This is a genomic window from Saccharopolyspora sp. NPDC050642 (genome assembly GCF_040654735.1).
Lineage (GTDB): Bacteria > Actinomycetota > Actinomycetes > Mycobacteriales > Pseudonocardiaceae > Saccharopolyspora > Saccharopolyspora elongata.
Genome location: NZ_JBFAIN010000008.1, coordinates 56,862 through 111,920, shown reverse-complemented (window position 1 = coordinate 111,920; position 55,059 = coordinate 56,862). Strand labels below are relative to the sequence as shown.

59 protein-coding genes (2 of these 59 running past the window's edge) are annotated in these 55,059 nt (G+C 70.4%); 27 read left to right on the top strand and 32 right to left on the bottom strand.

Features of this window, described 5'->3' with window-relative positions; all coding sequences use genetic code 11:
• Positions 1-454: the 5' end (the start) of a Scr1 family TA system antitoxin-like transcriptional regulator gene (locus AB0H93_RS15530; RefSeq protein WP_358572702.1), read on the bottom strand. The gene continues 593 nt to the left of window position 1, outside the view; only the first 454 of its 1,047 coding nucleotides appear in the window; it begins with the start codon at positions 452-454; its stop codon lies beyond the left edge, outside the window.
• Positions 455-589: 135 nt separating this feature from the next.
• Here AB0H93_RS15530 and AB0H93_RS15525 point away from each other — a divergent pair, with 135 nt between their 5' ends.
• A complete protein-coding gene (locus tag AB0H93_RS15525; RefSeq protein WP_358572700.1) occupies positions 590-799 on the top strand; it encodes a zinc finger protein in 210 nt (69 codons plus the stop codon).
• A gap of 58 nt (positions 800-857) precedes the next feature.
• Positions 858-1,160, top strand: coding sequence for a hypothetical protein (locus AB0H93_RS15520; protein ID WP_358572698.1), 303 nt, complete (start codon positions 858-860; stop codon positions 1,158-1,160).
• Positions 1,161-1,325: 165 nt separating this feature from the next.
• Here the strand turns inward: AB0H93_RS15520 and AB0H93_RS15515 are convergent, their stop codons facing one another.
• The 5 genes from AB0H93_RS15515 to AB0H93_RS15495 all read right to left on the bottom strand — a co-directional run bounded on the left by AB0H93_RS15515 (position 1,326) and on the right by AB0H93_RS15495 (position 6,168).
• Entirely contained in the window at positions 1,326-2,069 is a 744-nt protein-coding gene (locus tag AB0H93_RS15515; RefSeq protein WP_358572696.1) for a metallophosphoesterase, read from the bottom strand.
• 65 nt (positions 2,070-2,134) lie between these two features.
• Positions 2,135-3,733, bottom strand: coding sequence for an SMI1/KNR4 family protein (locus AB0H93_RS15510; RefSeq protein ID WP_358572694.1), 1,599 nt, complete (start codon positions 3,731-3,733; stop codon positions 2,135-2,137).
• Positions 3,730-4,953 carry a glycosyltransferase gene (locus AB0H93_RS15505; protein WP_358572692.1) on the bottom strand — a complete coding sequence of 408 codons (1,224 nt, stop codon included), beginning with the start codon at positions 4,951-4,953 and terminating at the stop codon, positions 3,730-3,732. The genes AB0H93_RS15510 and AB0H93_RS15505 overlap by 4 nt, the downstream gene beginning before the upstream one ends.
• Before the next feature lie 71 nt (positions 4,954-5,024).
• Positions 5,025-5,522, bottom strand: a complete 498-nt coding sequence (locus AB0H93_RS15500) for an N-acetyltransferase (protein ID WP_358572690.1) — start codon at positions 5,520-5,522, stop codon at positions 5,025-5,027.
• Positions 5,523-5,598: 76 nt separating this feature from the next.
• Positions 5,599-6,168 carry a TetR/AcrR family transcriptional regulator gene (locus AB0H93_RS15495; RefSeq protein WP_358572688.1) on the bottom strand — a complete coding sequence of 190 codons (570 nt, stop codon included), beginning with the start codon at positions 6,166-6,168 and terminating at the stop codon, positions 5,599-5,601.
• A gap of 91 nt (positions 6,169-6,259) precedes the next feature.
• Here AB0H93_RS15495 and AB0H93_RS15490 point away from each other — a divergent pair, with 91 nt between their 5' ends.
• From AB0H93_RS15490 to AB0H93_RS15475, 4 genes are all read left to right on the top strand, one after another.
• Complete coding sequence (locus AB0H93_RS15490; RefSeq protein WP_358572686.1) at positions 6,260-6,688, top strand: DUF4267 domain-containing protein; 429 nt, start codon at positions 6,260-6,262, stop codon at positions 6,686-6,688.
• 246 nt (positions 6,689-6,934) lie between these two features.
• Complete coding sequence (locus AB0H93_RS15485) at positions 6,935-7,345, top strand: helix-turn-helix transcriptional regulator (RefSeq protein ID WP_132490476.1); 411 nt, start codon at positions 6,935-6,937, stop codon at positions 7,343-7,345.
• 73 nt (positions 7,346-7,418) lie between these two features.
• Positions 7,419-7,976, top strand: coding sequence for a hypothetical protein (locus AB0H93_RS15480; RefSeq protein ID WP_132490478.1), 558 nt, complete (start codon positions 7,419-7,421; stop codon positions 7,974-7,976).
• A complete protein-coding gene (locus AB0H93_RS15475) occupies positions 7,973-9,172 on the top strand; it encodes an MAB_1171c family putative transporter (RefSeq protein WP_358572683.1) in 1,200 nt (399 codons plus the stop codon). Before AB0H93_RS15480 ends, AB0H93_RS15475 begins: the two co-directional genes overlap by 4 nt.
• Before the next feature lie 97 nt (positions 9,173-9,269).
• On the opposite strand, the gene AB0H93_RS15470 is transcribed toward AB0H93_RS15475, so the two are convergent.
• The 8 genes from AB0H93_RS15470 to AB0H93_RS15435 all read right to left on the bottom strand — a co-directional run bounded on the left by AB0H93_RS15470 (position 9,270) and on the right by AB0H93_RS15435 (position 18,126).
• Entirely contained in the window at positions 9,270-9,896 is a 627-nt protein-coding gene (locus AB0H93_RS15470; RefSeq protein WP_358572681.1) for a hypothetical protein, read from the bottom strand.
• A gap of 120 nt (positions 9,897-10,016) precedes the next feature.
• Entirely contained in the window at positions 10,017-10,760 is a 744-nt protein-coding gene (locus AB0H93_RS15465; protein ID WP_358572679.1) for a MerR family transcriptional regulator, read from the bottom strand.
• Positions 10,761-10,941: 181 nt separating this feature from the next.
• Positions 10,942-12,552, bottom strand: a complete 1,611-nt coding sequence (locus tag AB0H93_RS15460; RefSeq protein ID WP_358572677.1) for a DHA2 family efflux MFS transporter permease subunit — start codon at positions 12,550-12,552, stop codon at positions 10,942-10,944.
• 441 nt (positions 12,553-12,993) lie between these two features.
• On the bottom strand, positions 12,994-13,740 hold the full coding sequence (locus tag AB0H93_RS15455; RefSeq protein ID WP_132494732.1) for a GntR family transcriptional regulator: 747 nt from the start codon (positions 13,738-13,740) through the stop codon (positions 12,994-12,996).
• 116 nt (positions 13,741-13,856) lie between these two features.
• Positions 13,857-14,624 (bottom strand): 3-oxoacyl-ACP reductase, encoded by a 768-nt coding sequence (locus AB0H93_RS15450; RefSeq protein ID WP_358572674.1) that lies wholly within the window; start codon positions 14,622-14,624, stop codon positions 13,857-13,859.
• Between the two features lie 47 nt (positions 14,625-14,671).
• Entirely contained in the window at positions 14,672-16,042 is a 1,371-nt protein-coding gene (locus tag AB0H93_RS15445) for an aldehyde dehydrogenase family protein (protein ID WP_358572672.1), read from the bottom strand.
• The gene (locus tag AB0H93_RS15440) at positions 16,026-16,754 is read right to left on the bottom strand and encodes a gamma-glutamyl-gamma-aminobutyrate hydrolase family protein (RefSeq protein WP_358572670.1); all 729 of its coding nucleotides are present in this window, start codon (positions 16,752-16,754) and stop codon (positions 16,026-16,028) included. The genes AB0H93_RS15445 and AB0H93_RS15440 overlap by 17 nt, the downstream gene beginning before the upstream one ends.
• Positions 16,735-18,126: a glutamine synthetase family protein gene (locus tag AB0H93_RS15435; protein ID WP_358572668.1), complete on the bottom strand. Its 1,392-nt coding sequence runs from the start codon at positions 18,124-18,126 to the stop codon at positions 16,735-16,737. Before AB0H93_RS15435 ends, AB0H93_RS15440 begins: the two co-directional genes overlap by 20 nt.
• A 199-nt stretch (positions 18,127-18,325) precedes the next feature.
• Between AB0H93_RS15435 and eat the strand changes: the two genes are divergently transcribed.
• A complete protein-coding gene (eat, locus tag AB0H93_RS15430) occupies positions 18,326-19,765 on the top strand; it encodes an ethanolamine permease (protein ID WP_358572666.1) in 1,440 nt (479 codons plus the stop codon).
• A 24-nt stretch (positions 19,766-19,789) separates the two neighbouring features.
• Here eat and AB0H93_RS15425 read toward each other — a convergent pair whose 3' ends face one another.
• From AB0H93_RS15425 to AB0H93_RS15415, 3 genes are all read right to left on the bottom strand, one after another.
• Positions 19,790-20,176, bottom strand: coding sequence for a YchJ family protein (locus AB0H93_RS15425; protein WP_358572664.1), 387 nt, complete (start codon positions 20,174-20,176; stop codon positions 19,790-19,792).
• 87 nt (positions 20,177-20,263) lie between these two features.
• Entirely contained in the window at positions 20,264-22,168 is a 1,905-nt protein-coding gene (locus tag AB0H93_RS15420; protein ID WP_358572662.1) for a primary-amine oxidase, read from the bottom strand.
• Positions 22,169-22,313: 145 nt separating this feature from the next.
• On the bottom strand, positions 22,314-22,676 hold the full coding sequence (locus AB0H93_RS15415) for a helix-turn-helix domain-containing protein (RefSeq protein WP_358572660.1): 363 nt from the start codon (positions 22,674-22,676) through the stop codon (positions 22,314-22,316).
• 204 nt (positions 22,677-22,880) lie between these two features.
• On the opposite strand from AB0H93_RS15415, the gene AB0H93_RS15410 reads away from it, so the two are divergent.
• Positions 22,881-23,573: an SDR family NAD(P)-dependent oxidoreductase gene (locus AB0H93_RS15410; RefSeq protein WP_358572658.1), complete on the top strand. Its 693-nt coding sequence runs from the start codon at positions 22,881-22,883 to the stop codon at positions 23,571-23,573.
• Between the two features lie 31 nt (positions 23,574-23,604).
• Here the strand turns inward: AB0H93_RS15410 and AB0H93_RS15405 are convergent, their stop codons facing one another.
• A complete protein-coding gene (locus AB0H93_RS15405; protein ID WP_358572656.1) occupies positions 23,605-23,883 on the bottom strand; it encodes a hypothetical protein in 279 nt (92 codons plus the stop codon).
• Positions 23,884-24,601: 718 nt separating this feature from the next.
• Between AB0H93_RS15405 and AB0H93_RS15400 the strand changes: the two genes are divergently transcribed.
• Positions 24,602-26,173 (top strand): sensor histidine kinase, encoded by a 1,572-nt coding sequence (locus tag AB0H93_RS15400; protein ID WP_358573000.1) that lies wholly within the window; start codon positions 24,602-24,604, stop codon positions 26,171-26,173.
• On the top strand, positions 26,170-26,865 hold the full coding sequence (locus AB0H93_RS15395) for a response regulator (RefSeq protein ID WP_358572654.1): 696 nt from the start codon (positions 26,170-26,172) through the stop codon (positions 26,863-26,865). The genes AB0H93_RS15400 and AB0H93_RS15395 overlap by 4 nt, the downstream gene beginning before the upstream one ends.
• 148 nt (positions 26,866-27,013) lie before the next feature.
• Here AB0H93_RS15395 and AB0H93_RS15390 read toward each other — a convergent pair whose 3' ends face one another.
• The 6 genes from AB0H93_RS15390 to AB0H93_RS15365 form a co-directional block, all read right to left on the bottom strand.
• Positions 27,014-28,246, bottom strand: a complete 1,233-nt coding sequence (locus AB0H93_RS15390) for a cytochrome P450 (protein ID WP_358572652.1) — start codon at positions 28,244-28,246, stop codon at positions 27,014-27,016.
• Positions 28,243-28,779, bottom strand: coding sequence for an ATP/GTP-binding protein (locus AB0H93_RS15385; protein ID WP_358572999.1), 537 nt, complete (start codon positions 28,777-28,779; stop codon positions 28,243-28,245). Before AB0H93_RS15385 ends, AB0H93_RS15390 begins: the two co-directional genes overlap by 4 nt.
• Before the next feature lie 43 nt (positions 28,780-28,822).
• Positions 28,823-29,182 (bottom strand): DUF742 domain-containing protein, encoded by a 360-nt coding sequence (locus AB0H93_RS15380; RefSeq protein ID WP_358572650.1) that lies wholly within the window; start codon positions 29,180-29,182, stop codon positions 28,823-28,825.
• Complete coding sequence (locus tag AB0H93_RS15375; RefSeq protein ID WP_358394275.1) at positions 29,182-29,595, bottom strand: roadblock/LC7 domain-containing protein; 414 nt, start codon at positions 29,593-29,595, stop codon at positions 29,182-29,184. The genes AB0H93_RS15380 and AB0H93_RS15375 overlap by 1 nt, the downstream gene beginning before the upstream one ends.
• Positions 29,596-29,670: 75 nt before the next feature.
• Positions 29,671-30,993 carry an ATP-binding protein gene (locus tag AB0H93_RS15370; protein WP_358572648.1) on the bottom strand — a complete coding sequence of 441 codons (1,323 nt, stop codon included), beginning with the start codon at positions 30,991-30,993 and terminating at the stop codon, positions 29,671-29,673.
• 267 nt (positions 30,994-31,260) lie between these two features.
• Positions 31,261-31,887 carry a superoxide dismutase gene (locus tag AB0H93_RS15365; RefSeq protein WP_358572646.1) on the bottom strand — a complete coding sequence of 209 codons (627 nt, stop codon included), beginning with the start codon at positions 31,885-31,887 and terminating at the stop codon, positions 31,261-31,263.
• 165 nt (positions 31,888-32,052) lie between these two features.
• On the opposite strand from AB0H93_RS15365, the gene AB0H93_RS15360 reads away from it, so the two are divergent.
• Positions 32,053-32,856: an SAM-dependent methyltransferase gene (locus AB0H93_RS15360; protein ID WP_358572644.1), complete on the top strand. Its 804-nt coding sequence runs from the start codon at positions 32,053-32,055 to the stop codon at positions 32,854-32,856.
• A 106-nt stretch (positions 32,857-32,962) separates the two neighbouring features.
• On the top strand, positions 32,963-34,075 hold the full coding sequence (locus AB0H93_RS15355; RefSeq protein WP_358572997.1) for an acyltransferase: 1,113 nt from the start codon (positions 32,963-32,965) through the stop codon (positions 34,073-34,075).
• Positions 34,076-34,119: 44 nt separating this feature from the next.
• Here the strand turns inward: AB0H93_RS15355 and AB0H93_RS15350 are convergent, their stop codons facing one another.
• Complete coding sequence (locus AB0H93_RS15350) at positions 34,120-35,487, bottom strand: S28 family serine protease (RefSeq protein ID WP_358572642.1); 1,368 nt, start codon at positions 35,485-35,487, stop codon at positions 34,120-34,122.
• Between the two features lie 148 nt (positions 35,488-35,635).
• Between AB0H93_RS15350 and AB0H93_RS15345 the strand changes: the two genes are divergently transcribed.
• A complete protein-coding gene (locus AB0H93_RS15345; RefSeq protein ID WP_358572640.1) occupies positions 35,636-36,031 on the top strand; it encodes a PPOX class F420-dependent oxidoreductase in 396 nt (131 codons plus the stop codon).
• Positions 36,032-36,107: 76 nt separating this feature from the next.
• On the opposite strand, the gene AB0H93_RS15340 is transcribed toward AB0H93_RS15345, so the two are convergent.
• On the bottom strand, positions 36,108-37,058 hold the full coding sequence (locus AB0H93_RS15340; RefSeq protein WP_358572638.1) for a cellulose-binding protein: 951 nt from the start codon (positions 37,056-37,058) through the stop codon (positions 36,108-36,110).
• A 268-nt stretch (positions 37,059-37,326) separates the two neighbouring features.
• Positions 37,327-37,902 (bottom strand): TetR family transcriptional regulator, encoded by a 576-nt coding sequence (locus tag AB0H93_RS15335; protein WP_358572636.1) that lies wholly within the window; start codon positions 37,900-37,902, stop codon positions 37,327-37,329.
• A gap of 442 nt (positions 37,903-38,344) precedes the next feature.
• Between AB0H93_RS15335 and AB0H93_RS15330 the strand changes: the two genes are divergently transcribed.
• The 3 genes from AB0H93_RS15330 (at position 38,345) to AB0H93_RS15320 (ending at position 43,145) form a co-directional block, all read left to right on the top strand.
• Entirely contained in the window at positions 38,345-39,838 is a 1,494-nt protein-coding gene (locus AB0H93_RS15330; protein WP_358572634.1) for an aldehyde dehydrogenase family protein, read from the top strand.
• A gap of 187 nt (positions 39,839-40,025) precedes the next feature.
• The gene (locus tag AB0H93_RS15325; protein WP_358572632.1) at positions 40,026-41,576 is read left to right on the top strand and encodes an amino acid permease; all 1,551 of its coding nucleotides are present in this window, start codon (positions 40,026-40,028) and stop codon (positions 41,574-41,576) included.
• Between the two features lie 21 nt (positions 41,577-41,597).
• Positions 41,598-43,145, top strand: a complete 1,548-nt coding sequence (locus AB0H93_RS15320; protein ID WP_358572630.1) for a GMC family oxidoreductase N-terminal domain-containing protein — start codon at positions 41,598-41,600, stop codon at positions 43,143-43,145.
• Positions 43,146-43,340: 195 nt separating this feature from the next.
• Here AB0H93_RS15320 and AB0H93_RS15315 read toward each other — a convergent pair whose 3' ends face one another.
• The 3 genes from AB0H93_RS15315 to AB0H93_RS15305 form a co-directional block, all read right to left on the bottom strand.
• Positions 43,341-43,715 (bottom strand): VOC family protein, encoded by a 375-nt coding sequence (locus AB0H93_RS15315; protein WP_358572628.1) that lies wholly within the window; start codon positions 43,713-43,715, stop codon positions 43,341-43,343.
• Positions 43,712-44,326 (bottom strand): helix-turn-helix domain-containing protein, encoded by a 615-nt coding sequence (locus AB0H93_RS15310; RefSeq protein WP_358572626.1) that lies wholly within the window; start codon positions 44,324-44,326, stop codon positions 43,712-43,714. The genes AB0H93_RS15315 and AB0H93_RS15310 overlap by 4 nt, the downstream gene beginning before the upstream one ends.
• A gap of 179 nt (positions 44,327-44,505) precedes the next feature.
• A complete protein-coding gene (locus AB0H93_RS15305; RefSeq protein WP_358572624.1) occupies positions 44,506-45,069 on the bottom strand; it encodes an XRE family transcriptional regulator in 564 nt (187 codons plus the stop codon).
• A gap of 49 nt (positions 45,070-45,118) precedes the next feature.
• Between AB0H93_RS15305 and AB0H93_RS15300 the strand changes: the two genes are divergently transcribed.
• A complete protein-coding gene (locus tag AB0H93_RS15300; protein WP_358572622.1) occupies positions 45,119-46,291 on the top strand; it encodes a benzoate/H(+) symporter BenE family transporter in 1,173 nt (390 codons plus the stop codon).
• Between the two features lie 57 nt (positions 46,292-46,348).
• On the opposite strand, the gene AB0H93_RS15295 is transcribed toward AB0H93_RS15300, so the two are convergent.
• Entirely contained in the window at positions 46,349-46,984 is a 636-nt protein-coding gene (locus AB0H93_RS15295; RefSeq protein ID WP_358572620.1) for a cyclase, read from the bottom strand.
• A gap of 368 nt (positions 46,985-47,352) precedes the next feature.
• Here AB0H93_RS15295 and AB0H93_RS15290 point away from each other — a divergent pair, with 368 nt between their 5' ends.
• Entirely contained in the window at positions 47,353-48,249 is an 897-nt protein-coding gene (locus tag AB0H93_RS15290; protein ID WP_358572618.1) for a TIGR03619 family F420-dependent LLM class oxidoreductase, read from the top strand.
• A gap of 36 nt (positions 48,250-48,285) precedes the next feature.
• Here the strand turns inward: AB0H93_RS15290 and AB0H93_RS15285 are convergent, their stop codons facing one another.
• Positions 48,286-48,819: a DinB family protein gene (locus AB0H93_RS15285; RefSeq protein WP_358572616.1), complete on the bottom strand. Its 534-nt coding sequence runs from the start codon at positions 48,817-48,819 to the stop codon at positions 48,286-48,288.
• A gap of 144 nt (positions 48,820-48,963) precedes the next feature.
• Between AB0H93_RS15285 and AB0H93_RS15280 the strand changes: the two genes are divergently transcribed.
• The 9 genes from AB0H93_RS15280 to AB0H93_RS15240 all read left to right on the top strand — a co-directional run.
• Positions 48,964-49,575 (top strand): helix-turn-helix domain-containing protein, encoded by a 612-nt coding sequence (locus tag AB0H93_RS15280; RefSeq protein ID WP_358572614.1) that lies wholly within the window; start codon positions 48,964-48,966, stop codon positions 49,573-49,575.
• A 6-nt stretch (positions 49,576-49,581) separates the two neighbouring features.
• Positions 49,582-50,337 (top strand): SDR family oxidoreductase, encoded by a 756-nt coding sequence (locus tag AB0H93_RS15275; protein WP_358572612.1) that lies wholly within the window; start codon positions 49,582-49,584, stop codon positions 50,335-50,337.
• 83 nt (positions 50,338-50,420) lie between these two features.
• A complete protein-coding gene (locus tag AB0H93_RS15270) occupies positions 50,421-50,609 on the top strand; it encodes a hypothetical protein (RefSeq protein ID WP_358572610.1) in 189 nt (62 codons plus the stop codon).
• Positions 50,606-50,815 (top strand): zinc-binding dehydrogenase, encoded by a 210-nt coding sequence (locus tag AB0H93_RS15265; protein WP_358572608.1) that lies wholly within the window; start codon positions 50,606-50,608, stop codon positions 50,813-50,815. The genes AB0H93_RS15270 and AB0H93_RS15265 overlap by 4 nt, the downstream gene beginning before the upstream one ends.
• A 232-nt stretch (positions 50,816-51,047) precedes the next feature.
• On the top strand, positions 51,048-51,731 hold the full coding sequence (locus AB0H93_RS15260) for an HAD family phosphatase (RefSeq protein WP_358572606.1): 684 nt from the start codon (positions 51,048-51,050) through the stop codon (positions 51,729-51,731).
• A complete protein-coding gene (locus tag AB0H93_RS15255; RefSeq protein ID WP_358572604.1) occupies positions 51,728-52,768 on the top strand; it encodes a phosphotransferase family protein in 1,041 nt (346 codons plus the stop codon). The genes AB0H93_RS15260 and AB0H93_RS15255 overlap by 4 nt, the downstream gene beginning before the upstream one ends.
• 1 nt (position 52,769) lies before the next feature.
• Positions 52,770-53,981 (top strand): acyl-CoA dehydrogenase family protein, encoded by a 1,212-nt coding sequence (locus AB0H93_RS15250; RefSeq protein WP_358572602.1) that lies wholly within the window; start codon positions 52,770-52,772, stop codon positions 53,979-53,981.
• Positions 53,982-54,062: 81 nt separating this feature from the next.
• Entirely contained in the window at positions 54,063-54,818 is a 756-nt protein-coding gene (fabG, locus tag AB0H93_RS15245; protein ID WP_358572600.1) for a 3-oxoacyl-ACP reductase FabG, read from the top strand.
• A protein-coding gene (locus AB0H93_RS15240; RefSeq protein ID WP_358572598.1) for an acyl-CoA dehydrogenase family protein crosses the window boundary here: on the top strand, positions 54,818-55,059 show its beginning. The gene runs 943 nt beyond the window's last position; only the first 242 of its 1,185 coding nucleotides appear in the window; its start codon is at positions 54,818-54,820; the stop codon falls past the right edge of the window. The genes fabG and AB0H93_RS15240 overlap by 1 nt, the downstream gene beginning before the upstream one ends.

Here is a 55,059-nt window from a genome sequence, read left to right as displayed (position 1 = left end):
TGCGGCCAAGTCGAACGGCGACGCGCATATCGATCTCGTCCTGTGGGACGCCGCCGACTGTCATGATCGACCGCGCGTAGTCGGCGGTCTGCAACAATCCTGGCACCAGCAACGGTGAGACAGTCGTGATGTGCGTGGCTTCGCGTTCGATCTCGAGTAGTGCTGCCAGCTGGCGATGCTGATCGGGCATCCCGACGGACAGCCAATGGGATCCGTCCGGGTCTCGCGCCAGTTCAACGAGCTCCGCACGGAGTTCGGCGGACGCATCGACCTTGGCCAGGTATGCCGCAACATCTTCCGGCTTCGGGGAACGCGCTCCGTTCTCCCAACGGGAGACAGTCGCGTGCGAGGTACCGAGCTGCGCTGCGAGTTGTCGCAGTCCCAGGCCCGCCTCTTCACGCGCTCGACGTAGTTCAGCACCAAGCGCTCGCGCTTTCGGGGTGGTACCAGCCATGCACCACAGCCTAACGGTGCATTACCGCAGGTGAAGATCCCTCGAAAGGTTAATTGCGGATCACCCGGTTCCTCTTGTCCAATTTGGTTCAGAACCACTGGTACCAACGGAACCGTTGATGAGCGGGGGTCGTGGATGTATCCGTTTCATTGGGTGCCTGCTGCTGGGCAGCGGCATGCGAGCTTGGACGAAAGGCCTTGCGGCTGCTCGTATCCGACCGGGACGCAGGTGCTGACGCTGTGCCTTCAGCAGCTTTCCGCCGATGACAGCGAGCTGGCCTGGTTCTGGGACACCTGCCCCGAGTGCAACCGCGAGGCCCGGCGGCTCGCCGGTATCGGGCCTTGAGCGCGAAAACCGCAGCACTCGAAGAAGTCGCTCACCTGCTTGGGAAAGGAATCGCGCGATGCACCCGTTCTGGACCGCCCTGTCCTGCCTGGGCTCGATGCTGCTCGGCATGTCCCTGATGTACGCCTACCGCAGGCGCCTGCCCCAGCATGCGGGAGCGGGCGAAGGCGCGACGAACGTCTGGCAGCTGATCGACCACGTGGAAGCCGAAGCGAAGCGGAACGCCACCCCGACCGGCAGGCACCACCTGCGAGAACCCCGGGAGCCGACCGAACATTCCACACTGGACACGGTGCCGATCCACGAACCGCCGTCGTTCGAGCTCCACCACCGAGTCCTGGAAGCCCTGCAACGCCTCTGACCATCAGGCCCGGCTCGATGCCACCTTCCCCGACCCCGAGGCATCGAGCCGACGCGGCCGGGCGGCGCACCGCCCCCTCCCCCCAGGCGCCGCCCGGCCGCACCCACTGGGAATCCACAGTGGATGCTGCGATCCGGTATTACTAGCCGCTGGCCATCGCTGGGGTCAGGGCACGACGCGGAAGTGGGTGGTCAGGCGCCCATCGTCGGCCAGCACGTGGAAGGCGATGCCGGGCGGCACATCGCGATCGTCCGGACGGTCGCCTTCCCAAGCCATGCGCAGGTTCCAGTTGACCGCCGGTCCCACGAGCAGCGGCCGCCCGGCGAAGGTCGAGGCGGCCGCGGTGTGGGCATGCCCGGTCAGCACGGCGGCGACCTGCGGGCGCGCTTCGAGCACGGCCGCCAGTTCTTCGGGTTGTTCCAGCAGGATTCCGTCGATGAACGGGTGGTGGAGCCCGACCGGCGGGTGGTGGAACGCGATCAGCGCCCGGACTTCCGGCGACAGTTCGTCCAGCGTGGCGCCGATCCAGTCGAGCGTCTGCGCGTCGAGCCGCCCCTCGTCGCGGCCCGGGATCGTGGAGTCGCACATCAGGATCGCGGTCCCGGCGACGTGGTGGACCTGGTTGACGGGCTCGCCGCCGGAATCCCCGTCGAGCAGGACCTTCCGGTACTCCGGGCGCGCGTCGTGGTTGCCCGGGCACATGAGCACCGGGAACGGAGCGGCGAGAATCCGCGCCGCCTCCTCGTATTCGGCCTCCGCGCCGTGATCGGCGATGTCCCCGGTCACCAGCAGCGCATCCACCGGACGGGGCAAGGCCCGAAGGTGGTCCATCACGCGGGTGGCGCGCCGCGTCGCCCACTGGCTGCCGTCCAGGTGCAGATCGCTGATCTGAGCGATCAGAACGGTCATCTCTCCTCCAGACGGCAAGGTTCAGAACTTCCCGATTCTAGGCAGAATCGGAAAACCCCTCGGTGCTACTCGACCGCCCCGGACCAGGTGTCCAGCCGGAACGGGCGCTGGGCGAGCCATTCGCACCACGCCGCGGTCTCGCGCAGCGACGACGTCCCGACCCGCTCCGCCGCCGCGAGCTTCGCCGGCCGCCGGTCGGTGGCCCGCAGCCGGTCCCACTGCCACGCGTTGAGGATCAGCACCCGGAGTCCCGGCAGGTCCGCGCGGACCAGGGGGTCGACGACCTCCACCGCCGACAGGTCGAGCCGGGTGAGCGATGGCAAGGCTCGGAGCACGTCGATGTCGATCGGGTCGGTGGTCCCGGCCAGCTTCAGGTCCCAGAGCAGCGGATGTCCGGCCAGGCCGGTGAGGTCGATGCGCCCGGCCTCGATCGCCGCGCGCTCCAACGCGGGCAGGTCTCCGATCCGCGCGTGCACCGCCGATGCGCGGTTGATCGACAGCTCCCGGAGGTCGGGCAACGGCGCCAGCGCGGCAAGATCCAGTTGCTCGGCGTCGTTGAGGTACAGGCACTGCGCCGTCCAGCCGTCGTCGATCCGGCTCACGACCTCCGCGAGGTCCCGGTCGCCGAAGTCGTGGTACACCTGCTCGTGCCCGCCGCCCGAGCCGCCGAACCCGGTGAATGAATCCAGGTAGTCGGACTCCGGGTCCTCGTCCTCGAAATCCTCCTCGCGGAGGGATTCGACGACCTCGGTCAGCATGGCCGTCACGGACTCCGCGACCAGGACGGGCGGGCCCATGATGTCCCGGCCGTACGTGATGACCTGCCCCGAACTCCCCTGCTCGCCCGGATCCAGGTCGATCGCGATGTTGTTCATGGCGAAGTCGGTGCCGAAGGTGATCCACCAGTCGTTGCGGGAAACCCGCTTGATCGCGCCCGGCGGGTCGGGTTCGAAGACCACCGCGTCGTCGAACGGGCCGTCGTTCCAGCCCAGCGAACCCGGCGCCCCGGTGGTGAACCACTCGACCACCACGTCCAGCGGGTAGGGCGAGAACCCGCCGAGCAGCCCGGTTTCGGCCGCGTCGTCGCGGGTCATCCGGTACAGCGCCCGCAGGCCCTCCGGCAGCCGCGCGCCGATCTCGTCCTCCGCGGCGGCGATCTCGGCCTCGGTGCAGCCGGGCCGCAGCTCGGGTGGCCGCCCCTTGATCTCCGCGTACCGCTGGACGAACTCGTTGAACAGCAACGAGATCTCGGCCAGCACCTCGGGGTCGGTGGGCGCGCCCGAGTTGCGCGCGGCGGGCGGCAACGCCATCCCGGGCAGCGGGTGTCCGGGAAAGCGGAGGCCGTGGTCGAGCACGACGCGGGTAGCCGAATCCAGGTCCGCGGTGCAGGTGAGGTCGAAGCTCCCCGAGTCGCCCACCGCGAGTTCCACGACGAGCGGGCTCGCCTCGGAACGCAGCAGATCTACCAGCTCCGACTGGGCCTGGTGGAAATCGGTGCCGAGGCGGAAATGCGCCGAGCCGACGGGGTAGGTGGTCTCGGTGACGCCGGGCGTGATGCGCAGCCAGGTGGTCGCCGCCTCCCCTGCGCCCGCCAGGAACGCCTGCGCCAGCCGCCGCGCGGCGGCGTGCAGTTCCGTCGTCAAGTCGAACTCCTCGGCAGTCATCGGATCGATTCCAGGGCCGCGAGCACCGGTTCCGCCCCGTCCTCGGCCCGGACGGTCTCGGCGAGCCGGGACGCGTTCGCGGCGTAGCGGGGCGCGGCGAGGGATTGCCGCATCGCGTCGGCGAGCCGGTCGGCCGTCAGCCGCCGCATCGGCACCGGTGCTGGGCCCACCCCCAGAGACGTCAGCCGGGCCGACCACAGCGGCTGGTCGGCGAACACCGGGACGCCGACCGATGGGACACCGGCGCGGACGGCGGCACCCGTGGTTCCGGCACCGGCGTGGTGCACCACCGCGCTCATCTGCGGGAACAGCCACTCGTGCGGCGCATCGCCGATGGTGAGCACGTCGTCGCCGGAAACCGAAAGCCCCGCCCAGCCGCTCTGCACCACCGCCCGCACCCCGGCGGTGCGCACCGCTTCGCCCACCAGCGCGGACAGCCGTCGCCCGTGCCCGGCCGCCATGCTGCCGAAGCCGATGAACACCGGCGGAGGCCCAGCCGCCAGGAACTCCACGAGCTCGCGCGGCGGCGACCAGTCCGCGGGGCTCGGCGGCCACCAGTACCCGACGACCGACAGGCCTTCCCGCCAGTCCGCCGGGCGCGGCAGCACCGCCGGGCTGAACCCGTGGAAGACCGGCCACCGCTCGATGCGCTGCTGCGCCAACGCCTGCAGCGCACCGATGCGCGGCAACCCGAACTCCGAGCGGATTTCGTTCACCACGCGGTTGATCGGGAACACCGTCGCCAGCGCGAAGTTCCCCAGGACCCTGTTGCCCCACCGCCCTGTCGACCGCGACGCGCTGAGCAGGAACGGCGGGAAGTCCCCGGACGGTTCGAGCGGCTGCAGGAAGACACCCATGCTCGGAATCCCCATGCCTTTGGCCACGTGGTAGCCGAACGGCACGGATCCGCACTGCAACAGCACGTCGGTTCCCTGCGCCGCCGCGTCCAGCACTCCGCGCCCGACCGCTCGCATGTACCTCGTGGTGCGCTCGATGCGCTCCGTCATCTGCCAGGGCCTGCGTTCCGCCAGCCGCGGCACCAGGTCCTGCACATCACCGGGAACCTCGCGGAACTCCAGGCCGTGCTCCCGGACCATCGCGGCGAACTGGCGGTGCGCGGCGACGGCGACCGGATGGCCCGCGTCCCGGATCCGGCGCCCCAGCCCGACGTACGGGGCGACATCGCCGCGCGATCCGATGGCGGTGATCAGAACTCGCACCGGCTCAGTATGTCCAACCGCGCGTGAACGATGACGGAGTTCGCGGCGACCGACTGCGTGATCCGGACGCGTCAGGAGGCGCGCGGCAGCGCGAGCCAGTCCTGCCAGGTGATGTCGCGGCCCAGGTAGCGGGGCTGCTGGAAGGGCCAGTCGGCGGCGATCCACTGCGGAACCAGCGCGTCGAACGCGCGCTCCACCTCGCCGCCGACGAGGTCGTCCACCACCCACCAGGCGACCTCGCCGTCGGAGCCGGCGCGCTCGGGCGGGTCGATGTAGACGCAGCCGAAGAGCGCCGTCTCGCCCTCGTCCAGCAGCGCGTAGTTGAACGACTGGTGCGCGGCTATCTCCTTCTCGTGCCGCAGCAGGTCGGCGCGGTTCTCCTCATAGGTCATCGTCTCCCTGGGCCAAGACCAGGCCGGCCCGAAGATCTCCCACAAGCGCTCTCGGGAGCCCATCACGGCGGGGTAGTCGCGCACCGCGTCCTCCTCCCGGATCGGCCGCAGGTGAAACGCGGTGCCGGGCACGGGCACGTGGACGGGGTGGACGAAGTCGTCAGGGAGCCAAGTCATAAGGGCCGAGGCTACCGCCGGTCGGCGGACGACCACCGGGCTTCGGCAAGACCGACCGCGATCCGGCAGAAGGGCTCTAGGCGAACTGGTCGATCAACAGGTCCAGGCGGGCCTTGTGGTGACTGGCGCGGAGCCGGTCACCGCGGGTCAGGATGGCCAGGCCGTGCAAGGCGCTCCAGAACACCTCGGCGAGGGTTTCCAGATCGCGGTCACCGGCCAGCGGTTCGAGCACCGCGATGAGCTCGCCGAACGCTTCCTTAAGCGCGGCGGGCGAATCCTCCGCGCCGAACGGGATGTCGACGGGCCGCACGAACATCGCCTCGTAGAGCGCGGGGCGCTGCCGGGCGAAGTTCAGGTAGGCGTCGGCCAGCGCGCGCAACGCCGCCTTGGGGGCGCGGCGCCCCTGGCGAGCCCGGCGGAATTCGGTGGTGATTTCGGCGATGCCCTCGATGGCGACGGCGGCGATGATCGCGTCCTTGCCGTTGAAGTGGCTGTACAGGACCGGCTGGCTGTACTCGACGCGCTCCGCCAGCCGCCGCGTGGTGACGGCGTCCCAGCCCTCGGCTTCGGCGAGCTCGCGCGCCGACTCGATGATCAGCCGGTGCCGTTCGGCCCGCTCCCGTTCCTTGCGCTCTCTCACGGACATGACCGAATCCTAGCACCGCTAGACAATCAAGCAGAGCTATTGCTAGCGTTGCTAGCGAACGGATCACCGCTAGACAAAGTGGGAGCCAGCCATGACGCTGCAACGCTTCAACACCGGCCTGATGATCGCGCTCGGCCTCTTCGTGGTCTCCTTCGGAACGAGGTTCCTGATCGACCCGACCGGAGCGGCGGAGGGCTTCGGCATCCCCAACTGGCCGCAGGGCGACGCGGCGGGCTACTTCATCATCAAGGGAGTGCGCGACCTGGCCTGCGCACTGATCATCTTCATCCTGCTGGCCCTGCGCCAACGCCGAGTCCTGGGCTGGGTGGCGCTGGCGGACGCGATCATCCCGTTCGGCGACATGATCGCGGTCCTCACCCACGGCGGAACACCGGCGGCGGCCTTCGGCATCCACGCGGCCACGGGAGTGGTCGTGGTCGTGGCAGGAATCCTCCTGCTCTGCGAACGACCGCTCCCCACCACCACGACCGCGCCGACCCGCCAGGTCGCGACGGCGTAGCGATCAGCAGTACGCCCAGCCGACGGGCGTCTTCGGGAAAGGCGACCGGGACGGGCCGACGGTTCGGCCCCTGGTGCCAGGCAGGGCACGGGTCGACGCGCGACCCGTGCGCCGCCTGGCACACCCCCAGGTTCCGGACCCCCCCGGAATTCCACGATCGTGTAATCCGATCAGACGGTAGTCTAGAATGTGAGAAATCGTCAACGACGTGGCGGGCACGCGTGCTGTGATTTCGGAGTGAGTGCGATGGCTGACCCAGGGGCCGCCCTGGCCGAACGGCTGGCGTGGCTGCGGGAATCCTTCCCCAGCCCCGAAACGGGAAGACCGTACGACGTCAAGACGATCGCCACGGCTACGGGAATGTCCGTCTCACAGCTCTACAAGATCCTTTCCGGCGAATCGCCCAATCCCGGCTGGCAACACCTGAAAGCGCTGGCCGCATTCTTCCGCGTGCCATTGGACACGTTCGACAACAGCGAGCACGGCGAGAAGATCCGGGCGCAGCTGGCCACCCTGGTGGAACTGCGCGCCCTGAAAGAAGAAGGCGTGGAGTCCGTGAGCCTGCGCGGACTGACCGCCGCCCAGGCCGACCGGATCCGGGGCGTGGTGGAAGACCTGCGCCGCTCCAACAGCACCACCGGTCGCGATGAGTCATGAGCGCGGTCACAACTCGGATCCGACATCGTTCCGCTGCGCACGGCTGGTGCTACCGGTGAGCCACGATCGGGACGTGACACGATCCGACCATCGCGATCTGACGGCGCGGTGCCAGGAGCTGGCCGCCGCGCTGCCGCTGCCCGCGCCGTGGGACCTGCAGACGTTCATCGCCGAGCTGGCCGAGGCCCGCGGCCGGCCGATCGAGCTCCGCCAGGTGTCCACCGTGGACTTCGACAGCCCCTGCGGAGCGCTCGTCTCGCTCACCGACCGGGACGTGATCGGCTACGTGACCAGCACCCCGCTGCACGAGGAGCACATCATCCTGCACGAGGTCGGCCACCTGGTGTGCGGGCACTCGGACACCAGGCTCGCCGACTCGCCGATGGTGGCCGCGCTGGTGCCGGACCTGCCGCGGGAGCTGGTCGAGAGCGTGCTGGGCCGCTCCGCTTTCGACGCCACCACCGAGCAGGAAGCGGAGCTGGTGGCGAGCCTGTACCTGTACCGCGCGGGCCGCGTGCCCGCGCCGATCCGCGGCGTGCGCAAGCTCGACGCGAAGAGCGGCCGCACGCTCCGCCAGATCCAGGCAACGTTCGACAGCGCGCGCCGCCGAGGGCCCGAGAAACTCCGATGATCAGCATCATCCTGCAAGGCGCGGGGATCGTTGCCGTGCTGGCGGCGGTCACGAAGCTCGTGCAATCCCGGCGCTCGTTGACGCCGAGCGTGGTCTACCTGTGCGGCGCGATCGGCTTCGTCGGCCTGTCGGCGGCCCTGGTGGCCCCGGCCTCGCTGCTCTGGGTGTCCGACTGGGAGCCGATGCCGAACCTCGGCCGGCTGGTGGCCAACGTCCTGGCCATGGTCGCCGGCGTGTGCGTCCACGGGCTGCTGACCCACCTGGTGCACGACGGCGCACGGGCGCGGCGGATGATGCGCGTCCAGGTGCTGGTGGCCGCCGTCGCCGCGGCCGCAATGACGGCGTTGATGATCGCCGCCGGCATCCCGTTCCACCCCGAGTTCCTGTCCGCGTTCGCCGACCGCCCGGCGGTGGCCGCCTACGTCACCGTGTTCGCGCTCTACATCGGGTGGGCCACCTCGGTGTTCGGGTGGTTCCTGCGCCACTACATCGCCCAGAGCAGCCGTCGCTGGTTGCGCGCCGGGCTGCGCACGATCCAGGCCGGTTGCGTGGCTTCCGCGGGCTGGGCGCTGACCAAGATCGCCGCCGCGGTGTGGGCGGTGACCGGGCACGACCCGGGCGTGCTGGACCCGTTGGGCGGCGCGTGCGCCGGGGCGTGCGTGGCGCTGGTGGCCGTCGGGGCGACGATGCCGGTGTGGGGCCCTCGGGTGGCGATGCCGATCACCTGGTGCCGCGCCAAGTTCCAGGCCCGGAAGCTGCACCCGCTGTGGCGGCGGCTGGCCGACGAGCTGCCGCAGATCACCCTGCCCGCAGGCGCGGTCGCCTCGAACGCGCAGTTCGCGCTGTACCGGCGGGTGGTGGAGATCCGGGACGCGCAGCTGGTGCTGCGGTCCTTCGTCCACCCCGAGGCGGGCGACTGGGCCCGCCGGGCCGCCGAGGAGGCCGGGCTCGACGAGCGGGCGACCCACCAGGTGGTGGAGGCGGCCGGCCTGGCAGCCGCGCTGGACGCGCACGCCGCGGGCCACCGGCACCGCACCGAACCGGGCGAGGCCACCGCGCCGTACCGGGGCGTGGCCGCCGACCTGCACACCGAGGCGCGCTGGTTGATCCAGGTCGGCCGCGCTTTCGAGCGCTCGCCGATCGTGTCGACCGTGCGGGACCGCGCCCGCGCCGACCTCCCGGACCCGACGCCCTAGCGGCGACCGGACTCGCCGGGGTCCGAACGGTTTCGCGCGAAAACGTCGCCACCCAGGTGCGGCGAACGCCGGTTTCGCGCGAAACCGGCGTGAGCTGTCAGACCAGCGCCGCGAACACGCCGCCGCCGACGATCGCGCCGACGACCGCGCCCACGGTGACCTGCGCGGGCGTGTGGTCGCCGAGCTGCGCCCGGGACCAGGAGACCGCCGCCACCACCAGCATCAGGACCAGGTAGGCCGGGTGGTAGACCACGGCGAGGATCACCACTGCGCCCGAGGCCACCGCCGAGTGCATGGACACCTTCCACCAGACCGTGATGCCGCCCGTGACGAACAGCGAGGCGATCATGGCGATGTCCAGGGCGATCAGCAGCCACGGCGCACCGAACGCGACCAGCAACCCCAGCCCGATCAGGCTCATGACGATCAGCGCGACGAACGGCACGAACCGGCCCGCGCGGTCGCGCACGTGGTGGCTGTCCCACCGCCCGGTCTTCGCGCCCCACACGATCACGCCCATCGGCAGGATGCTGCTGGTGGCGGAGACCAGCAGCCCCCAGCCCAGGGTGGGGCCAAGGGCGTGGGTGGCCTGCCAAGCCACCGCGAGCGGCAGCAGCACGACGATCACCCACGGCGCGAAGACCTCGGTGAGCACGCGCGCCGCGCGGTCCTTGCCGGACCGCCTGGCCGGCACGGGGTCGGTCTCGGGTGCTGCGTTGGTCATGGGTTCCTCTGGGCTCAGGTCACGGCGTCGCGCGCCGGTGTCCACATGGGACAGATCTGGGTGCGTCGTGAGCGGTTCGGATCGCCAGGCGATCCGCTCACGAGCGGCTGGCCACGCCGATCAGGACGCCTCGCCGGGCTTGCCGGTGTTCACCAGCAGCTCCACCAGCTTGTCGCCGAGCACGCCCGGGATGACCCGCTCCGCCGAGCGCGCCGCGGCCGCGTTGAGCGCGGACATCACCAGCGGCCGCAGCCGCTGCAGGACGTCGGAGTAGTACGGGATCTCGTCGTCGCTGGGCACCGGGCGGGTCAGCACGTGCTTGCGCACCACCTCGACCAGGATCTCCGCCACGTGGTCGATGTCCTTCTGCAGCTGCTCGGCGAGGTCCAGCACCTCGTTGAGCGGCACGCCGAGGCTTACCAGTTCCGCACCGGCGTCCAGCAGCTGCGGGCTCGGCGAGACGAAACTGCGGCCGCGCCGCTCCAGCAGGCCGAGTTCGATCGACCGCTTGATGTTCGACGGGGAGAACTGCTTTCCGAACTTCTTGCGCAGCTCCGCCACCGTGACGGCGCGGGGCGCCTCGTCCGCCCAGGACGCGCCGACGACCTCCTCCAGCCCGAGCACCTCGCCGAGGCTGCGCCCGGACTCCCAGGCCGCGATCATCTCCTTGATCTGCGCGAACGCGTAACCGCGCTCCAGCATGTTGATGATCAGCCGCAGCCGCACCAGGTGCGCGTCGGAGTAGATCGCCGTGCGCCCCTCCCGGCGAGGCGGCGGCAACAGCTCCCGGTCCTGGTAGACGCGCACGTTACGCACCGTCGTGCCCGCAGCCCGAGCAAGATCGTCGATCCGGTAGTCCGCCACTCGACGAAGTCTAGTTCCCCTGTTCGAACCGCGCCGCGACCTGGGCCGCGCCCGTGCGTCGCCCGAACCGGCCGACTTCGGACGGGGCGAGATCGACGGGCGTCGGCAGCGCCGCGAGCACGATCCCCTCGCGGCCGAGCAGCGGGCGTGGCCTCCGCCGCGCCCGCTGCTCCGTCGAACGTCAGCTAGCGTCCGCCTTAGCCGCTTCGCCTAGCGAAGCTCGGTCGTTCCCCTTGAGCGCGAAGCAGAACAACGCCGCTACCACTAGCACCCCGGCAGACGCCAGCAGCACCACCTGCATCGCGCTGACGAACCCCACCGCGAACGCCTCGTGGCCCAGCCGGGCGAAGAGGGCGGCGTCCTCGGGTGACAGACCAGCCGGCACCGACGGCGGGCTGAACCGCCCTCCCCCGGCCACCGCGCTCTCGACGAACTGCGCGCGCAACCCCGCGGGCAACTGGCCCGCCCGCAGCTCCGCTTCGCCGCGCAGGGCCGAGTTCAGGCAGGAGGCCAGGACGGCGCCCACCAACGCGGTGCCCAGCACCCCGCCGACCTGCCGCGTGGTGCCTGCGACCCCCGACGCCGCACCCGCGAACCTGGGATCGACGCCGTCCATGGTGACCTGCTGCAACGGCGCGAACGTCGCGCCGCTGGCGATGCCGATGATCAGCAGGCCGGGCAGGAGCGGCCAGGCTCCGGAGTCCGGCCCCGCCATCGCGGCGATGACCACCAGACCGAGCGCGAGCATGAGCATCCCCGCGGCGAGGACGCGCTTGCCCCCGATCTCGTCGGCCAGCCGCCCCGCATACGCCGAGCCGATCGCGGTGAGAACGGCGTTGGGCAGCAGGACGAAACCCGCTTCCAGCGGCGAATACCCCTGCGCCATCTGCAGGTAGAGGACGAGCACGAACGCGGTGCCGATCATGCCCAGCTGGAAGACGAAGCCGATCCAGTTCCCGGCCGCGAAGTTCCGCCCGGCGAACAGGCCCAGCGGCATCAGCGGCTCACCGCGCTGAACGTGCTGCCAGCCGACGAACAGCGCCAGGAGCACGACGCCGGCCGCGATGACCGACGGGATGCCGATCGGCCCGCTGATCGTTCCCCAGTCGTAGCGCTCGCCCTCGATGAGGCCGAACACGATCCCGCTCAGCCCCGCGGTGGCGAGCACGACGCCCACCAGGTCGATCTTGTGCGGGCGTGCGACGCGCAGTTCCGGGACGAACACCAGGACCAGCACCGCGGTGGCCACCCCGATGGGGACGTTGACGAAGAAGATCCAGCGCCAGCCGAGGTGGTCGACGATGAACCCGCCGAACACCGGGCCGAGGATCGGCGCGAGACCCGCGATCGCGCCGAAGACGCCGAACGCCCGGCCGCGCATCCGCGGCGGGAAGATCGTCAGGATCGACGAGATCACCTGCGGGAACAGCAGCGCGCCGCCCAGCCCCTGCAGCACTCGCGCGCCGAGCAGCTGTCCCGGCGTGCTCGCGAGGCCGCAGAGCGCGGATGCGGCGGTGAAGGCGGCGATGCCGACCAGGAACAGGCGCCGGTATCCGAAGGTGTCCCCGAGCCGTCCCGTCGTGATCAACAGCGCCGAGAAGACCAGCAGGTAGGCATCGATCACCCACAGCACCTGGTCGTACGAGGCGCCGATGCCGTCGATCAGGGTCGGGACCGCGATGTTGACGATCGTCGCGTCCAGCAACGACATGAAGAAGCCGATGCAGAGGATGCCGAGCACCAGCCACGGGCGTCGCGCCGCGGGCTGGTCGGCGGAATTGTTCTCCAGCACTCCGATTACCTCCGAGAATTCGGGCACCGGTCGGCGATCCGGGAGCCGAGGCGCGCGGCCTCGGGCCCGGATCCCATGACCGGTCCGGGAAATGTGGGCGTTCCGGTGACGTCGCGGAGACGCCCTAGAACCCGGGTTTCGGAGGATTGCCGGAAGCTGCGCCGAGTTCGGCGCGCGGAGAGCCGGAATGCGGTGATTCGAAGGCAGAACGCAGGTCTGCTCGCCCGATTGTCACAACCATCTCAGAACACCTTGCTGCGATGTGGTGTGACTCCCACCTTTCTCGCGTCATCGGACCCGAGTAAAGCTGATCGGCGAGGCTACGTCCACGATGGGAGGTGCCCACGGTGAGATGTCGACGCGGAGCCGAGCACAGCGCCCCCGCGCGGGCGGTTCCGAGCTGTCGTGACCGCAGTTTCAATTGAAACTGCGGGGAACCCGTCACGACAGGAAGCCGCGCAGCAGCGACGCGGTGCCCTCCAGGTGCTCGGCCATGGCCCGCCTCGCGGCCTCCGGATCGCCGTCGAGGATGGCCCGCACGACCTCCTCGTGCTGCTCGTTGGAGTGCACGATGTTGCGCTCCAGCAAGGGAATCGCGTCGAGCAGCTCGTTGAGGCGCATCCGCACGTCGGCGACCGCCGAGGTCAGCGACGCCGAGCCGGACAGCTCGGCGATCGCCAGGTGCAGCCGCGAATCCATCCGCCGGTAGTTGTGCAGTTCCGCGGTGCCCGCGTCGGACAGCCGCGACACCAGGTGGGCGCGCTCGGCCTCGCCGAGGTCCCGGGCCGCGGCCTGCTCGGCCGCGCCCACCTCCAGCACGTGCCGGTGGGTGAGGGCGTCGTGCAGGTCGACGCCCATCTCCCGGGCGATCCGGCGCGGCCCCTTGCGGCTGGGGCGCGGCGGTTCGACGTTGACGAACGTGCCGCCGTAGCGGCCGCGCCGGGACTCGACGTACCCGGACTCCTGCAACGCCCGGATCGCCTCCCGCAGCGTCACCCGGCTGACGTTGAGCCGGGCGGCCAGCTCCCGCTCCGCGGGCAGCCGCTCCCCCGGCGCCACCACGCCGAGCCGGATCGCCTGCAGCAGGCGCTCCACCGTCTCCTCGAACGCGTTGCCGGTGCGCACCGCTCGGAACAGCGCCTCGCTCGCCCGGCTGTGCAGCACCAACGGCTCGTTCTGGCTGCTCACGTCACTCCCCCCGGCCTGCCCTGCCGCGATTCCAACGGGAATCAACGCACCGATTCCCATTGAACCCCGTCAACGTCGCCCTGGCGCTGTGGGGTCGTGAGTGGTTCTTGCGGTTCTCACAGGGGCGTGACGTACGCGCCGGAGATGCCGCCGTCGACCAGGAACTGCGAGGCCGTGATGAACGACGCGTCGTCGCTGGCCAGGAAGGCGACCGCGGCGGCGATCTCGGTCGGCTCGGCGAAGCGCCCCATCGGGACGTGCACCAGGCGCCGCTGGGCGCGCTCGGGGTCCTTGGCGAACAGCTCCTGCAGCAGCGGCGTGTTCACCGGCCCCGGGCACAGCGCGTTGACCCGGATGCCCTCCCGCGCGAACTGCACGCCGAGCTCGCGGGACATCGCCAGCACGCCGCCCTTGCTCGCGGTGTAGGAGATCTGCGAGGTCGCCGCGCCCATCACCGCCACGAACGACGCGGTGTTGATGATCGAGCCCCTCCCCTGCCGCCGCATGTACGGCAGGACGTGCTTGCAGCACAGGTACACCGAGGTGAGGTTGACCTCCTGCACCTTCCGCCACGCTTCGATGCCGGTGTCCAGGATGGAGTCGTCGTCCGGCGGGGAGATGCCGGCGTTGTTGAAGGCGATGTCGACGGAGCCGAACTCCGCGTCGGCGGTGGCGAACAGCCGCTCGACGGCTTCGCCGTCGGTGACGTCGGTCTGCACGAACAGCCCACCGACCTCGTCCGCCGCGCGCTTGCCCGTGTCCTGGTCGACGTCGGCGATGACGACCTTGGCCCCCTCGGCGGCGAACCGGCGGGCGGTGGCCAGCCCGATCCCGCTGGCGCCGCCGGTGATGACGGCGACGCGGTCCTGCAAACGTTCCGGCATTTGCTCACTCCCTGTTTCTCTCGGGACACCAGGCCGGACGCATGAGCTCACGCGTCCTCCGAAGTCGGGATGAAGACGTTCTTGGTCTCGGTGAACGCGTCGACCGCATCCGGCCCGAGCTCGCGGCCGAGCCCGGACTGCTTGAACCCGCCGAACGGCGTGTTGTAGCGCACGGAGGAGTGCGAGTTGACCGAGAGGTTCCCGGCCTCGACCGCGCGCGACACCCGCAACGCACGCGCCACGTCGCGGGTCCAGATCGACCCGGACAGGCCGTACGCGGTGTCGTTGGCGATGCGCACCGCGTCGGCCTCGTCCTCGAAGGGCACCACCGCGACGACCGGCCCGAAGATCTCCTCGGCGAACGCCGGATCCGCCGGATCGGGCGTGAGAACCGTTGGCGGGAACCAGAATCCGCTGCCCGCCGGCGCTTCGCCCTGGAACGCCACCGGCGCGCCGTCGGGGACGTATCCTGCGACCTTGGCGCGGTGCGCGGCCGAGATCAGCGGCCCCATCTCGGTCTTCTCGTCGGCCGGGTCGCCGACGACGACACCGCGCACCGCCGGTTCCAGCAGCTCCATGAACCGGTCGTAGACGTTGCGCTGCACGAGGATCCGGGACCGCGCGCAGCAGTCCTGCCCGGCGTTGTCGAAGACGCCGTAGGGCGCCGTCGCCGCCGCGCGCTCCAGGTCCGCGTCGGCGAAGACGATGTTGGCACTTTTGCCGCCCAGCTCCAGCGTCACGCGCTTGACCTGGCTCGCGCACCCGGCCATGATCCGCCGGCCCACCGCGGTCGAGCCGGTGAAGACCACCTTGCGCACGTCGGGGTGGGTGACGAACCGCTCCCCGACTACCGCGCCCCGGCCGGGCAGGACCTGCAGCAGCCCTTCCGGAAGTCCCGCCGCCAGCGCCAGTTCGCCGATCCGGACCGCGGTGAGCGGCGTGAGCTCGGCGGGCTTGAGCACCACCGCGTTGCCCGCGGCCAGGGCCGGGGCGAACCCCCACGCGGCGATGGGCATCGGGAAGTTCCACGGCACGATCACGCCGACCACGCCCAGCGGCTCCTGGAACGTGATGTTCACGCCGCCGGCCACCGGGATCTGGCGGCCGAAGAGCCGGTCCGGTGCGGCGGCGTAGTACTCCAGCACGTCCCGCACGTTGGCCGCCTCGCCTCGCGCGTTCCCGATGGTGTGGCCGGAATTGCGCACTTCCAGCCGCGCCAGGTCCTCGATGTCTGCGTCCACCGCCGCGGCGAACCTGCGCAGCAGCCGTCCCCGCTCCGCCGGGGCGAGGGCCTGCCAGGACCGCTGCGCGCGGACCGCCCGCGCGATGGCGGCGTCGGTCTCGTCGACGGAGCACAGCTGCACGGTGGTCACGACCTGCTCGGTCGCCGGGTTGATCACTTCATGCGCGGTGGTCACCGCGTACCTCCTTCGCCGCCGCGGCAAGCGCCACGAACAGCCGGTCGTCGGCTGCGTCTTCTTCCGGATGCCACTGGACGCCGAGCGCGAACCGCGCCCCGGCCGGCTCCACCGCCTCGACGGTGCCGTCGCCGGCCCGCCCGGTGACGGCGAGCCGCGGGGCGGCCTCGGCGATGGCCTGGTGGTGGTAGCAGGGCACCTCGACGTGGTCGCCGAGGATCTCCGCGATCCGGCTGCCCGGGCTCAGCTCCACCTTCGTCCTGCCGAAGACCGCCCGCTCCGGCTGGTGATCCCGGTGCTCGACGAGGTCCGGGAGGTGTTGGTGCAGGGTTCCGCCGAGCGCGACGTTCATGATCTGCGCACCCCGGCAGACACCGAGCACCGGCAGGTCGCGGTCGAGCGCGGCGCGCAGCAGCCGGATCTCCCAGCCGTCCCGGGGCGGCCGGATCGGGCCGAGCTCGGCGTGCGGCCGCCCGCCGTAGCGCGCCGGGTCGATGTCCGCACCGCCGGCGAGCACCAGACCGTCCACAGCGGACAGATCGGGCTCACCCGGGAGGACCGGTAGCAGCACCGGGAATCCGCCGCCGCGGTGCACCGCGTCCACGTAGGTCGTGGGCAGCAGGGCCGCTTCGCGGTGCCAGACCCCCCAGCTCGCCGCTTCGACGTAGGTGCTGATGCCGATGATCGGCCGGTCAGAGGCGTTCGAACCCACGGATCCGCTCCCAGTCGGTGATCGCCGCGTCGAAGGCGGCCAGTTCCACCCGGGCCGCGTTGACGTAGTGGTCGACGACGTCCTGGCCGAACGCCTCGACCGCGACCTTGCTCCCGGCCAGCAGCCCGGCGGCCTCGCGCAGCGTCGTCGGGACCGTGGGTTTGCCGGAGGCGTAGGCGTTGCCCGAGAGCATCGGTTCCAACGGCAGTTCCTCGGATATCCCATGCAGCCCGGCCGCCAGGATCGCCGCCACCGCCAGGTACGGGTTGACGTCGCCGCCCGGCACCCGGTTCTCCACCCGCAGGCCATCGCCGTGGCCGACCACCCGCAGCGCACAAGTCCGGTTGTCCCGGCCCCACGCGATGGTGGTGGGCGCGAAACTGCCGGCCGCGAAGCGCTTGTAGGAGTTGATGTTCGGCGCGAGGAAGCAGGTCAGCTCCGGCAGGCAGGCCAGCTGGCCCGCGATGAAGTGCTCCATGACCGGGGAGAACCCGTGCTCCCCGGCGCCGGGCATCGCCGGACCGGCGTCGTCGCGCAGGCTCACGTGGATGTGGCAGGAGTTGCCCTCGCGGGCGTCGTACTTGGCCATGAAGGTGAGGCTCACGCCCTCCACGGCGGCTATCTCCTTGGCGCCGTTCTTGTAGAGCGCGTGGTTGTCGCAGCTGGTCAGCGCGTCGGAGTAGCGGATGGCGATCTCGTGCTGGCCCAGGTTGCACTCGCCCTTGGCCGACTCCACGTACAGCCCGGCGCCGGTCATGTCGTTGCGGATCCGCCGCAGCAGCCCCTCGATCCGGCTGGTCCCGGCGATGGAGTAGTCCACGTTGTACTGGTTGGCCGGGGACAACTCGTGGTAGCGCTTGTCCCACGCCTGCTCGTAGGTGTCGCGGAAGACCAGGAACTCCAGCTCCGTTCCGACGTGCGCGGTGAGCCCGAGCCCGGCGAGCCGGTCGAGCTGCCCGCGCAGCACCTGCCGCGGCGACGGGGCGACCGGCTCACCGGAATGCCACAGCACGTCGCAGAGCACCAGAGCGGTCGCCTCCTGCCACGGGATCCTGCGCAGGGTTGCGAGGTCCGGGCTCAGCACGAAGTCGCCGTAACCCGTCTCCCACGAGGTCATCGCATAGCCGTCCACAGTGGTCATGTCGACGTCGACGGCGAGCAGGTAGTTGCACGCCTCGGTGCCGTGGGCGAGCACCTCGTCGAGGAAGTAGCGGGCCGAGCACCGCTTGCCCTGCAACCTGCCCTGCATGTCGGTCAGCGCGACGACGACCGTGTCCACCTCGCCGGAGGCGACCAGCTCGCGCAGTCGTCCGACGGTCAGCTGCTCGTTGGGCGACACCGGTGGCTCCCTTCGGCCGAACCAGCCGGCCATGCATTGGTATGGGACCAGACCTTTGAACGCGGGCCAATGGAAGCAGTCGCCGACTCGGCGTGTCAACACCCGTTCGGCTGCTCGCATGGATTCGGCGTCGAGTTCCGGCCACGGGTATTGACATCGCCCGGGGGCGGCAGCACGCTGCCCAACTAATCAATGGGCCACGGTCATACCAATCCCGGGAGAGGACTCCGCCATGACCGAGAAGCGGCGGCAGGTGGACTACGAACAGGTCGGCAGCGACTACCTGGACAAGCGCCGGCTCCGGCAGGGCGCGGCGGGCTGGGTCCTGCTCGCCGGGCTCGGCGTCTCGTACGTGATCTCCGGCGACTTCGCCGGGTGGAACTTCGGGCTGGCCGAGGGCGGCTGGGGCGGGCTGCTCCTGGCCACGGTGCTGATGGCGACCATGTACACCTGCATGGTGTTCGGGCTGGCCGAGATGGCCTCGGCGCTGCCGGTGGCCGGGGCCGGGTACGGCTTCGCCCGCCGCGCCCTCGGCCCGCTCGGCGGCTTCGCCACCGGCACCGCGATCCTCATCGAGTACGCCATCGCGCCGGCCGCCATCGCGGTGTTCATCGGCGGCTACGTGGAATCGCTGGGGCTGTTCGGGCTGACCAGCAGCTGGCCGGTGTACCTGGCGTGCTTCGCCGTCTTCATCGGCATCCACCTCTACGGCGTGGGCGAGGCGCTGCGGCTGATGTTCGGCATCACCGCCGTGGCCGTGGTCGCCCTGATCGCCTTCGTGGTCGGCATGATCCCGCAGTTCTCGGCGGCGAAGCTGTTCGACATCGCACCGGTGGACGCCGCGGGCGCCAGCGCGTTCCTGCCGTTCGGCTACGCCGGGGTGCTCGCCTCGCTGGTGTACGGCATCTGGTTCTTCCTCGCCGTGGAAGGGGTTCCGCTGGCCGCGGAGGAGGCCCGCGACCCGCGCAAGGACATGCCGCGCGGGATCATCGCGGCGATCGCGGTGCTGCTGGTGTTCGCCGCGGCCATCCTGGTGGTCGCGCCGGGCGGGGCCGGGTCAGCGGCCATCGCCGACGCCGACAACCCGCTGCCCGCGGCGGTGCGCGCCGCCACCGGCGGCGACAACGCGCTCGCCGAGATCGTCAACTACGTGGGCCTGGCCGGGCTGGTGGCGAGCTTCTTCTCCATCATCTACGCCGCGTCCCGGCAGCTGTTCGCGCTGTCCCGCGCGGGGTACCTGCCGCGCTGGCTGTCGGTGACCGGCAAGCGCCGCACCCCGTACCTGGCGCTGGTGGTGCCGGGCACCATCGGCTTCGTGCTGGCCGCCGCCACCCGCGACGGGGCGCTGCTGATCAACATCGCGGTGTTCGGCGCGACGATCTCCTACGTGCTGCTGAACCTCTCGCACATCGTCCTGCGCTTCCGCGAACCGGGCCTGGAGCGCCCGTACCGGACCCCCGGCGGAATCGTGACGACCTCGGTCGCGCTGGTGCTGGCGATCGCGGCGGTGATCGCGACGTTCATCGTGGACATGGTCGCGGCGGCCATCATGGCCCTGATCTTCCTGGCGGCCCTGGCCTACTTCTGGTTCTACAGCCGCCACCACCTGATCGCCAACGCCCCCGAGGAGGAGTTCGCCGCCCTCCGAGCCGCCGAATCCGAGCTGTCGTAACCGCAGTTTCAATTGAAACTGCGGTCAGTCGTGGTCGCCGTCGACGTAGAACCAGGCCCCGTCCTCCCGGACGAAGCGGCTGTCCTCGGTCAGCACTCCGGCTCGTCCGCCCAGGCGGTAGTGCGCCTCGAACCGGACCGTGCCCTCCGCGTCGAACGGCCCGCCGCCGGTGCGGTCGAGGATTTCGAGGCGGACCCAGCGCTGGTCGGGATCGAGGCTCAGCGAGTCCGGCCGGGTCGAGGGGTGCCACGAGGCCAGCAGGTAGGCCGTGTCGCCGACCGCGAACGCGCTGAACCGCGAGCGCATGAGCTGCTCGGCCGTGGCCGCGCGGCGCTCGCCGGCGTGCAGGCGGGCGCAGCACTCGGCGAACGGTTCGCCGAGGCCGCAGGGGCATCGCTTGGGGGTGCTCACCCCGACAGCTTCTCATCAGCGCGGGGAGCCGGCGGTCGTGAGTGCGAGAACCGGTAAGAACCGGCTTCCGCACTCACGACCCCCCGGTCAGCTCTCGCAGCAGTGCGACGCGGTGCCGTTGCCGGGCGGAACGTCGAGCGTCGGGTTCCGGTCGAAGAAGCCGACCGGCTTGAGGGTGAAGCCGCAGAGGTCCACCGGCATCACCGGCCAGTCCTCCGCGCGCGGGAAGTGCGTCAGGCCGAAGGTGTGCCACAGCACGATGTCCTCGCCGTCGATGCCGCGGTCCTCCGCCGTGAACGCCGGGATGCCCGCGCCGCCGTGGCTCTGGTTCACCCACTCCCCCGCCGGGTACCGCTCGTCCGCCGCGTACCGGGTGACCCACAGGTGCTTGGTCGCGAACTCGGCGCGCTTCGCGATCGAAGAACCGGGATCCGCCAGCAGCACCGGATAGCCCTGCGGGTGCAGCGCGTATCCGACCGGCTGGCCGAGCCGGTTGGTGCGCTCGGTGTTGACCACGTGCCAGGCCCGCCCGCTGGCCGGATCGGCCTCCCGCCCGGCGTCGCTCTCCCGCGACAGCCGGGTGACGCTGCGGGTGAAGGCGTTGCCGTGCGGGTTCTCCGCACTGATCGGCTCGCGCTTCGCCTGCACCTCGTCGACGGCGTTGCTGGTGCCGTCGACCATCATGTCCAGCCGCGCGCTGAACAGGTGCTGGTGGAACGGCGCGCCGAGGCCGGGGGCGAGCTCGCTGGCCCAGCGCGAGCCCTCCGCCGGGTAGGACGAGGTGAACACGATGCCGGTGGCCTTGACCTCCAGCTGGATGGTGCCGTCCAGGTAGAGGTACCAGTAGAAGCCGTAGTCGTAGTTGCCGACGCTGGAGAAGAACGAGATCACCAGTCGCCGCTGCCGCCGGGTCTCGGCCGATCCGGTGAACACGTCGGTGTGCTTCCACAGCACGCCGAAGTCCTCCTCGTGCATGCACACCGCGTTGCGCAGCGTCCGGGGCGCGCCGTCCTCCTGCGCCACCACCGCGTCGAAGTAGTGGATCTCGCCGAGGCAGTCGCAGCCGAGGACGAGCTCGTTGGCGAGCTTGCCCAGCGAGTACTCGCCGGAGTCGAAGTAGTTCTGCCAGAACCGCGCCGGGGCCGGATCGCCGTAGTTGACCAGCATCTCGGCGACCGAGGCGCGGTAGATCACCGGCCGCTCCCGGTCGCCGTCGCGGAACGACAGCTGGTGCAGCACCAGGCCTTCGCGCGGGTCGAAACCGACGCGGAAGCGCCAGTTCTCCCAGCGCACCTCGTGGCCGTCGACGGCGAAGCTCGGCCCCTCGGGCTGGGTGATCTCGATCGGCTTCAGCGTGTCGCGCTGCGGGCCGAACAGCTCCTGGTCGGGGTAGTTGCCGCTCTCCGCCGGGACTGGCAGGTGGCGGTCGTCGACGACCTCCAGCACGCGCTGCTCGATGACGTCGACGTAGGCCACCAGCCCGTCCACCGGGTGCGCCCACGGCAGTTCGTCCGGGTCGTTCTGCACGAACGCCAGAGCCCGCAGCATCCGGCGACCGCTCTCCTCCGCGACGCCGAACCAGCCAGCGGACAGCGGGCAGACCCGCACCTCGTCGACGTCTTCGATGCCGCGGTCGCGGATCGCCTGCCGCCACGTCTCGTCGGCGCGCACGATCTTCTCGACCAGCTCGTACTCGGTCAGCATCACCGGCGGCTGGCCGTGCTCGACCGGGTCGACGGTGTGCCGCTCCACCACCCGATCGCCGGTCAGCGACACCACGGTGGTGGTCAGCTCACCCGTCTTCGTGTCGAGCAGCACCGAACGCACCTGGCGATCGAAATCGCCGCCCGCCAGCACCACGGCCTTCGCCGGTTCCTCCAGCTGCACCAGGGGAAACCGGGTCGATTCGCGCAGGAGTCCCGCGCCCTGCAGGACCTCGCGGTTGCGCACGATCTCGTCGGAGCTCAACGGTTCCAGCGGACGCTTCGTCATCGCCTGCCCTCTCCAGTCTCGGTCGCCCCGGATCGCCCCAGATTCCCTTGGAGCAGGGGGGTTCGTCCAGCGGATCAACACGATCACCGGATCGTCGCAACCGCGCCGGTCGGCTCACCGGATCGTCGCAACCGCGCCGGTCGGCTCAGCGCGCGTCGTAGCGAAGGCGGTTCGCCGCGATCTCGGTGCGGTGTTCGATCGCCCACTCGCCGAGCGCGAGCGCCGGGCCGAGCAGCGAATCACCGAGCTCGGTCAGCGCGTAGTCGACGCGCGGTGGCACGCTCGCGTGCACGGAGCGGCTGACCAGGCCGTCGCGTTCCAGCTTGCGGAGCGTCAGGGTGAGCATCCGCTGCGAAATGCCGCGAACGGCGCGGTGCAGTTCGCCGAAGCGAAGCGGCCCATCCCGGAGCTGCCCGACGACGAGCAGGCTCCACTTGTCCCCGACCAGCGCCAGGATTCCCAGCACCTCCTGGCAGGCCGCTGCTTCCGCTGCATCGGCGCGGGTCAATGGTTACCTCCGTGTGCGTGACCGACAGGAATGTGCCGTCTTGTGCGGACTCCTTTGGTACCAAAGGATGTGTCTGCGCACAAAACGTAAGTATTGGAAAGTTCAGCCGTTTCCGCTGGCGGACGGCCGTGCGTGCTTTGCGCTGCCATAGCGGCACCACAAACACACGGCCGGTGACCAGCGGTGACGCGGAAAGGGCAGCTGGTGCACAAGAATCTGGTGGTCGTCGGGGCCGGGCCGGGGCTCGGGATGGGCGTCGCGCGGGCGTTCGGCAGGCGCGGGTTCCGGATCGGGCTGATCGCGCGGAACGGGGCGCGCCTCGCCGAATCCGTCCGGGACCTGGAGAGCAGCGGCATCACCGCGACCGCGCACCCGGCGGATGTGCGGGACCGCGACGCTCTGACCGGCGCTCTCGACGAAGCGCAGCGCGCGCTCGGGCCGATCGACGTGCTCGAATACAGCCCCGGTCCGCAAGCGCCGATCACCTCGGCCGCCGAGACCGATGCCGATGCCGCGAGCGCGCAGTTCGAGCTGTGCACCCTGGGCGCGGTCACCGCCGTCAGCCACGTGCTCCCCGGCATGGTGGCACGCGGCCACGGATCGCTGCTGCTGACCACCGGGGTGTCGTCGCTGGTGCCCGCGCCTTTCCTGGGCAACGTGGGGCTGGCGATGGCTGGCCTGCGGAACTGGGCGCACGCACTGCACATCGAGCTCGCCCCGAAGGGGGTCCACGCCGCAGCGGTCACGATCGCCACCGGAGTCACCGCCGAAAACGCCGCCGAGGTGGGCGAACACTACTTCGGACTGTACGAATCCCCGGAGCGGGCCGAGGAAATCATCGGCGACGTCGCGGCCTTCGAATCGCTCGTCAGGAGCAACGCCGCGCCGCGCCCGTAGCCGACCGGGCGCGGCGCGGCGGTCCCTGGCGCTAGTCCTGCGGCTGATCTTCGAGCTGGGGCTGGGGCTTGGTCTGCGGTTGCGGCTTGGGGTACGGCTTGGTCTGAGGCTCGGATCCGTCCGGCGACGAGGTGCTGGTGTGCGTGGTTCCGTCGTGGGACTCCCCGTCGTGCGAGGACGCGTCCAGCACCGTCGCGGTGAGGAGCCTGTCCAGCCCGAGGGGTTTGGCCCCTTCAGCCGCGACGGCGGTGCCGGACGCCCCCAATACGACCAGACCGCCGAGCAGCACAGTGATGAGTGGACGACGCATGGAAAACCTCCCTGGAGTCGGGCATTGCCGTGGGAGACGCCATCACAACTCGATCACCGCCGCCGGATGCATCACCGTGCCGTGCAACCGGTTCCCGAGTTCGGGGGACGGGCCGCACCCCGGAGGGAAAGCAGCGGCCCGGTCGCCGGGGGATGTGCGACCGGGCCACCACGAGGTGGGTACCTGGGGGTGTCAGGTGTCCACCCGTTCCTCCTCCCGCGATTCCGCGGCCTGCGCACCGCGCCGCGGAATCACCCGGGATTCGTCGGCCGGAGGACCCGCCGACGGCGACGAACGCACTGCGTGCACGGGGAGTTCGTCTCCGCGGTCGAGGGCCGAGTGATGCCATGCTGCCGCGCCACCACCGCACTGTCGCCGTTGCGTACATAACGAAACTTTTGTCACTTTTGTAACCGGGAGCGGTGGCCGACTCCCCGCGGAGCCGGCCCGGACGGCGCCGAGCTGCTGGACCGATTCCGGCGGCAGCAGCGCGAAGCGCACGAGCACATCACCCGGGGGCCGGCCCGAGCGGGAACGGCTGGAATTCGCCCGCCTGCTGCTGAAGTACGTCGGCGCGACCGAAGCGCTCCGCGAGCGGCGCGCCCGGTGATCACACCCTGAAATCGATCGCTGACCTGCGGCGATGGTGGGGTGCCGCGCGTTCGCCGAACCCCGGCGGTTAACGTTCGAGCCGGTGGTGGAGGAGGCGGGCGCGGTGTTGCGGGTGCAGGGATCGTTGTCTCGGCAGTTGCTCGGGTGGCAGCTGCTGATCATCGTCCTGCTGCTCGCCTCGATCGCGGTGTTCTCCGTCGCGCAGACCGACTCCGCGTTCCGGGCCACCGAGGGCCGCAAGATGCTGTCGGTCGCCGAAGACCTCGCCGCCACCTCCGGAGTGCGCGTCAGCCTCGAAGACCCCTACAAGCGCGACACGCTGCCGATCTTCGCCGAGAGCACCCGCAACCTCTCCGGCGCCGACTACGTGATCATCACCGACCAGCGCGGCATCGTGCTCACCTCGCCCGATCCCGGGCAGCGCGGGCAGCTGCTGCCGAAGTCCGAGACCGCGCTGGGCGGCCGCTCGTGGGTCGGCGAGATCGAGCTGGACGGCGCCGGTTCGCTGGTCGCCCAAGTGCCGGTGATCTCCGAGGACGCGCGCGTCCTCGGCGTCGTCGCGGCCGGCCGCAACCCCCCGGACCTGCTGCAGGGGCTGCGCCAGGCGCCGGAGAACCCGCTGACCCTGCTGGCCTTCGCCACCGTGCTCGGCATCGCCGGATCGGTGCTGCTCGCCCGGCGGGTGAAGCGGCAGACGCTCGGCCTGGAACCGCAGGAGATCACCCGGCTCGTCGAGCACCGCGAGGCCCTGCTGCACGGCGTTCGCGAAGGCGTGCTGGGCGTCGACGAGCAGAACCGCATCACGCTGGTCAACGACCAGGCGCGCCGCCTGCTGTCGCTGCCGGCCGACTGCGTGGGCAGCGACATCGACTCGCTGGACCTCAACGACCGCGCCCGCGACGTGCTCACCGGCCGCACCGACGGCGTGGACCAGATCGTGCTGCGGCGCGGCAAGGTCGTGGTGCTCAACCGGATGCCGATCTCGTCGGTCGGCGCCGTGGTGACCATGCGCGACCGCACCGAACTCGTGGACCTGCAACGGGAACTCGCGGTGCACCGGGACACCACCGACACCCTGCGCGCCCAGGCGCACGAGTTCAGCAACCGGCTGCACATCATCTCCGGGCTGGTCGAGCTGGGCGAGTACGAGGAGCTGCAGCGCTACGTGCACCGCATCAGCCACACCCGCGAGCAGTGGCACGCCGAGGTCACCGCGCGGGTCCACGACCCGGCCACCGCCGCGCTGCTGATCGCCAAGGCCAGCCTCGCCGCCGAACGCGGCGTCGGCCTGCGCCTGAACGAGGGCAGCTACCTGCCGGAGATCGACGAAGAGCTGTCCGCCGACCTCGTCACGGTGCTGGGCAACCTGATCGACAACGCGCTCGACGCCCTCGAAGCCGGTCCGGCCGACGCGGACCGGTGGATCGAGATCGACCTGCGCTGCACCGACGAAGTCACCGCGGTGGTGCGGGATTCCGGGCCCGGGGTGGCCGCCGAGATCGTCGAAGAGGTGTTCCGGCACGGCTTCACGACCAAGGCCGCGCGCGGCGGCGAACGCGGCCTGGGTCTGGCGTTGACGAGGCAGATCTGTCATCGTCGCGGCGGTTCGGTGCAGGTGCACAACGCGCACGGCGCGGTTTTCACCGCGCGGCTGCCGCTGGAAGGGCCGGGATCGTGATCAAGGTGTTGGTGGTGGACGACGACTTCATGGTCGCGAAGATCCACAGTGGATACGTGGCCCGCGTCGACGGGTTCGAGATCGTCGGGGTGGCGCACACCGGCGCGGACGCGATCCGCGCCGTCGACGAACTGCGCCCGGAGCTCGTGCTGCTGGACATCTACCTGCCCGACATGGACGGCCTCTCGGTGCTGCGGGAGCTGCGCGCGAGCACCGCTCGCCCGTCGGCGGACCCCGACGTCATCGTGATCACCGCGGCCCGCGACCTGGACACCGTGCGCGGCGCGATCCGCGGCGGGGCGCTGCACTACCTGATCAAGCCGTTCAGCTACGAGGCGCTGCGCGACCAGCTGGAGAACTTCCGCGCCCTGCACCAGAAGCTCAGCGGACTACCCGGCGATTCCCCCGCCGCGCAACAGGACGTCGACCAGATCTTCGGCACCCGGACCCACCGAGCGGCGCCGCCGAAGGGACTGGCCACCGAGACGGCGCAGATCGTCGAGCGCATCCTGCGCGAGACGACCGCGACCGACGGCGACGTGTCGGCGGCGGAATGCGCGGACGCCGCAGGCGTTTCCCGCGTCAGCGCGCGAAAGTACCTGGAACACTTCGTCACCTCGGGCCGCGCCGAGGTCCGCCTCCGCTACGGCGGCACCGGCCGCCCGGAACGCCGCTACCACTGGACCCGCTGACCGCCAACGCGAAACGCCCCGGCGCGTTCGTCCCCAGTTTCAATTGAAACTGTCACCCACCGAGCAGAGCCGGTGCAGTTTCAATTGAAACTGGGGACAGACGTGGTGGTGTGCAGTTTCAATTGAAACTGCACACCCCTGCGGACCGTCAGTACCAGGTGAAGGTGACCGGTAGGGCCGTCAGGCCCCGCATCCAGACCGACGGGCGCCACACCAGGACCTCCGGCGCCACCGCCAGCGCCACGTCCGGCAGCCGGTCCAGCAGCACCTCGATGCCCGTCGTCGTGATGATCCGCGCGATTTCCTGCGCGGGGAACGGACATCCGTGCTCGCCGTGGCTGAACGACAGGTGCGCCTGGTTGCCCGCCGCGCCCGCGTAGGAGTCCGGCCGCACCTGCGGGTCGGTGTTCGCCGCCGCCAGCCCGAGCACCACCAGGTCGCCCTTGCGGATCCGCTTGCCGCCCAGCCGCGTGTCCTGGGTCGCCCAGCGCCCGACGAAGTTCTGCGTCGGGGTGTCCTCCCACAGCACCTCGTTGAGGGCCTGGCCGACGCTGCGGCGGCCGCCCGCGAGGGTCACCGCGAAGCGCTCGTCGGTGAGCATCAGCCGGATGGTGTTGCCCATCCAGTCCGAAGTGGTCAGATAGCCCGCGCCCATCGTGATGAACAGGTCCGCCGCGATCTCCTCGTCGGTGAACCCCACCGGGTGCGCCTGCAGGAACGAGGGCACGTCGCGGCCGGGGTTCTCGCGCTTCTCCCCCGCCAGCGCCAGCATCCGCGCGACGACCCGCTCGTGCGCCCGGACCGCCTCGTCGCCCTCCTCGGCGGACAGCGCCACGTCCCGGACCAGCGTCGGAGCCTCCTCGTCCGGCAGCCCGTAGATCTTCAGCAGCGCCAGCAGCGGGATCTGGTGCGTGTACTCGGCGATCAGATCCGCCTCGCCGCGGCCGGCGAAGCCGTCGATCAGGCCGTCGCAGATCTGCTCGACCTGCAACCGCAGGTCGAATTCGTCCACATCGGCCAGCGCCTCGGCCAGCGCGCCGCCGCGCTTGCGGTGGTCCTCGCCCTCGGTGAAGACCACCGACGGCTGGGGCTCGACGTAGGGCCGCAGCGACCAGTCGTGGGGCACCGAGTTCCAGCCGTTCCAGCGGCGGGAGTCGCGGCCGAACAGGTCGGGGTTGCTGGTGACGTGGTGGACCTCGCGGTAGCCGAGCGCGCACCACGCCGGCACGCCGCCTTCGAGCAGCACCGGCGCGACGGTGCCGTGCTCGCGCCGCAACTCCCGGTAGACCTCCTCGGGGTTGTTCTGGAACCGCGGACCGTAGAACGTCGCGGCCCCGGCGTGCGTGTCCTCGTCCGCCGAAGACTTGTTGGGGCTGGTCACCGCGTGGCCTCCCGGGCGGTCGACAGGGTGTGGAGGTGTTCGACGAGCCCGACCAGCACGGCCTTGCTGGATTCCCGGTCGCGGGCGTCGCAGTCGATCAGCGGCACCTCGGGCGACAGGTCGAGCGCGTCGCGCACCTGTGCCGGGCTGTGCTCCGGTTCGCCGAAGTTGTTGCGGGCGACCACGAACGGCATCCCGTGGTGTTCGAGACGGTCGATGGCGTACCAGGAATCGGCCAGGCGGCGGCCGTCCACCAGCACGACGGCGCCGAGCGTCCCGGAGAACAGCTGGTCCCACACGAACCAGAACCGCTCCTGGCCGGGCGCGCCGAACAGGTACAGCACCAGGCGCTCGTCCAGCGTGATGCGGCCGAAGTCGAACGCGACCGTCGTGGTCGACTTGCCGCCGACGCCGCCGGTCTCGTCGATGCCGATGCCGGCCTGCGTCATCGTCTCCTCGGTGCTCAGCGGCCGGATCTCGCTGACCGAGCGCACCATGGTGGTCTTGCCGACGGCGAACCCGCCGACGATCACGATCTTCAGGCCGTCCGCGGCGGTGTCGCGGAGCGGGACGCGACTAGATGTTCCGGAGTCCAACGAGCACCTGCTTGAGGAATTCGGGGGCGGGCAGTTGCGCCTCGACGCGCTTCGAGGACGGGTGGCGGGCGGTGATCTTGCCCATGTCGAGCAGATCGGAGAGCAGGATCTTCACCACGCTCACCGGCAGCCCGAGGTCCGAGGACAGCTCCACCACCGCCACCGGCTCGCGGCACAACCGCAGGATCTTGGCGTGCTCGGACTGCATTCCCGCGCTCGGATCGGATTCGCTGACGATCAGCGTCACCAGGTCGAAGGTGTCCTCGGCGGGCCTGCTGCGGCCGCCGGTGACGGTGTAGAGCCGGTCCGGGTCCTCCTCGTCGACCAACCGCCTGGCCATCACGCCTCGGCCGGGTCGTCGTCGCGCGGCGGGGAGCTCAGGTACTCGCCGATCTGCTCCACCAGTTCGTTCATGTTGTGCCCGACGACGCCGACGTCCGCGTCGTCTGCGGCCAGCACGGCGAGGTGCGCGCCGACCCCGGCCTCCACGATGCACAGCACGCCGCCGTAGAACTCGGTCATGGACTGCCGGACGCCGCCGCTGCCGTCGCCGAACTCGACCGACGCCCCGTAGGACAGGCTTTGGATGCCGGAGGCGATGGCGGCCAGCTGGTCCGCCTGGTCCACCGACAGGCCGGGCGTGTGGCAGAGCTTGAGTCCGTCCTTGGACAGCACCAGGGCGTGCCGGGTGCCCGGCGTCCGCTCCAGCAGGTTCTCCAGCAACCAGTCGAGGTCGCGAGTTGTCGTGGTCATCGCAGCTGTGGGGCGGTGCTCCGGGATCCCGGCACCGACCCGCGCCTCCAATCCGTTGTCCAGGCGGTCAGGCCGTCATCGAGAGTTGTCGTCCGAAGTGGACGGTGAGTCGCGGCGGGCGTTGCGGAAGGCGCCGAACCGCGCCCCGGCGTCCGGGCGCGGCCGGGGCGGCTCGGACTCCTTCGACTCGGTCGCGGCCGATCGCGCCGCGGCCAGCGTCTTGCCGCGGCGGCGCTTCGGCAGCCCATTCGGATCGCCGGTTTCCGGTGCCGGATCGGCGCTTTCGGCCGCGACCGGCGCTGCGGAGGCTGAGGGGGCTTCCGGCGCCTGCCTCGGGGCGGGCGCGGGTTCCGGTCGCGGCTGGGTGATCAGCTGCCGCGGGATCAGGACGACGACGCCGGTTCCGCCGCGCGAGGACGACCGGAAGGAGACGGTCAGGCCGTGCTTGCGGGCCAGCTGGCCCACCACGGCGAGCCCGAGCCGGGTGCCCGACATCGCGGCCAGGTCCAGCGGTTCCGCCGACACGGCGCGCTCGGCGCGGGCCAGCGCGGCGGGGCTCATGACCAGGCCGCTGTCCTCGACCGTGACGATGACGCCGGTGTGGAGCTCCTCCACGTAGACGTGGACCTCCTCCGCCGGCGGCGAGAAGCGGGTGGCGTTGTCCATCAGCTCCGCGAGCGCGTGCATGACGCCTTCCGCGGCGTAGCCCACCACCGCGACCGTGCTGGTGGAATGCAGCCGGACCCGCTGGTAGGAGCTGATCCGGCCCATCGCGCCGCGCAGCACGCTCTCCATCACGATCGGCTTGGTCCAGCGGCGGCCGGAGCGGGCGCCGGTCAGCACCGCGATGCTGTCCGCGAGGCGGCCGGCCTGCGCCGTGCTGTGGTCCAGCTTCAGCAGGTCCGCGAGCACGTCCTCGTCGTGCCGGTTCTCCATCTCGCGGAGGTCGGCGAGCGTGCTGGTCGCCAGCGCCTGCATGCGACCGGCAGCGTTGGCGCAGGTGGCCATGGCCGCGGCGCGCATGCGTTCGCCGGTGGCGACTTCCTGCGCCACGGCCCGGATGACGCGCTGGTGCGCGACGTCGAAGGACGGCGCCGCTTCGGCGAAGGCGGCGTCCGCGGCGACGCCGCCGCGAATCCGGTGCGCCAGGACCGGAAGCGCCTCACCGGCGAGCCGAGCGCGTTCCGCGTCGAGCGCCGCCGAATCCGCCCTCGCCTGGCGCAAGAACTGCGCCCCGCCGATCGCGATGGCGATCGCGGCGGACAGCAGGAACGAAAGAACGCCGCCGTACCAGGCCACCAGCGCCTGGCTGCCGACCGGCGCGGCGAGGGACACCCACAGGCAGGCGCCGCCGGTGACGACCAGTGCGGCCAGAAAAGCGAGCAGCGGCGGCCGCACTCCTCGACGGTGAACGGAGACGCGGGTCGGCATCAAATGAGGTCCTAAGTGGCCGGTCGGTAGCGGAGCTGAGCTGGCGGACTCGCCATGGCCCGTGATCGTATCCGAGCCTGCATTCGGATAACTCACAGTTGGATGACATTTCCGGAACCGATTGCCACCGCGCCGATCCAGCGGCCGGAAGCACGATGGGGGCCGTGCGTGGTTTGTGCTGCCATGGCGACACAAAGCACGCACGGCCCCGAAACCGCCGTCCTGCTCTACCCGTCAGGGAAGGAGCAGGCCGTTCTTGCCGGCGCGGGCGTCGGCGAAGCGCTTGGAAACCTCGTCCCAGTTGACGACGTTCCACAGGTGCTTGACGTAGTCCGCCTTCACATTGCGGTACTGCAGGTAGTACGCGTGCTCCCAGATGTCGAACACCAGCAGCGGCGTCGTCGCGATCGACAGGTTCGAGTGGTGATCGCGCAACTGCTGGGTGATCAGCCGCTGACCGACCGGGTCCCAGGCCAGCACGCCCCACCCGTTGCCCTGGATCGTCGTCGACACCGCCTCCAGCTGGGCGCGGAACTTGTCGAACGAGCCGAAGTCCTCGTCGATGGCCGCCGCCAGCTCACCGGTGGGCTTGTCCCCGCCGCCCGGCGAGAGGATCTTCCACCACACCAGGTGCAGCGAGTGCCCCGCCAGGTTGAACGCCAGCGTGGTCTCCAGCCCCACGATGGAGGAGAAGTCACCCTTCTCCCGCGCCTCGGCGATCTTCTCCACCGTGTCGTTGGCGCCCTTGACGTACGCCGCGTGGTGCTTGCTGTGGTGCAACTCGTTGATCTCACCGGCGATCGCCGGCTCCAACGCCGCGTAGTCGTAGTCCAACTCCGGCAACACGTACTGCTGCGCCATTGTCCTCATCCCTTCCGCCGATCATCTGCGATCGACGAAAGTCTCAAACTTCAAGCGCGCTGCAGGTCAATGACACGATGGTGGTGTTCTCGATCACGTTTCACCCTGTTCGACCGATGTTCGGCCGACTACTCTCCGCTTCTTGCACGGTTACCCGGAGGCATCATGTCGGAACACGGTCAGCTCCCGCAGGACCTCGACCCGGACCGCCCCAGCGGCGCCCGGGTGTACGACTTCTTCCTGGGTGGCGGCAGCAACTTCGCCGCCGATCGCGAGCTGGGCCGGCGCGTGCTGTCGGTGGCCCCGGACATGCGGCTGAGCGCGCTGGCCAACCGCGCCTGCCTGCACCGGGTGATCCGGATGTGCCTGGCCCAGGGCGTGCGGCAGTTCCTCGACGTCGGCTGCGGCATCCCGTCGATCGGCACCCCGCACGAGCTCGCCCAGCGGCTCGACCCGACCGCGCGCGTGGTCTACGTCGACAACGAGCCGGTCGCCGTGACCCACGGCGAACTCATCCTCGAGGGCAACCCGAACACCGCCATCGTGCAGGCCGACCTGCGCGACATCGACGAGGTGCTGGCCGCCACCGACGTCCGGCGGCTGCTCGACCCCGACCAGCCCACGGCGGTGCTGATGTTCGCGGTGCTGCACCACGTCTCCGACCACGACGCCCCGTCCGCGCTGATCCGCGCCTACCTGGAGTCCTTCGCGCCCGGCTCGTTCCTGGCGCTGACCCACCTGACGGCCGACCACGCGCCGGAGATCATGCGAGCCGTGTTCGACCTGCTGCCGGCCAACCCGCATCCCTGGACGCCGCGCAGCCGGGCCGAACTGGAGGCCCTGCTGACCGGTCTCGACCTGGTCGATCCGGGCGTGGTGCCGATCGCGCAGTGGCGGCCGGAGCGCGGCGACCTGGACCTGCAGCCGGCGGCGCCGCTCGGTTACGCCGCCGTGGCGCGGAAGCCGTGACCAACCCGACAGCGCACCGACGAACCGCTGCTCGTCGTGATCAAATCGATCGAAATCCGGTCATAAGCAGACAAAACTCCCTGGTACGGTGGCGGGCGTGCCCGAGATGACCACCGCGAAAACCCGCCAAGCCTCGGGCCGGAGCACTCGCAAGATCAGCTGGGACGTGGTGCGCACTGGCTGCGTGGTGCTCGTCATGTGCTACCACTCGACGTTCCTCGGCACCTTCCTGCACCCCGAGATGACGCCGCGCGACATCGTCTTCCCCTACCAGGTCGGCGCGAGCCTGCTGCTGGTGATCTCGGCGTACTTCGCCTGCGTGACCATCGGCCGCGGCACCGTGCTGCGCTACTGGTGGGGCCGCATCGCGCGGCTGCTGCCACCGTTCCTCGGCGCGGTGGTGGTGATCTTCGTGGTGATGCGCTGGGCGGCGATCGAGGGCTGGTTCTACCCGAGCTTCAACGACCTCTGGTGGAACCTGCTGATGCTGTGGAACTGGAAACCGGCGGACTACTGGTTCATCGACGGATCGCACTGGACGGTCCCGCTGCAGCTGATGGGCTTCACGGCGGCCGCGCTGCTGTTCCGCACCAGGTGGGGGCACGGGCGGCGGATCATCGCGGTGCTGTGGGCGGCCGTGCTGGTGCCGATCGCGCAGTGGCCGATCCGGGTGGCCGACAAGTCCGAGCTGTACCGCACGATCGTCGACGGCATCGGCGTGCACCGCTGGCACCTGTTCGTCGCCGGGGTGGCGATCTGGCTGTGGTCGACGCGGCGCATCCACCTGCTGCACTTCGCGGCGATGCTGGCGGCCTGCATGCTCGGCCAGGCGCTGCACAACTACAGCGAGACGCCGGAGGGCCTGATCGCCGACTGGGGCTCGACGGTCGCGGTGTGCATCGGCATGGTCGTGGTGGCGCTGACGGCCTTCGGGCCGGACTGGAACCGGTTCGTCCCGGGGTGGCTGGCCGGCCGGATCACGTGGTTCGCCGGGATCTCCTACGGCGTGTTCCTGGTGCACCAGACCATCGGCTACATCGTCATGAAGGAGCTCGACGAGGTCGGCGTCGACCCGCTGTTGCAGACCGCCGCGATGCTGGTCATCGGCACGGCGCTGGGCTGGGCGCTCACCCGCGTCGTCGAGCGCCCGACGCACAAGTTCCTGATGCGCGCCTACGACTCCCTGGCCGGCCGCCGCACGCGGTCGAGCGGAGCGTGAGGGGCGCCCGCCACCGGCCGAGCCGGTGAGACGCCCCTCGCGCGTCAGATCGGGCGCTGCGTCATGGGCTCCGCGTCTAGCGGGGTTAGAACGCGGGCGGGTGGCTGGACGCCGGCCCAGCGGCGGACCGCCGCTTCCGCCTCGGCTCGCTGCTGATCGGGCAGGCCCTCGATCTTGGCCCCGTGGTTGGCACCCGGCACCAGGTAGCTGTAGGAGTCTGCGGTGCCCTGCCCGAGCTCGAAGGGTTCCGCGCTCCACGGGTCGCGCTCGCCGTTGACGAACATCAGCTCCGCTCCCCTGCTGCGCACCCACGCGTCGACCTGCCGCATGACGCCCGGCTCGAAGCTCATCGGGATGTCGCGCGACACCAGGTTGCGGGGCTGGCTGAGCTCGCGGTGGTGCAGCAGGTCGGCCAGCGGCTCGTCGGAGACGCCGGGCCAGCCGAGCTGGGTTCCGGCCTGGTAGTAGTACGGCGCGTACGGCTCGATGCCCTGGTCGGTGTAGAAGGAGAACTGCACGGTCTCGTCGAAGAACGCGTAGATCTCGTCGGTGCTCGCGGTGGTCGCCGGGACCTTCCCGCAGTCCTGCTGGCCGCGGTACTGCCAGAACGCGAACGGCGCGTCGAACACGACCATCTCCAGACCCCGGTCGATGTCGCCGATGATGCGGTCGAAGGTCAGCCCCTCGGCGTCGGCGTAGGCGCGGAACTTCGCGAGCATCTCGTCGCGCCGGACCAGCGCCTCGCGCTGCACCGCGAGCAGCGCGCCGCGGCAGGCCGGGTCGGTGCCGACCGAGGCCAGGAACTCGTCGTAGACGTCCCGGTCGTTGTCGACGTCGTTGGGCGCCACGTAGGCCACCGTGCCCGCCACGTCGTCGGGGTAGAACCGGCGGTGGTAGACGGCCGTCATGCCGCCCTTGCTGGCGCCGGTGGTGAGCCATTCGCGCTGGTAGACGGACTTCAGCGCGGCGATCACCCGGTGCTGGTCGGTGGCCGCCTGCCAGATGTCCAGGTCGTTCCAGTCGGCGGGATCGGGCCGGGACGGGGTGAAGAACCGGTGCTCCAGGTCGACCTGGTTGCCGTCGACCAGCCGCGTCGGCTCGGTGCGGGCGGTCCGGCCCGGCAGCTCGTACCCGCTCGTGTAGAGCACCGTGGGCCGGTCGAGGTCGCGGTGCAGCAGGGTCAGGCGCTGCTGGAACTGCCCGGCTTCCGGGTGCCGGTGGTCGTCGGGCTGCGTGAAGGTCAGGTCGAACAGCCGGAATCCCGGCTCGGTGGGCCGCTCGCCGACGACGGTCAGCCCGGGCACCGCCGCCAGCCGCTCCCCGATGTCGTCCGGCGGAGCCGCGCCCACCGGCGCCCCGACGAGCAACATCCCGCACACCACCGCGAAGGTGACCAGACCGCGCCAGTTCATTCCGCCTCCTGCTGGGCCCGAGATCAGGCCGAACCTAGTTCCACCGGGCGGCAGCGGGAAGGTCGCGGCGTGTTCTCGCCGTTTCCCGCTGCGCCAGCTGGAATCCTCGCGGCAGGTAACGAGAACCGCCTCCCGGAAGGAAGAATCGATGCCGAAGGAAGACCTGCCTGCGGACGTGCAGGAGCTGCTGTCGCGCCCGAACCCGGCGGTGATCGCCACCCTCAACGCCGCGGGCGCGCCGGTCTCGGTGGCCACCTGGTACCTCTGGGACGGCGGAAAGGTGCTGGTCAACATGGACGCGGGCCGGGCGCGGCTGAAGCACCTCCGGGCCGATCCGCGGGTATCGCTGACGGTGCTGGACGGTGACAGCTGGTACCGCCACGTCAGCTTGCGCGGCCGGGTGATCGCCCTGGAGGACGACCCGGACCTGACCGACATCGACCGGCTGGCCCGGCACTACACCGGCGAGCCGTACCCGGTCCGCGACCGGCCGCGGATCAGCGGCTGGATCGAGGTGACCTCCTGGCACAGCTGGGGCGGCTGACCCGGTCGTGAGTGATCGTGCCGGTGAGAACCGGCACGATCACTCACGAGGCGAGCCCTCGCCGAAACCGCAGGTGTCAGGCCGTGGCGGCGGCGTCCGCCTCCTGGGGCACCGGCTCCTCGTCGCGCTGCTTGGGCACGTTCACGTCGTCGAGCGGCACCTGTCCACTGTGGACCACCTTGGCGACGTAACCGTCCGCCTCCTCGCTCCCCGCGCCGGCCTCCGTCGCCGCCAACAGCGGCTCCGCCGTCGCCAGGACCTGCTGCGCAGCCCGGACCCGCTCCGCGACGTCCTGCCGCATCCGCAGCATCGACTCGGCGTACTCGTCCGCCTCGCGGATCAGCCGCTCGGCCTCGGCGGTCGCTTCGCGGACCCGCCGCTGCGCCTCATCGCGGCTCTTCTGCTCGCGCTCGGCCTGGATGCGCATCGCCTCTTCGCGGCGCGCCGCCATCGACACCTCGAAGTCGTGCTCGACCTGGGTGCGCCGCTCCTCGGCCTCGGTGTCCAGCCGGCGGCGGCACTGCTCCGCCTCGCGCGCCATCGCCTGGACCTCTTCGCGGGTGCGCGTCAGCATCTCGCCGCGCTGCTGCTCGGACTGGCGGCGCCACTCGTCGGCCTCGGCGACCAGCTTCTCGTAGCGTTCCCGGAGCTCGGCGGCGGCCTGCTCGGAGCGCGCCCACTCGTGCTCGGACGCGGCCTGCGCGGCGGCGACCACATCATTCGCCTCGTCCTGCGCGAGCCGGACCATCCGGCGTAACCGGTCGGTCAGCGCGGCGGCGTCGATCGGCGTGCGCGCCTGCTCGTCGAGCTGCTCCTTGAGCGACTCGATCTCGGCTCGCGCCTGGTCCAGCTGCGCCGACAGGTCGCCGACCTGGCTGAGCGCCGAATCCCGGTCCTCCGTGATGAGCCTGATCTCGTTCTCGGTCTGCTGGATGTAGAACTTCACCTGCGATCGGCGAAACCCGTACCACACTGTGTCGAAATCCGACTTCAGCGGCACCAGTTCGCGGTCTTCGATGTGCCCCACGGTCTCACCCCGCTCGATTGATCAACTTTGCTGGGAGCGAGCCACGCCCCGACGCGGCAAGTCCGTTGTACACCTGGAGAACGTCCCCGCGATGTGCTCCGCCGGACTGAAATCCGCCGGAGTGCACGCGCGGACGCGAGGCGCCACGGATCGCTGCGCCCATTGTCGCCCCCAGCGGCGATCGAGATCAACTGCCCGGAATCCGGTGCAATGCAACGGTCATCGGATGTTGACCATCCGGTCACCGGGGCGGAATTGCCTGCTGGAATCAGGTTTTCGCGCCCGGGCCGAGCACCCGGCGGAATATCGTCTCGATTTCATCTCGGCTCGGCACCGATTCCCGGACGATGCCTTGCAGCAGCAAACCGCAGAACAGAACGGACAATGCACGCCCGGTGGACGGATCGGTGTAGGAGGCGAACAACTCGGCCAGCGCGGTGTCCCATTCCTGGCTGATGCCGCGCAGCGCCGGCTTGTGCAGCGAGGCGATGTAGAGCTCGTGCTCGACGGCGGTCTGCGGGCGGGCCGGGCCGAGGTAGTGCAGCACCAGGTCGGTCAGCGCGACGGCGAGATCACCGCCGCGCTCCAGCCGCTCGGCCCACTGCCGCAGATGTTCGACGTCGTCCTCGGCGGCCTGCCGCAACGCGCTGGCCAGCAGGTCGTCGAGCGTCGCGAAGTAGTAGGTGGTCGACCCCAGCGGAACACCGGCCGCGGCCGCGACGGCACGGTGCGTGAGCTTCTCGACCCCGCGCTCGGCGACGACCGTGATCGCGGCGCGGGCGATGCGCTCGCGGCGGGCCGGGTCCTTGCGGCGGGCGGCGGGCGCGGGCTCGGTGGTCGACATTCGCTTCAGCGTTCCTCCCGTGAACTCCACAACGGTGTCCAGCGTGCCATGTTGACCACCCAGCGCGATGCGGTCCAGGTCACCGGAACGGCGTTCCGCCTGTTCATCACGCCTTTTTCGGCGATTCATCCCGGGGCCTCAACCCCGATGATGTACAGATGTACAGGAACGGTGTTAGGGTCTTCCGCGGCACTGCGCCGGGACACAAGCGTTAGTCCGCCACCGAATGGACCGCCAGGAGGTGAATTCCGCGACTCGCGGGTCGATCGGTCCCCATTCGGCGAATAGCGCGCCGCCCGCGCTTACCAGCGGCGCAATCGGCGAACGCGCTTTAGTGTGGCGGAGCGAAACGGATCGCGGCCATGTGCACACCGGTACCAGAAGTGCGCAGCGGTGCGGTTCCGGCGCGAAAAGCACAATCGACATCACGGGGAAACGAGCCATGTCGCAAGCAGAGAATTCGACAGCCTCGCTGTTCATCGATGGCGAGTGGACGTCGGCCGCCGACGGCCGAACCCGCGAGATCCGCTGCCCCGCCGACGGCTCGCTGGTGGCCACGGTCGCTGAGGCCGGGCCGGCCGACGCCGAGCGGGCCATCGCCGCCGCGCGCCGCGCCTTCGACGATGGCGCCTGGGCGAACACCTCACCGTGGGAGCGCGGTGACCTGCTGCTGCGGGTCAGCGACATCCTGCAGCGCGACAAGGCGGAGTTCGCCCGCGCCGAATCGCTGGACACCGGCAAGCGGCTGGTCGAGAGCGAATTCGACATGGACGACATCACCGCGTGCTTCCGGTACTTCGGCAAGATCGCCGGCACCGACGCGGGCCGCCTCGTCGACACCGGATCGCCGGACGCCATCAGCCGCGTGCAGTACGAGCCGGTCGGCGTGTGCGGCATGATCACGCCCTGGAACTACCCGCTGCTGCAGGTGGCCTGGAAGGTCGCCCCGGCGATCGCGGCGGGCAACACCTTCGTGCTCAAGCCCAGCGAGCTCACCCCCAGCACCGCGATCCTGCTGATGCGGGCGCTGACCGAGGCCGGGCTGCCCGCCGGGGTCGGCAACCTCGTGCTGGGCACCGGCGCCGAGGCCGGCTCGGTGCTGGCCGAGCACCCGGACGTCGACCTGGTGTCGTTCACCGGCGGCCTGCACACCGGCCGCAAGATCTCGGCGGCCGCGGCCGCGACGGTGAAGAAGGTGGCGCTGGAACTCGGCGGCAAGAACCCGAACGTCGTGTTCGCCGACGCCGACTTCGAGACCGTGGTGGACTACGCGCTGACCGCGATCTTCCTGCACTCCGGGCAGGTCTGCTCCGCCGGGGCGCGGCTGATCGTGCAGGACGAGCTGCACGACGCGCTGGTGGACGAGATCGTCCGCCGCGCCGAGCGGATCCGCATCGGCGGGCCGTTCGACTCCGACGCCGAGACCGGGCCGCTGATCTCCGCCGCGCACCTGAAGAAGGTGGACGACTACGTGGCCAAGTCGGTCTCCGAAGGCGCCGTGCTGCGCACCGGCGGCCGCCGCCCCGAGGGCGAGCGCTACGCGAACGGTCACTACTACCTGCCGACCGTGCTCGACGAGGTCAAGCAGGGCAGCTACGCGGTCAACGAGGAGTCCTTCGGACCGGTGCTGACCGTCGAGCGCTTCACCGACGAGGACGACGCGGTGCGCATCGCCAACGACACCTACTACGGCCTGGCCGGCGCGGTGTTCAGCGGCGATCCGGGCAAGGCCCAGCGGGTCGCCAACCGGCTGCGGCACGGCACCGTCTGGATCAACGACTTCCACCCCTACCTGCCGCAGGCCGAATGGGGCGGCTTCAAGCAGTCCGGCATCGGCCGCGAACTCGGCCGCGCCGGCCTCGGCGAGTACCAGGAAGCAAAGCACGTCTACCAGAATCTGCGGCCCGGACCCCAGAACTGGTTCTCCGGAGAATAAGGAGGAATTCCCCTCGCCCCGCGGCGGTGACCAAGCCACCGCCGCGGGAACCGCGCGACCGATCGGGTCGCGCTTCAGCTCGAAACCGCCGGCGTAGGCGGTGTTCTTCGCGCGACGCAAACAACCACCCGATTCGTTCCCCTCCCCGCATCCGGCGGGCGGGGAGGATCGGGAAAGGAGTCGGGGCATGAGCGCGCCCAATTACGACGCCGAGCTCAACGAGTTCGGCTACACCAACAAACTGAAGAGAAGCCTCGGCGGATTCTCCACCTTCGCCGCCGGGATCAGCTACATCTCGGTGCTCACCGGCACATTCCAACTGTCCTACTTCGGCCTGTCCTTCGGTGGCCCCGCCTACTGGTGGTCCTGGCCGATCGTGTTCGTCGGGCAGTTGCTCGTGGCGTTGAGTTTCGCCGAGCTGGCATCCCGGTACCCGATCGCGGGTTCCATCTACAACTGGGCGAAGAAGCTGGGTGGTCAGCACGTCGGCTGGCTGGCCGGCTGGATGATGCTGCTGGCCTCCATCGTGTCGATCTCGGCCACCGCGCTGGCCTACCAGAACACGCTGCCGCAGATCTGGTCCGGCTTCCAGCTCGTCGGCGACGGCAGCACCGGCACCGAGCAGGCCGTCAACGGCATCTTGCTGGCCCTGGTGCTGATCCTGTTCACCACGCTGGTCAACGCCTTCGGCGTGAAGCTGATGGCCCGGATCAACAGCGCCGGGGTGTTCATCGAGCTGGTCGCGGCAGTGCTGCTGATCGTCGCGCTGGCGCTGGTCGTGGTGAACCCGCCGACGATCGTGTTCGACACCAACGGCACCGAGTCCGCCTTCGGCGGCAACTACCTGAGCGCGTTCCTCGTCGCCGGGATCGCCTCGTCGTACGTGATGTACGGCTTCGACACCGCCGCCTCGCTGGGCGAGGAGTCCATCGACCCGCACCGCAACGCGCCGAAGGCGATCCTGCGGGCGCTGATCGCCTCGTTCATCCTCGGCGGCCTGATCATCCTGCTCGGCCTGATGGCCACCAAGGACTTCTCGGCGCCGCAACTGGCCGAGAGCGGCCTGCAGTACGTGCTCAACGACGCGCTGGGCCCGCTGGTGGGCCGGCTGTTCCTGCTGTCGATCTTCGTGGCGATCACGGTCTGCGTGCTGGCGGTGCACACCGCGGCGATCCGGATCGCCTTCGCGATGGCCCGCGACAACGCGCTGCCCGCCGGTTCGCTGCTGGCGCGGGTGAGCCCGCGCTTCCAGACGCCGATCGTGCCGGCCGTGGTCATCGGCGTGCTCGCGGTGGCGCTGCTGGTGGTCAACATCGGGCAGCCGCAGATCTTCACCGCGGTCACCAGCCTGGCGATCATCCTGATCTACATCTCGTACCTGCTGGTCACCGTGCCGATGCTGGTCGCGCGGCTGCGCGGCAAGTGGTCGGTGCCGCGGGACGAGGCCAAGCGGCAGGGCCGGTTCACCCTGGGCAAGCTCGGCCTGCCGATCAACATCCTGGCGGTGCTCTGGGGCGTGGGCATGACGGTCAACCTGGCCTGGCCGCGCCGCGAGGTCTACAACGCCGAGCCGCCCTACCACTGGTACCTGCAGTACAGCTCGGTGCTGTTCGTCGGAGTCGCGGCGGTCGGCGGGTTCGCGTACTACTGGTTCGTCCAACGCCACAAGGTCGGCGTGCTCGCAGACCACGCCGCCCGGTCCACCTCGGACGACGACACGACCAGCCCGGTCGCCTGAGCGGAAACGGAGTTTCGATCCATGACTGACCAGTTCGACTACGTCGTGGTGGGCGGCGGCAGCGCCGGCGCAGCGGTCGCCGCGCGGTTGTCCGAGGACCCGGACGTCACCGTGTGCCTGCTGGAGGCCGGGCCGTCCGACGTCGGCGACAAGGCGATCCTGGAGCTCAATCGCTGGATGGCGCTGCTGGAGTCCGGTTACGACTGGGACTACCTGATCGAGCCGCAGGAGAACGGCAACTCGTTCATGCGGCACGCGCGGGCCCGGGTGCTCGGCGGCTGCTCCTCGCACAACTCCTGCATCGCGTTCTGGGCCCCGGCCGAGGACCTCGACGAGTGGGAGTCGATGGGCGCCACCGGGTGGGGCGCCAAGGACATCTTCCCGCTGTACAAGCGGCTGGAGACCAACGACGGGCCGGGCGAGCACCACGGCCGCAGCGGCCCGGTGACCATCCGCAGCGTCCCGCCGGAGGACCCGTGCGGCGTCGCGCTGCTGGAGGCCTGCGCCCAGGAGGGCATCCCGACCACGGAGTTCAACTCCGGCAAGACCGTGCTGCACGGCGCCAACTGGTTCCAGATCAACGCGCGGGAGGACGGCACCCGGTCCTCGTCGTCGGTGTCCTACCTGCACCCGAACCTGGACCGGCCGAACCTGGAGATCCGCACCCAGGCGTGGGCCAAGAAGGTCACCTTCGACGGCACCCGGGCCACCGGCGTGCAATACCTGGACGCGGACCTGATCCACACCCGCACGGTGACCGCGCGCCGCGAGGTGGTGCTGTCCGCCGGCGCCATCGACACCCCGAAGCTGCTGATGCTCTCCGGCATCGGGCCGTCTGAGCACCTGCGGGAGTTCGGCATCGACGTGCTGGTCGACTCCCCCGGCGTCGGGTCCAGCCTGCAGGACCACCCGGAGGGCGTGATCAGCTGGGACGCCAAGCAGCCGATGGTCACCGACTCCACGCAGTGGTGGGAGATCGGCATCTTCACCACCACCGAGCCGGGCCTGGACCGCCCGGACCTGATGTTCCACTACGGTTCGGTGCCCTTCGACATGCACACCGTGCGCCAGGGCTACCCGACCTCGGAGAACAGCTTCTGCCTGACCCCGAACGTCACCCGCGCCCGGTCCACGGGCACGGTCCGGCTGCGCAGCCGGGACTTCCGGGACAAGCCGAAGGTGGACCCGCGGTACTTCACCGACCCGCACGACATGCGGGTGATGACCGAGGGCATCAAGCTGGCCCGCAAGATCGTGGCGCAGCCGGCGATGCGGGACTGGGCGGGCGCCGAGCTGTTCCCCGGCCCGGACGTGCGCACCGACGACGAGATCGCCGACTACCTCAAGCGCACCCACAACACCGTCTACCACCCGTCGGCGTCGGTGCCGATGGGCGCCGAGGGCGACCCGACGAAGCCGCTGGACCCGCGCCTGCGGGTGAAGGGCGTGCAGGGCCTGCGCGTGGCGGACGGCTCGGCGATGCCGTTCCTGGTGGCGGTGAACCCGAACATCACGACGATGGCGATCGGCGAGAAGTGCTCCGACATGCTCAAGGAGGACAACCGCTGAGGTTCCCGGCATCCGGTGGGTCACGGTTTCAATTGAAACTGTGATCACCCCGGGTGCCGGCGCCGGAACCACGGTTTCAATTGAAACTGCGGAGACCCCGGTACCGGACGTCCAGGTCGTTCCCCGAATCCCGACTTCGTGCCCGGCCGTGCCGAAGGCCCCTCCGGTCCCCCGTCCCGGAGGGGTCTTCGGCTTTCACGCCGTGGTCATGACCTCGTAGAGGTTCCCGGTTTCGTCGGTGAAGAACAGGCCGCGGGGGCACAGCGGGTGGTCGGTGCGGCCGTTGGCGGGATCGCGCGGGCTGTTGCCGTAGGACACGCCTCGCGCCTGCAGCCGCGCGACGATCTGGTCGAATTCCGCCGGTTCCACGTCGAACGCGAGGTGGTGCGGTTCGGCCCCCGGCAGGGTCATGAACTGCAGGGTCAGCGAGTCGTTGACCGCGACCGGCGCGAACTTCCCGTCGATGCCGTCCGGCGGCAGGCGCCGCAGTCCCATGATCCCGGCGAAGAAATCCGCCTCCGCGTCGTTGTCCCGCGCCGGGACGATCGTGTGGTTCAGGGTGACCGTCATTCCGCCTCCTCGATCGCGCCGTGCAGGAAGACCTCGACGATCTCGGCGGTTTCGACGGGCGCGGGCTCCGCCATCCGCGGCCGCACGAACAGCAGCCCGAGGAACATCGCCGCCAACTTCTCCGGCGGCAATCGCAAGGATCCCCGCTCCGGCTCGAACAGCTCCGCTATCGCATCGCGGACCTGCCGCATGGACTCCGCCCGGTCGTCCGCCGCCGGCCGCTCCCGGTCCGCGCCGCGCTGGCCGCGCAACTGCCCGGAAGCGTGCAGGGATCCGACCACCGCGCCCATCCGCTCCAGGTGCGCGGCCAGCGCGTCGGCCGCATCGACGAGCCTCTGCGCCAACGGCTCGTCGATCGAGATCGAGCCGATCTCCCGCACCACGTGGTCCGGCCGGACGGCTTCCGCCACGCATGCCCCCAGCAGTTCGTCCTTGTCCGCGAAGACGCGGAAGATCGTCGCCTCACCGATCCCCGCGGCCCGCGCGATGCGGCTCGTCGTCACGGCCGCCCCGTACTCCGCGACGAGCGGCACGGCCGCCGCGATGATCATCGCCCGCCGCTCTTCCGGACTCATCCCCGGCGCCCTGCGCCGCGTCTTCGTTTCCGTCATGCCCCCAAAGTACGGAGTGAGCACTCACTCCGTCAAAGGTGAAGTGAGTGCTCACTCCGATCAATTTCGCCGCTCGATGTGGAGCGAACGGCTCGTTCGCCTCGCTAGGCGAGGCGAACAGTCCGTTCACTTCATCCACCCAACGCCGGCGACCCAAGACGCGCGCGAAACCGGATGCTTCAAGCCGGGTCGACGTAGCGCATGACGAGCGTTGCGGAGACGTCATCGTCGAGGGCCTGGTAGACGTGGTCGACGCCGCCGTCGAAGCGGATGTAGTCGCCCGGGCCGAGCGTTTCCGGCGCGGATTCCGGGCCGGCGACCAGGGTCCCGGAGTGCACCAGCAGCTGCTCGATCACGCGCGGCCGGTGCGCGGCCGAGACGTACCGGCTACCGGCGCGCACGTGCAGCCGGTACACCTCCAGCTGCTGGCCGCCGCTGAACACCCGGTCCATCAGCTGCACGTCCACCGTCCGCCCGGAGAGGTCCGAGCCGCTGGCCCGGCTGACCACCGCCGCCGGCTCCGCGACGGCTTCGGGCTCCGCGACGAGCAGCCACCCCAGCGGCACGTCGAGCACCGTCGCGAGCGAGTAGAGCGTCTCCAGCGTCGGGTTGCGCCGCCCCGCCTCAAGCTCGGACAGCGTGCCCTTGCCGATGTCGGCCCGGCGGGCGGTCTCGGACAGCGACAGGCCGCGCAGGGCCCGGGCGGCGCGCAGGTTCGCGCCGACCACCTTGACCAGCTCCACCGCTTCCTCCTAGCATCACGCCGTTCCATAAACAGAACGGAAGCACAAAGTGCAGTTGCGGCAACAGCTCCCGACCGCCCCGCCGATGTCCACATTGGTCTCCGGTGCCATCACCACGCTGGTCGGCGTGGTGAGCTCCGCTGCCATCGTCTTCCAGGCCGCGCGGACCCTCGGCGCGGGCCCCGCGGAAATCGGCTCGTGGATCCTCGCGCTCGGCGCGGGCATCGGCGTCACCTCGATCGCGCTGTCCCTCCGCTACCGCGCGCCGGTCGTGCTGGCCTGGTCCACGCCCGGCGCCGCGCTGCTGGCCACGAGCGGTCAAGGTACCTCGATGGCGGAGGCCGTCGGCGCGTTCCTGATCGCCGCGGCGCTGACGGTGCTGGTCGGGCTCACCGGCTGGTTCGAGCGGGCGGTCAACCTGATCCCGTCGTCGATCGCATCCGCGCTGCTCGGCGGCGTGCTGCTGCAGTTCGGGCTCGGCCTGTTCACCACCATGCAGACCCAGTTCTGGCTGGTGCTGGCGATGCTGGTGGGCTACCTGCTCGGCAAGCGGCTGCTGTCCCGGTACGCGGTGCTCATCGCGCTCGTGATCGGCGTGGTGTTCGCCGCCTTCCAGGGCTCGTTGCACTTCGGCGGCGTCGACTTCGCGCTCGCCACGCCGGTGTGGACCTGGCCGAGCTGGTCGCTGCACGCGACGATCAGCCTGGCCGTGCCGCTGTTCGTCATCACGATGACCTCGCAGAACCTGCCGGGCATGGTGACGCTGCGCGCCCACGGCTACTCGACGCCGGTCTCGCCGATCCTGTCCTGGACCGGGGCGGTGAACGTGGTGCTGGCGCCGCTGGGCTGCTTCGGCATCAACCTCGCGGCGATCACCGCCGCGCTGTGCATGGGCCGCGATGCGCACGAGGACCCGGCGCAGCGCTACAAGGCCAGCATCGCCTCGGGCGTCTGCTACCTGCTCTTGGGGATCTTCGGGGCGATGCTCGGCAGCCTCATCGCCGCCTTCCCGATCGCGCTGGTCACCGCGCTCGCCGGGATCGGCCTGCTGGACACCATCGGCGGCTCGCTGGCCAAGGCCACCGAGGACCCGGGCAGCCGCACCGCCGCGCTGATCGCGTTCCTGGTGACGGCCTCGGGCGTGACCGCCTTCGGCATCGCCTCGGTGTTCTGGGGCCTGCTCGCCGGCCTCGCCACCCACCTGATCACCAGGAGAGGATGATGCGGAACGGCCTGCCCGCCTCCGTCGCCGAGGCGGGCAGGCCGTCTCATCGCAGGGTCAGCCGATCGTCGTGGTGGTCAGGACCGGGTTGGGGTTCGGGAAGCACCGCGATGGCACGTTCTGGTCGCCGATGATCGACCCGACCACGGCCGTGAAGGTCAGGCCCGGGTCGTCGTGGCTGGTGCCGTGCAGCTTGGTCTCGATCGTGCCGGAATCACCGGCCGTGAGGTGCGCGGTCACGGTGGGCAGCTCGAACTCCGAACCGCCGGCGATCGGACCGTCCAGGTGGATCGTGGCGACGTTGCCGTCCACCGTGAACGTCGGCGGGTTCGGCCCGAGACCGGAGCCGCCCGCCAGGTCCGCGGAGACGAACGTGGTGTTCGCCGGGATCGGGATCTTCAGGTCCATGCCCTCGATCCGCTTCACGGTGTACCCGTTGACCTCGGCGGGCACGGTGTTCGGACCCGGGTCGATCACGATGTCGAGCGCCCCGCCGGGAGCGACCGAGGCCGGCGCGGTGACGTCGGCGGCCTGCTGCAGGGCGAACTTCTGCTCCCCCACCGGGGAGTCACCGGCGCAGTCGAAGTTGATGTCGAATGCGGCGGCCATGGCTTGGGGGGTCAACGCGAGCGCCGTGGCCGCGGCGACCGCCGCGGTGATGGCGGCACGTCTACCACGAAGAAGGGACTTCATTGGCCTCACCTCGCAGAATCGGTGAACGAAAGGGGCGAGCCGCGCGGCGACCGAAATACTTACTGACGAGTAAACTCGGCGTCAACGCGAAGGCTTTTCACAGAATTCACAGCCCGCACCGAGCACCACGGCCCGCTGTCCCCGGCTCCGCGCGCAACCGCCGATGGACTGGACCGCGTTGCGACATGCGTGTTCCGGCGAAGCTCGATCGGCTCGATTCGCGACGCGGTGTGATCGTGGAGCTCCATTGGTGGTAGTTACACGCTCACCCGGGGCAAGGCCGCGGCCCGCGGCGCGCGCTCGCCCGAACGCCGACCAGGTGCACCCGTTCCGACCAGCGCCATCCCGGATCGACAGGAGGATTTCCCATGCGTCTCGGACTCGCCCTCCCCCAGTTCGGCCCCTTCGCCGACCCGACCCTGGTGCCGGCGATCGCGACCGAGGCCGAAGCGCTCGGCTTCGAAAGCCTCTGGACCGGCGAACGCGTGCACGCCGCCACCGCCCCGAGCACGCCGTACCCGGGCGGCACCATGCCCGAGCAGTTTCGCAGCGGCCTCGACCCGATGCTCGTGCTGACCCTCGCGGCGAACGCCACCACGCGCCCATCGTTGGGCACCAGCACGCTCAACGCCCCGCTGCACCCGCCGATTCACCTGGCCCGCAGCCTCGCCGGGCTCGACCGGCTCAGCGGCGGCCGGGTCATCGCCGGGCTCGGGCTCGGCTGGTCGCGCGACGAGTACGACGCCGTCGCGGTGCCGTGGCGGGAGCGCGGCGCCCGGCTGGACGAGACGCTGGACGTGCTGGAAAGCCTCTGGGCGGCCGACCCCGTGCAGCACGACGGCAGGTTCTGGACCATCAGCCCCGGCGACTTCCGGCCCAAGCCGGTGCAGCAGCACCTGCCGATCTACCTGGGCGGACTCTCCCCCGCCGCGTTCCGGCGCGTCGGTCGCCGCGCGGACGGCTGGCTCGGCGTGGCGCTGCCGGCGGAGGCGCTGCGGGGCGCGCTCGCGAGCATCGGCGACCAGGCGCGGGACGCCGGGCGCGGACCGATCGCCACCGCCCTGCGCATCAACGCCGCGGTCCACGCCGCGGCGACGGAGAGGCCGGGGGCCGGCCCGGTCGAGCGGCTCGTCGACTACCTGCACGAGGTGGCGGAGCTGGGCATCGACGACGCGTTCGTGGACCTGCAGTTCACCACCTCGACCCCGGCCGAACTCCTGGGCCTCGCGGCCAGGATCCGGAACGCCTTCGAAACCACCACCTGACGAACCGCACCGGATCTTGCCTGGAGTCGGGCGGGTTCAGGCGAAGCTCCGGCCGGCCGAGGCGCGGTAGAGATCGCGCAACAGGCTCACCTCGGCGCCGTGGTGGAACAGCTCGCGGTTGAGGTGCAGCGCCAGCGCCACGTAGCTGCGGTCGGCGAACGGCCCCTCCGCCGGGCCGACCGGCTTCTCCCAGCCTTCGACGTCGAGCCCGTCGATCCCGTTGCGCCACAACGCCTTCTGCTCGTCCAGGTAGGCCAGCGCCGCCGCCGCGGTGCCCGGGTAGTCATGGTTGTCCATCCGGTACGAGGCGTCGCCGAAGTGGTTGTTGGCGCGCATCGCGAAGACGTGCCCGGAGATGTGGCTGAGCCGCCAGGCGATCGTGGTGAACGGCGGCGGCACCGGCTCCGGGTAGCTGAAGTCCATCGCCCAGCCGTCGTCGACCCGTCGCAGCGACCAGCAATCGGCGACCGGCTCCCAGAAGTACTCCTCGTCGGTCAGGCCGTCGAGGCCGGGGCGCCACATCGTCCAGTAGAAGTCGAGCTGATCCAGCACTTCCGCCCGCCAGTCCATGCCGCGAGCCTAGACGAGCAGCACCGATGTGCCCGGTGGCCAAAGGCGATCAGTGATCGTGCGGCGCGTGGGCCGGTGTGGTGGTCGTGCCACATGGCGGCCACCTTAATGGCAGTTTCTGCCACTAAGGGCTACGATGGGCACATGACCAGGCAGGCGCTTGATCGGGACGAACTGCTAGCGATCTCTCGTCGTTGCGCAGCGGTCTTCGCCGAGGCCGGCGATTCGTCGCCCACCGTGGCGCGGCTCGCGGAGACGGCCGGGATGTCCCAGCGGAGCTTCTACCGGTACTTCCCCACCAAGGAGGACTGCCTGCGGCCGGTCTTCGACGAGGGCAGCCGGGCGTTCGCCGACGCGCTCGCCGCGCAACCGCCGGGCACCGGCCTTGCCGATGCGATCCTCCAGGCCTTCGACCTGGCCTTCTCGACCAGCACCGATGAAGAGGCACGCGCGCTCATGGCGGTGGTCTTCACCGATGACGTCCTGCGAAGGGTTTGGCTGCAGGCCACCTACGAGATCACCGAACTGCTCAGGCCGAGCGTGGCCGCGTTGCTCGGCACGCCGGAGGACGACTTGCGCACCACCGTGGTGTGCGGGCAGGCGGCACTGCTGACCATCGTGGCCCTCGAGCATTCGATCCGGGACGGAACCCCGCTGGCGGTCGCCGCCCGCGCCGCAGCCGCCGTGATGTTCGGCCCGCTCGCCGAACCCCAGACCGCGACGCCGCCCGGCGCCGCACGGATTGCAACGAAGTAGGAAATCATGGATTTGTCGAACAAGGTCGTCATCGTCACCGGTGGCGCCCGCGGGCTCGGTGAAGCCTTCGCGCGCGGGATCGTGGCGGCTGGCGGCGAGGTGATGATCGGCGACATCCTCGAAGCCGAGGCTGCGGCCGTGGCTGCCGATCTGGGCGATGCCGCCCGGTCGATGCACCTCGATGTCACCGATCCCGAGTCCTGGCAGGCGATCGTCGCGGCGACCGAGGAAGCATTCGGCTCGGTGACCGGGCTGGTGAACAACGCCGGGGCGGTCGCATCCGGGGTCCGGCTCGTCGACGAGCCGCTCGACACCTTCCAGCGCATCATCCAGACGAACCTCGTCGGTGTCCACATCGGAATCCAGGCCGTGGTTCCGGCGATGCGGCGGGCCGGCGGCGGGTCGATCGTCAACATCTCGTCGGCCGCCGGCCTGGTCGGCATGGAGCTGACCGGCGCGTACGGCGCGGCCAAGTGGGGGGTGCGCGGCATGACGAAGCTCAGCGCCGTCGAGCTCGCGCCGGAACGCATCCGGGTGAACTCGGTGCACCCGGGCATGGTGCTCACCCCCATGACCGCCCCGACCGGGATCAGCCTTGACGAAGGCGGTTTCCCCAGCGCTCCGGCCGGACGGGTCGGCCGTCCGGACGAACTCGTCGGAGCGATCACCTACCTGCTCGGCGACAGCGCGAGCTACACGACGGGCGCGGAGCTCGCCGTCGACGGCGGCTGGACGGCCGGCCCGCCGATGCCCGGCCGCTAGGAATGCCGGGACCACCGGGCGCGGGGACCGCGCCCGGTGGTCCCCGCCCCGTACGAGCGCCCAGCCGAGAAAGGTCGAGCCGCATGCCCAAGGCAGCCATCTACCAGGAGTACGGCGACAGCAGCGTGCTGCAGATCGCCGAGATCCCGACGCCCGCACCGGAGCCGGGAACGGTGCGGGTTCGCGTCGCGTACTCGAGCGTGAACCCGGTGGATTCGAAGATGCGCAGCGGCTTGCTCAGCGACGGCACGCCGCGACCGCACCGGTCGTGACCCTGGTCGACCCGGCATTCCCCGGCCCGGGCGGCATCCTCATCACGGGCCTCGAACCGGGCTTCGACCACGCCCTGCAGGACGTCATCGACGCGGTCGCCAGCGGCAAGGTCCGGATCCCGATCTCGCAGACCTTCCCGCTCACGGAGATCGCCGCAGCGCAGGACCTGTCGGCGCAGGTCCTCTCGATCGCACCCCAGCTCTGACAACACCGGCGAGCACCCGGCGAAACCGACGGCACAGCCCGCAGTTCGCCGGGTGCCCCGCCGGCAGCCTCCCGAACGAATCGCCGCTGAACAGCACTCCCGGCCTGCGCGTTCACACCGGAACCACTCGTCCGGGTCCGACCTGGGGCGACCGCCCGGATTTCGCGGAACACCGCCCGACGTGAGCAGCGGGGTCTAGCGCACATACCGTCTAGTCGGTACGGTCCTGGGCATGGGTTCCAGTGACGCGACCCCGGAGATCCGGGCGGCGATCTTCGACTACGGCGGCGTGCTGACCACGCCCGGCCGCACCGCCATCCGGGCCTGGACCGAGCACGAGCGGATCCGCCCGGAGACCTTCTCCATCGCGATCAAGGACTGGCTGTCCCGCAACGCCCCCGCGGGCACCCCGATCCACAAGCTGGAGACCGGCGAGATCACCGCCGACGAGTTCGACCGCACCCTGGCGCAGCGACTGCGCACCGTCGACGACGGACCGGTCGCGCCCGACGGGCTGATGGGCCGGATGTTCGCGCGGATGCGCAGCGAGCCCGCGATGCTCGACCTGGTGCGTCGGCTGCGCGACTGCGGCGTGCGGACCGCGCTGCTGTCCAACAGCTGGGGCAACAACTACCCCTGGGAATTGCTCGACGGGCTCTTCGAGTGCACGGTGATCTCCGGCGAGGTAGGACTCCGCAAGCCCGATCCGCGCATCTACGAACTGACCCTGGACCGGCTCGGCCTCACCGCGGGCGAAGCGGTGTTCGTCGACGACGGCGCCCCGAACATCGAAGCCGCCGAGCGCCTCGGACTGCACGCGGTGCTGCACACCGACGTCGCCGCGACCCTCGCCCGGCTCACCGAGCTCGTACCGGCCCTGCGCCGGAGCGTCCCGCAAGGCAAGGAGAGTTCATGAACGCCCAACCGTCGCCCGGCGAGCTGCCCGGCCTCGACCTGGACCGGCTGCGCGCGCACCTCGACGCCGAGCTGCCCGGCCTGGTCGGCGGCCCGCTGACCGGCGAACTCGTCCAAGGCGGCCGGTCGAACCTGACCTACCTCGTCGGCGACGGCGCGAACCGCTGGGTGGTGCGCCGCCCGCCGCTGGGCCACGTGCTGGCCACCGCGCACGACATGAGCCGCGAGTTCCGGGTGATGTCCGCGCTGGCGGGCACGCCCGTGCCGGTGCCCGAGACCCACCTGCTGTGCCAGGACGAGGACGTCATCGGGGCCCCGTTCTACGTGATGGAGTACGTGCCGGGCACCGTCTACCGCACGCCGAAGCTGACCGATCAGCTCGCCCCGCAGCAGCGCGTCGACCTGGCCTGGCAGCTGATGGACGTGCTCGCCGACCTGCACTCGATCGACCCGGGGTCCGTCGGGCTGGGCGAATTCGGCCGCCCCGAGGGATTCCTGGAGCGGCAGGTGCGCCGCTGGAGCAAGCAGCTCGCCGCCTCGCACAGCCGCGACATCGACGGCATCGACGAGCTCTCCACCCGGCTGGCCCGGACCGTCCCCGGCACGCCGCGCGCCGGCATCGTGCACGGCGACTACCGACTGGACAACGTGATCGTCGGCGACGACCAGCGCATCCGGGCCGTCCTGGACTGGGAGATGGCGACCGTCGGCGATCCGCTCACCGACCTCGGGCTGCTCGCCGTGTACTGGGAGGGCTTCAACGGCGTCGAGCGCAACCCCATCGCCAAGGGCGTCGGCCCCGAGTACGGCTTCCCCACCGCCCGGCAGCTGCTGGACCGCTACGCCGAACGCAGCGGCACCGATCTGTCCGAAATGGACTGGTACCTGGCGTTCGGGTTCTTCAAGATCGCCGTGATCCTGGAAGGGATCCACTACCGCTTCATCCACAACCAGACCGTCGGCGAGGGCTTCGAGCACGTCGGCGCTCTGGTGGCACCACTGGTCGCCCAGGGTCTCGCCACCCTCAAGGAGGAATGAGATGGATTTCGGCTACGACGAACGCACCGAGGAGCTGCGCAAGCAGCTGCTGGACTTCATGGACTCCCACGTCTACCCCGCCGAACCGGTGTTCCTCGAACAGCTGGCCGCGGGCGACGACCCGTGGTCGGCGCACCCGCCGATCATGGAGGACCTCAAGGCCGAGGCCCGCAAGCGCGGCCTGTGGAACCTGTTCCTGCCCGGTGAGCACGGCGCCGGGCTGACCAACCTCCAGTACGCGCCGCTGGCCGAGATCATGGGCCGGGTCGGGCGGCTGGCCCCGGAGGCCACCAACTGCGCCGCGCCGGACACCGGCAACATGGAGGTGCTGTCGCTGTTCGGCACCGAGCAGCAGAAGAAGCAGTGGCTGCAGCCGCTGCTGGACGGCGAGATCCGCTCCGCGTTCTGCATGACCGAACCCGACGTCGCCTCCTCCGACGCCACCAACATCGGCACCCGCATCGAGCGCGACGGCGACCACTACGTGATCAACGGCCGCAAGTGGTTCTCCTCCGGCGCGATGAGCCCGCGCTGCAAGATCCTGATCGTGATGGGCAAGACCGACCCGGACGCCGAGCGGCACCGCCAGCAGAGCCAGATCCTGGTGCCCAAGGACACGCCCGGCGTGCAGGTCATCCGCAGCATGAACGTCTTCGGCTACGACGACGCCGACCACGGCGGGCACGCCGAGATCGTGTTCGACAACGTCCGGGTGCCGGCGGAGAACATCATCGCCGGCGAGGGCGAGGGCTTCGCGATCGCCCAGGCCCGGCTCGGGCCGGGCCGCATCCACCACTGCATGCGCGCCATCGGGATGGCCGAGCGGGCGCTGGAGCTGATGTGCCGCCGCGCCAACGAGCGCATCGCCTTCGGCAAGCCGCTGGCCGAGCAGGGCGTGGTGCAGCACTGGATCGCCGAGTCGCGGGTGAAGATCGAGCAGGCCCGGCTGCTGGTGCTCAAGACCGCGTGGCTGATGGACACCGTCGGCAACCAGGGCGCGCACACCGAGATCCAGGCGATCAAGGTCGGGGTGCCGGAGATGGTCACCTGGGTGATCGACCGCGCCATCCAGGCGCACGGCGGCGGTGGCGTCAGCCAGGAGTTCCCGCTGGCCAACCTGTACGCGCACGCCCGCACCCTGCACATCGTCGACGGTCCCGACGAGGTGCACCGCCGCTCGCTGGCCCGCCGGGAGCTGAAGAAGTACCGCTGATCGCTCGTGAGTGGTAGTGGTCGTTGGAACGGCCACTACCACTCACGACCCCAACCACAACCAAACCTGCGAGGAGATCAAATGGCAGACAGTCGTGTCGCGATCGTCACCGGTGCCGCGCGCGGAATCGGGGCGGCCACTGCGAAGCGCCTGGCCGAGGACGGCTTCGCCGTGGCGGTCATCGACCTCGACGAGAAGCAGTGCGCCGACACGGTGTCGGCCATCGAGTCCGGCGGCGGCAAGGCGCTGGCGGTCGGCTGCGACGTCAGCGACGCCGGGCAGGTGCAGGCCGCGGTCGACCGCATCGCCGCCGAGCTCGGCGGGCCGACGGTGCTGGTCAACAACGCCGGCGTCATCCGGGACAACATGCTGTTCAAGATGTCCGAGGACGACTGGGACACGGTGATGAACGTGCACCTGCGCGGCGCGTTCCTGATGAGCCGCGCCGTGCAGAAGCACATGGTCGAGGCCAAGTGGGGCCGGATCGTGAACCTCTCCAGCACCTCCGCGCTGGGCAACCGCGGCCAGGCCAACTACTCCACCGCCAAGGCCGGGCTGCAGGGCCTGACCAAGACGCTGGCCATCGAGCTCGGCAAGTTCGGCGTCACCGCCAACGCCATCGCGCCCGGCTTCATCGCCACCGACATGACCAAGGCGACCGCCGAGCGGGTCGGGATGGGCTTCGAGGACTTCACCAAGGCCGCGGCGAGCCAGATCCCGGTGGCCCGCGTCGGCCAGCCGGAGGACATCGCCAACACGGTGTCGTTCTTCGCCGACGAGCGCTCCGGGTTCGTCTCCGGCCAGGTGATCTACGTGGCCGGCGGACCGAAGGCGTGATGACCGTGGACGCCGACGAACTCCGCGGCAAGGTAGGGGAATTCCTCGCCGCGAACGATCCAGCGCAGATGGACCGGCTGGAGTTCCTGCGGGCCCGCTTCGACGCCGGGCTGGCGTGGGTGCACTTCCCCGCCGGCCTCGGCGGCCTGGGCGCCGCGCGGGAGCTGCAGCCGGTGGTGGACGCCGCCTTCGCCGAGGCCGGCGCGCCGGACAACAAGCCGCAGCTGAACGTCATCGGGCT

What these genes read in the sequence shown, in the direction of transcription:
- AB0H93_RS15525 (WP_358572700.1), top strand. Translation starts at nt 590, where the DNA reads ATGTATCCGTTTCATTGGGTGCCTGCTGCTGGGCAGCGGCATGCGAGC.
- AB0H93_RS15520 (WP_358572698.1), top strand. Translation starts at nt 858, where the DNA reads ATGCACCCGTTCTGGACCGCCCTGTCCTGCCTGGGCTCGATGCTGCTC.
- AB0H93_RS15515 (WP_358572696.1), bottom strand. Translation starts at nt 2,069, where the DNA reads ATGACCGTTCTGATCGCTCAGATCAGCGATCTGCACCTGGACGGCAGC.
- AB0H93_RS15510 (WP_358572694.1), bottom strand. Translation starts at nt 3,733, where the DNA reads ATGACTGCCGAGGAGTTCGACTTGACGACGGAACTGCACGCCGCCGCG.
- AB0H93_RS15500 (WP_358572690.1), bottom strand. Translation starts at nt 5,522, where the DNA reads ATGACTTGGCTCCCTGACGACTTCGTCCACCCCGTCCACGTGCCCGTG.
- AB0H93_RS15495 (WP_358572688.1), bottom strand. Translation starts at nt 6,168, where the DNA reads ATGTCCGTGAGAGAGCGCAAGGAACGGGAGCGGGCCGAACGGCACCGG.
- AB0H93_RS15490 (WP_358572686.1), top strand. Translation starts at nt 6,260, where the DNA reads ATGACGCTGCAACGCTTCAACACCGGCCTGATGATCGCGCTCGGCCTC.
- AB0H93_RS15485 (WP_132490476.1), top strand. Translation starts at nt 6,935, where the DNA reads ATGGCTGACCCAGGGGCCGCCCTGGCCGAACGGCTGGCGTGGCTGCGG.
- AB0H93_RS15475 (WP_358572683.1), top strand. Translation starts at nt 7,973, where the DNA reads ATGATCAGCATCATCCTGCAAGGCGCGGGGATCGTTGCCGTGCTGGCG.
- AB0H93_RS15470 (WP_358572681.1), bottom strand. Translation starts at nt 9,896, where the DNA reads ATGACCAACGCAGCACCCGAGACCGACCCCGTGCCGGCCAGGCGGTCC.
- AB0H93_RS15450 (WP_358572674.1), bottom strand. Translation starts at nt 14,624, where the DNA reads ATGCCGGAACGTTTGCAGGACCGCGTCGCCGTCATCACCGGCGGCGCC.
- AB0H93_RS15435 (WP_358572668.1), bottom strand. Translation starts at nt 18,126, where the DNA reads ATGGCCGGCTGGTTCGGCCGAAGGGAGCCACCGGTGTCGCCCAACGAG.
- eat (WP_358572666.1), top strand. Translation starts at nt 18,326, where the DNA reads ATGACCGAGAAGCGGCGGCAGGTGGACTACGAACAGGTCGGCAGCGAC.
- AB0H93_RS15420 (WP_358572662.1), bottom strand. Translation starts at nt 22,168, where the DNA reads ATGACGAAGCGTCCGCTGGAACCGTTGAGCTCCGACGAGATCGTGCGC.
- AB0H93_RS15405 (WP_358572656.1), bottom strand. Translation starts at nt 23,883, where the DNA reads ATGCGTCGTCCACTCATCACTGTGCTGCTCGGCGGTCTGGTCGTATTG.
- AB0H93_RS15380 (WP_358572650.1), bottom strand. Translation starts at nt 29,182, where the DNA reads ATGGCCAGGCGGTTGGTCGACGAGGAGGACCCGGACCGGCTCTACACC.
- AB0H93_RS15375 (WP_358394275.1), bottom strand. Translation starts at nt 29,595, where the DNA reads ATGACCACGACAACTCGCGACCTCGACTGGTTGCTGGAGAACCTGCTG.
- AB0H93_RS15365 (WP_358572646.1), bottom strand. Translation starts at nt 31,887, where the DNA reads ATGGCGCAGCAGTACGTGTTGCCGGAGTTGGACTACGACTACGCGGCG.
- AB0H93_RS15360 (WP_358572644.1), top strand. Translation starts at nt 32,053, where the DNA reads ATGTCGGAACACGGTCAGCTCCCGCAGGACCTCGACCCGGACCGCCCC.
- AB0H93_RS15355 (WP_358572997.1), top strand. Translation starts at nt 32,963, where the DNA reads ATGACCACCGCGAAAACCCGCCAAGCCTCGGGCCGGAGCACTCGCAAG.
- AB0H93_RS15350 (WP_358572642.1), bottom strand. Translation starts at nt 35,487, where the DNA reads ATGAACTGGCGCGGTCTGGTCACCTTCGCGGTGGTGTGCGGGATGTTG.
- AB0H93_RS15345 (WP_358572640.1), top strand. Translation starts at nt 35,636, where the DNA reads ATGCCGAAGGAAGACCTGCCTGCGGACGTGCAGGAGCTGCTGTCGCGC.
- AB0H93_RS15335 (WP_358572636.1), bottom strand. Translation starts at nt 37,902, where the DNA reads ATGTCGACCACCGAGCCCGCGCCCGCCGCCCGCCGCAAGGACCCGGCC.
- AB0H93_RS15330 (WP_358572634.1), top strand. Translation starts at nt 38,345, where the DNA reads ATGTCGCAAGCAGAGAATTCGACAGCCTCGCTGTTCATCGATGGCGAG.
- AB0H93_RS15325 (WP_358572632.1), top strand. Translation starts at nt 40,026, where the DNA reads ATGAGCGCGCCCAATTACGACGCCGAGCTCAACGAGTTCGGCTACACC.
- AB0H93_RS15320 (WP_358572630.1), top strand. Translation starts at nt 41,598, where the DNA reads ATGACTGACCAGTTCGACTACGTCGTGGTGGGCGGCGGCAGCGCCGGC.
- AB0H93_RS15315 (WP_358572628.1), bottom strand. Translation starts at nt 43,715, where the DNA reads ATGACGGTCACCCTGAACCACACGATCGTCCCGGCGCGGGACAACGAC.
- AB0H93_RS15310 (WP_358572626.1), bottom strand. Translation starts at nt 44,326, where the DNA reads ATGACGGAAACGAAGACGCGGCGCAGGGCGCCGGGGATGAGTCCGGAA.
- AB0H93_RS15295 (WP_358572620.1), bottom strand. Translation starts at nt 46,984, where the DNA reads ATGAAGTCCCTTCTTCGTGGTAGACGTGCCGCCATCACCGCGGCGGTC.
- AB0H93_RS15290 (WP_358572618.1), top strand. Translation starts at nt 47,353, where the DNA reads ATGCGTCTCGGACTCGCCCTCCCCCAGTTCGGCCCCTTCGCCGACCCG.
- AB0H93_RS15285 (WP_358572616.1), bottom strand. Translation starts at nt 48,819, where the DNA reads ATGGACTGGCGGGCGGAAGTGCTGGATCAGCTCGACTTCTACTGGACG.
- AB0H93_RS15280 (WP_358572614.1), top strand. Translation starts at nt 48,964, where the DNA reads ATGACCAGGCAGGCGCTTGATCGGGACGAACTGCTAGCGATCTCTCGT.
- AB0H93_RS15275 (WP_358572612.1), top strand. Translation starts at nt 49,582, where the DNA reads ATGGATTTGTCGAACAAGGTCGTCATCGTCACCGGTGGCGCCCGCGGG.
- AB0H93_RS15270 (WP_358572610.1), top strand. Translation starts at nt 50,421, where the DNA reads ATGCCCAAGGCAGCCATCTACCAGGAGTACGGCGACAGCAGCGTGCTG.
- AB0H93_RS15260 (WP_358572606.1), top strand. Translation starts at nt 51,048, where the DNA reads ATGGGTTCCAGTGACGCGACCCCGGAGATCCGGGCGGCGATCTTCGAC.
- AB0H93_RS15255 (WP_358572604.1), top strand. Translation starts at nt 51,728, where the DNA reads ATGAACGCCCAACCGTCGCCCGGCGAGCTGCCCGGCCTCGACCTGGAC.
- AB0H93_RS15250 (WP_358572602.1), top strand. Translation starts at nt 52,770, where the DNA reads ATGGATTTCGGCTACGACGAACGCACCGAGGAGCTGCGCAAGCAGCTG.
- fabG (WP_358572600.1), top strand. Translation starts at nt 54,063, where the DNA reads ATGGCAGACAGTCGTGTCGCGATCGTCACCGGTGCCGCGCGCGGAATC.